Annotated in this window: 52 protein-coding genes (2 of these 52 only partly in view); 19 read left to right on the forward strand and 33 right to left on the reverse strand. The window is 64.0% G+C overall.

What is annotated here, in order from left to right; genetic code table 11:
* The 3 genes in view from RW095_RS31890 to RW095_RS31900 are tightly spaced (each overlapping or abutting the next) and all read left to right on the forward strand, a layout consistent with a single transcriptional unit that may run on beyond the window.
* A protein-coding gene (locus RW095_RS31890; protein WP_317019951.1) for a metal ABC transporter solute-binding protein crosses the window boundary here: on the forward strand, positions 1 to 732 show its 3' portion. The gene continues 189 nt to the left of window position 1, outside the view; only the last 732 of its 921 coding nucleotides appear in the window; its start codon lies beyond the left edge, outside the window; the stop codon is at positions 730 to 732.
* On the forward strand, positions 729 to 1,694 hold the full coding sequence (locus RW095_RS31895; RefSeq protein ID WP_317019952.1) for an ABC transporter ATP-binding protein: 966 nt from the start codon (positions 729 to 731) through the stop codon (positions 1,692 to 1,694). Before RW095_RS31890 ends, RW095_RS31895 begins: the two co-directional genes overlap by 4 nt.
* Complete coding sequence (locus tag RW095_RS31900) at positions 1,687 to 2,469, forward strand: metal ABC transporter permease (protein WP_128587519.1); 783 nt, start codon at positions 1,687 to 1,689, stop codon at positions 2,467 to 2,469. Before RW095_RS31895 ends, RW095_RS31900 begins: the two co-directional genes overlap by 8 nt.
* 60 nt (positions 2,470 to 2,529) lie before the next feature.
* Here the strand turns inward: RW095_RS31900 and fghA are convergent, their stop codons facing one another.
* The 4 genes from fghA to RW095_RS31920 form a co-directional block, all read right to left on the reverse strand.
* Complete coding sequence (fghA, locus tag RW095_RS31905; protein WP_317019953.1) at positions 2,530 to 3,381, reverse strand: S-formylglutathione hydrolase; 852 nt, start codon at positions 3,379 to 3,381, stop codon at positions 2,530 to 2,532.
* A 51-nt stretch (positions 3,382 to 3,432) separates the two neighbouring features.
* A complete protein-coding gene (locus RW095_RS31910) occupies positions 3,433 to 4,539 on the reverse strand; it encodes an S-(hydroxymethyl)glutathione dehydrogenase/class III alcohol dehydrogenase (protein WP_317019954.1) in 1,107 nt (368 codons plus the stop codon).
* A 191-nt stretch (positions 4,540 to 4,730) separates the two neighbouring features.
* Positions 4,731 to 6,203, reverse strand: coding sequence for a xylulokinase (locus RW095_RS31915; protein ID WP_317019955.1), 1,473 nt, complete (start codon positions 6,201 to 6,203; stop codon positions 4,731 to 4,733).
* Between the two features lie 201 nt (positions 6,204 to 6,404).
* Entirely contained in the window at positions 6,405 to 6,602 is a 198-nt protein-coding gene (locus RW095_RS31920) for a prephenate dehydrogenase (protein WP_317019956.1), read from the reverse strand.
* A gap of 29 nt (positions 6,603 to 6,631) precedes the next feature.
* On the opposite strand from RW095_RS31920, the gene RW095_RS31925 reads away from it, so the two are divergent.
* A complete protein-coding gene (locus RW095_RS31925) occupies positions 6,632 to 8,041 on the forward strand; it encodes a nucleobase:cation symporter-2 family protein (protein ID WP_317019957.1) in 1,410 nt (469 codons plus the stop codon).
* Positions 8,042 to 8,208: 167 nt separating this feature from the next.
* Here RW095_RS31925 and RW095_RS31930 read toward each other — a convergent pair whose 3' ends face one another.
* The 3 genes from RW095_RS31930 to RW095_RS31940 are packed head-to-tail and all read right to left on the reverse strand — an operon-like array spanning position 8,209 to position 14,212.
* The gene (locus tag RW095_RS31930) at positions 8,209 to 9,738 is read right to left on the reverse strand and encodes an efflux transporter outer membrane subunit (RefSeq protein ID WP_317019958.1); all 1,530 of its coding nucleotides are present in this window, start codon (positions 9,736 to 9,738) and stop codon (positions 8,209 to 8,211) included.
* 1 nt (position 9,739) lies between these two features.
* A complete protein-coding gene (locus RW095_RS31935) occupies positions 9,740 to 12,961 on the reverse strand; it encodes an efflux RND transporter permease subunit (RefSeq protein WP_317019959.1) in 3,222 nt (1,073 codons plus the stop codon).
* An 18-nt stretch (positions 12,962 to 12,979) separates the two neighbouring features.
* Positions 12,980 to 14,212, reverse strand: coding sequence for an efflux RND transporter periplasmic adaptor subunit (locus RW095_RS31940; RefSeq protein ID WP_317019960.1), 1,233 nt, complete (start codon positions 14,210 to 14,212; stop codon positions 12,980 to 12,982).
* A gap of 423 nt (positions 14,213 to 14,635) precedes the next feature.
* Here RW095_RS31940 and RW095_RS31945 point away from each other — a divergent pair, with 423 nt between their 5' ends.
* The gene (locus RW095_RS31945; RefSeq protein WP_128591278.1) at positions 14,636 to 15,274 is read left to right on the forward strand and encodes a TetR family transcriptional regulator; all 639 of its coding nucleotides are present in this window, start codon (positions 14,636 to 14,638) and stop codon (positions 15,272 to 15,274) included.
* A gap of 373 nt (positions 15,275 to 15,647) precedes the next feature.
* Here RW095_RS31945 and RW095_RS31950 read toward each other — a convergent pair whose 3' ends face one another.
* Both RW095_RS31950 and RW095_RS31955 read right to left on the reverse strand, forming a co-directional pair.
* On the reverse strand, positions 15,648 to 16,274 hold the full coding sequence (locus RW095_RS31950) for a cysteine hydrolase family protein (RefSeq protein ID WP_317019961.1): 627 nt from the start codon (positions 16,272 to 16,274) through the stop codon (positions 15,648 to 15,650).
* Between the two features lie 53 nt (positions 16,275 to 16,327).
* Positions 16,328 to 16,474 carry a hypothetical protein gene (locus RW095_RS31955; protein WP_317019962.1) on the reverse strand — a complete coding sequence of 49 codons (147 nt, stop codon included), beginning with the start codon at positions 16,472 to 16,474 and terminating at the stop codon, positions 16,328 to 16,330.
* On the opposite strand from RW095_RS31955, the gene RW095_RS31960 reads away from it, so the two are divergent.
* Together RW095_RS31960 and RW095_RS31965 are read left to right on the forward strand one after the other, a co-directional pair.
* On the forward strand, positions 16,473 to 17,525 hold the full coding sequence (locus tag RW095_RS31960) for a helix-turn-helix domain-containing protein (protein WP_317019963.1): 1,053 nt from the start codon (positions 16,473 to 16,475) through the stop codon (positions 17,523 to 17,525). The genes RW095_RS31955 and RW095_RS31960 overlap by 2 nt on opposite strands.
* Before the next feature lie 26 nt (positions 17,526 to 17,551).
* Positions 17,552 to 17,689 carry a hypothetical protein gene (locus RW095_RS31965; protein WP_317019964.1) on the forward strand — a complete coding sequence of 46 codons (138 nt, stop codon included), beginning with the start codon at positions 17,552 to 17,554 and terminating at the stop codon, positions 17,687 to 17,689.
* Positions 17,690 to 17,805: 116 nt separating this feature from the next.
* Here the strand turns inward: RW095_RS31965 and RW095_RS31970 are convergent, their stop codons facing one another.
* From RW095_RS31970 to RW095_RS31995, 6 genes are all read right to left on the reverse strand, one after another.
* Complete coding sequence (locus RW095_RS31970; protein ID WP_317019965.1) at positions 17,806 to 18,540, reverse strand: CoxG family protein; 735 nt, start codon at positions 18,538 to 18,540, stop codon at positions 17,806 to 17,808.
* A gap of 30 nt (positions 18,541 to 18,570) precedes the next feature.
* On the reverse strand, positions 18,571 to 18,963 hold the full coding sequence (locus tag RW095_RS31975) for a DUF427 domain-containing protein (protein WP_128591639.1): 393 nt from the start codon (positions 18,961 to 18,963) through the stop codon (positions 18,571 to 18,573).
* Between the two features lie 128 nt (positions 18,964 to 19,091).
* Complete coding sequence (locus RW095_RS31980; RefSeq protein WP_317019966.1) at positions 19,092 to 19,589, reverse strand: carboxypeptidase regulatory-like domain-containing protein; 498 nt, start codon at positions 19,587 to 19,589, stop codon at positions 19,092 to 19,094.
* Between the two features lie 231 nt (positions 19,590 to 19,820).
* Complete coding sequence (locus RW095_RS31985) at positions 19,821 to 21,341, reverse strand: DegQ family serine endoprotease (RefSeq protein ID WP_317019967.1); 1,521 nt, start codon at positions 21,339 to 21,341, stop codon at positions 19,821 to 19,823.
* Between the two features lie 141 nt (positions 21,342 to 21,482).
* Complete coding sequence (locus RW095_RS31990; RefSeq protein WP_317019968.1) at positions 21,483 to 22,784, reverse strand: ATP-binding protein; 1,302 nt, start codon at positions 22,782 to 22,784, stop codon at positions 21,483 to 21,485.
* Positions 22,785 to 22,788: 4 nt separating this feature from the next.
* Positions 22,789 to 23,451 carry a response regulator gene (locus tag RW095_RS31995; protein ID WP_317019969.1) on the reverse strand — a complete coding sequence of 221 codons (663 nt, stop codon included), beginning with the start codon at positions 23,449 to 23,451 and terminating at the stop codon, positions 22,789 to 22,791.
* Between the two features lie 305 nt (positions 23,452 to 23,756).
* Here RW095_RS31995 and dacB point away from each other — a divergent pair, with 305 nt between their 5' ends.
* The 3 genes from dacB (at position 23,757) to RW095_RS32010 (ending at position 27,899) form a co-directional block, all read left to right on the forward strand.
* Complete coding sequence (gene dacB, locus RW095_RS32000) at positions 23,757 to 25,439, forward strand: D-alanyl-D-alanine carboxypeptidase/D-alanyl-D-alanine endopeptidase (RefSeq protein WP_317019970.1); 1,683 nt, start codon at positions 23,757 to 23,759, stop codon at positions 25,437 to 25,439.
* A 149-nt stretch (positions 25,440 to 25,588) separates the two neighbouring features.
* Positions 25,589 to 26,554, forward strand: coding sequence for a sterol desaturase family protein (locus RW095_RS32005; protein ID WP_317019971.1), 966 nt, complete (start codon positions 25,589 to 25,591; stop codon positions 26,552 to 26,554).
* Between the two features lie 94 nt (positions 26,555 to 26,648).
* A complete protein-coding gene (locus tag RW095_RS32010) occupies positions 26,649 to 27,899 on the forward strand; it encodes an SGNH/GDSL hydrolase family protein (protein ID WP_317019972.1) in 1,251 nt (416 codons plus the stop codon).
* A gap of 157 nt (positions 27,900 to 28,056) precedes the next feature.
* On the opposite strand, the gene RW095_RS32015 is transcribed toward RW095_RS32010, so the two are convergent.
* The 9 genes from RW095_RS32015 to RW095_RS32055 form a co-directional block, all read right to left on the reverse strand.
* Positions 28,057 to 29,121, reverse strand: coding sequence for an L-threonylcarbamoyladenylate synthase (locus RW095_RS32015; protein WP_317019973.1), 1,065 nt, complete (start codon positions 29,119 to 29,121; stop codon positions 28,057 to 28,059).
* Between the two features lie 10 nt (positions 29,122 to 29,131).
* Positions 29,132 to 30,328, reverse strand: a complete 1,197-nt coding sequence (locus RW095_RS32020; RefSeq protein WP_317019974.1) for a 5-(carboxyamino)imidazole ribonucleotide synthase — start codon at positions 30,326 to 30,328, stop codon at positions 29,132 to 29,134.
* A gap of 152 nt (positions 30,329 to 30,480) precedes the next feature.
* Entirely contained in the window at positions 30,481 to 30,999 is a 519-nt protein-coding gene (gene purE, locus RW095_RS32025; RefSeq protein WP_317019975.1) for a 5-(carboxyamino)imidazole ribonucleotide mutase, read from the reverse strand.
* A 36-nt stretch (positions 31,000 to 31,035) separates the two neighbouring features.
* A complete protein-coding gene (locus RW095_RS32030) occupies positions 31,036 to 31,926 on the reverse strand; it encodes a phosphoribosylaminoimidazolesuccinocarboxamide synthase (RefSeq protein ID WP_088175699.1) in 891 nt (296 codons plus the stop codon).
* 144 nt (positions 31,927 to 32,070) lie between these two features.
* Entirely contained in the window at positions 32,071 to 33,135 is a 1,065-nt protein-coding gene (fba, locus tag RW095_RS32035) for a class II fructose-bisphosphate aldolase (protein WP_020069232.1), read from the reverse strand.
* 408 nt (positions 33,136 to 33,543) lie between these two features.
* Positions 33,544 to 34,980: a pyruvate kinase gene (gene pyk, locus RW095_RS32040; protein WP_020069233.1), complete on the reverse strand. Its 1,437-nt coding sequence runs from the start codon at positions 34,978 to 34,980 to the stop codon at positions 33,544 to 33,546.
* 502 nt (positions 34,981 to 35,482) lie between these two features.
* A complete protein-coding gene (locus tag RW095_RS32045; protein ID WP_317019976.1) occupies positions 35,483 to 36,676 on the reverse strand; it encodes a phosphoglycerate kinase in 1,194 nt (397 codons plus the stop codon).
* A gap of 267 nt (positions 36,677 to 36,943) precedes the next feature.
* Positions 36,944 to 37,267 (reverse strand): AzlD domain-containing protein, encoded by a 324-nt coding sequence (locus tag RW095_RS32050; protein WP_317019977.1) that lies wholly within the window; start codon positions 37,265 to 37,267, stop codon positions 36,944 to 36,946.
* Positions 37,264 to 38,010, reverse strand: a complete 747-nt coding sequence (locus RW095_RS32055; RefSeq protein WP_317019978.1) for an AzlC family ABC transporter permease — start codon at positions 38,008 to 38,010, stop codon at positions 37,264 to 37,266. Before RW095_RS32055 ends, RW095_RS32050 begins: the two co-directional genes overlap by 4 nt.
* A gap of 284 nt (positions 38,011 to 38,294) precedes the next feature.
* On the opposite strand from RW095_RS32055, the gene RW095_RS32060 reads away from it, so the two are divergent.
* The 6 genes from RW095_RS32060 (at position 38,295) to RW095_RS32085 (ending at position 43,133) form a co-directional block, all read left to right on the forward strand.
* Positions 38,295 to 39,218, forward strand: coding sequence for a branched-chain amino acid transaminase (locus RW095_RS32060; protein WP_317019979.1), 924 nt, complete (start codon positions 38,295 to 38,297; stop codon positions 39,216 to 39,218).
* A gap of 39 nt (positions 39,219 to 39,257) precedes the next feature.
* On the forward strand, positions 39,258 to 39,452 hold the full coding sequence (locus tag RW095_RS32065; protein ID WP_020069238.1) for a zinc-finger domain-containing protein: 195 nt from the start codon (positions 39,258 to 39,260) through the stop codon (positions 39,450 to 39,452).
* A 323-nt stretch (positions 39,453 to 39,775) separates the two neighbouring features.
* Positions 39,776 to 40,801 carry a lipopolysaccharide heptosyltransferase II gene (gene waaF / locus RW095_RS32070; protein WP_317019980.1) on the forward strand — a complete coding sequence of 342 codons (1,026 nt, stop codon included), beginning with the start codon at positions 39,776 to 39,778 and terminating at the stop codon, positions 40,799 to 40,801.
* 167 nt (positions 40,802 to 40,968) lie between these two features.
* Entirely contained in the window at positions 40,969 to 41,415 is a 447-nt protein-coding gene (locus RW095_RS32075) for a nuclear transport factor 2 family protein (RefSeq protein ID WP_317019981.1), read from the forward strand.
* 40 nt (positions 41,416 to 41,455) lie between these two features.
* Complete coding sequence (locus RW095_RS32080; RefSeq protein WP_317019982.1) at positions 41,456 to 42,568, forward strand: YheT family hydrolase; 1,113 nt, start codon at positions 41,456 to 41,458, stop codon at positions 42,566 to 42,568.
* Positions 42,561 to 43,133: a DUF2946 family protein gene (locus RW095_RS32085; protein ID WP_317019983.1), complete on the forward strand. Its 573-nt coding sequence runs from the start codon at positions 42,561 to 42,563 to the stop codon at positions 43,131 to 43,133. The genes RW095_RS32080 and RW095_RS32085 overlap by 8 nt, the downstream gene beginning before the upstream one ends.
* A 125-nt stretch (positions 43,134 to 43,258) precedes the next feature.
* On the opposite strand, the gene RW095_RS32090 is transcribed toward RW095_RS32085, so the two are convergent.
* Complete coding sequence (locus tag RW095_RS32090) at positions 43,259 to 45,007, reverse strand: M48 family metalloprotease (RefSeq protein ID WP_317019984.1); 1,749 nt, start codon at positions 45,005 to 45,007, stop codon at positions 43,259 to 43,261.
* A gap of 173 nt (positions 45,008 to 45,180) precedes the next feature.
* On the opposite strand from RW095_RS32090, the gene moaC reads away from it, so the two are divergent.
* Positions 45,181 to 45,657: a cyclic pyranopterin monophosphate synthase MoaC gene (moaC, locus tag RW095_RS32095; RefSeq protein WP_201701275.1), complete on the forward strand. Its 477-nt coding sequence runs from the start codon at positions 45,181 to 45,183 to the stop codon at positions 45,655 to 45,657.
* 55 nt (positions 45,658 to 45,712) lie between these two features.
* Here moaC and RW095_RS32100 read toward each other — a convergent pair whose 3' ends face one another.
* From RW095_RS32100 to recA, 8 genes are all read right to left on the reverse strand, one after another.
* Positions 45,713 to 47,497 (reverse strand): PglL family O-oligosaccharyltransferase, encoded by a 1,785-nt coding sequence (locus RW095_RS32100; protein ID WP_317019985.1) that lies wholly within the window; start codon positions 47,495 to 47,497, stop codon positions 45,713 to 45,715.
* Positions 47,498 to 47,629: 132 nt separating this feature from the next.
* Positions 47,630 to 48,253, reverse strand: a complete 624-nt coding sequence (locus tag RW095_RS32105; protein WP_317019986.1) for a pilin — start codon at positions 48,251 to 48,253, stop codon at positions 47,630 to 47,632.
* A 335-nt stretch (positions 48,254 to 48,588) separates the two neighbouring features.
* Entirely contained in the window at positions 48,589 to 49,293 is a 705-nt protein-coding gene (locus RW095_RS32110) for a TerC family protein (RefSeq protein WP_317019987.1), read from the reverse strand.
* Between the two features lie 144 nt (positions 49,294 to 49,437).
* Positions 49,438 to 50,319, reverse strand: coding sequence for a succinate--CoA ligase subunit alpha (gene sucD / locus RW095_RS32115; RefSeq protein ID WP_020069249.1), 882 nt, complete (start codon positions 50,317 to 50,319; stop codon positions 49,438 to 49,440).
* 126 nt (positions 50,320 to 50,445) lie between these two features.
* A complete protein-coding gene (sucC, locus tag RW095_RS32120) occupies positions 50,446 to 51,615 on the reverse strand; it encodes an ADP-forming succinate--CoA ligase subunit beta (protein WP_020069250.1) in 1,170 nt (389 codons plus the stop codon).
* A complete protein-coding gene (locus RW095_RS32125; protein ID WP_317019988.1) occupies positions 51,612 to 52,349 on the reverse strand; it encodes a DUF2889 domain-containing protein in 738 nt (245 codons plus the stop codon). Before RW095_RS32125 ends, sucC begins: the two co-directional genes overlap by 4 nt.
* Positions 52,350 to 52,507: 158 nt before the next feature.
* Positions 52,508 to 53,275 (reverse strand): recombination regulator RecX, encoded by a 768-nt coding sequence (gene recX, locus RW095_RS32130; protein ID WP_317019989.1) that lies wholly within the window; start codon positions 53,273 to 53,275, stop codon positions 52,508 to 52,510.
* Between the two features lie 7 nt (positions 53,276 to 53,282).
* Positions 53,283 to 54,359, reverse strand: coding sequence for a recombinase RecA (gene recA, locus RW095_RS32135; RefSeq protein WP_020069253.1), 1,077 nt, complete (start codon positions 54,357 to 54,359; stop codon positions 53,283 to 53,285).
* A 236-nt stretch (positions 54,360 to 54,595) separates the two neighbouring features.
* On the opposite strand from recA, the gene RW095_RS32140 reads away from it, so the two are divergent.
* Both RW095_RS32140 and RW095_RS32145 read left to right on the forward strand, forming a co-directional pair.
* A complete protein-coding gene (locus RW095_RS32140; protein ID WP_317019990.1) occupies positions 54,596 to 55,384 on the forward strand; it encodes a response regulator transcription factor in 789 nt (262 codons plus the stop codon).
* Positions 55,385 to 55,393: 9 nt separating this feature from the next.
* Positions 55,394 to 56,766, forward strand: partial view of a sensor histidine kinase gene (locus RW095_RS32145; RefSeq protein ID WP_317019991.1) — the 5' portion only. Its footprint extends 175 nt past the window's final position; 1,373 of the gene's 1,548 nt are visible here — the first part of the coding sequence; it begins with the start codon at positions 55,394 to 55,396; its stop codon lies off the right edge, out of view.

Genomic DNA, 56,766 nt, shown 5'->3' on the forward strand with positions numbered 1-56,766 from the left:
GATCAGGACCCGCATCTGTTCGAAGCCAGCCCGAAGACGGCGCGCGCGTTGCAGCACGCGAGCATTGTGGTCTACAACGGTGCCGACTACGATCCGTGGATGGTGAAACTGCTGGCGGCTTCGAAGGGCGCGAAGCGCACGACGATCGTCGCGGCTGAGCTGAGCGGCAAGAACAGCGGCGACAACCCGCATCTCTGGTACGACCCGTCGACCATGCCCAAGGTGGCGCGCGCGGTGAACGAGGCGCTCGTCGCGGCCGACCCGGCGCACAAGTCGGCCTACGATGCGAACCTCGCGAAGTTTCTCGATTCGCTGAAACCGGTGGAGGCGAAGGTTGCCGAACTGCATGCGCATTACGCGGGCACGCCGGTCACGGCAACCGAGCCGGTGTTCGGCTATATGTCGGACGCGATCGGACTAAGCATGCGCAATATGCGCTTTCAACTGGCCGCCATGAACGACACCGAAGCGAGCGCGTCCGACATCGCCGCATTCGAACGCGATCTGCGTGAAAAACGCGTGCGCGTGCTGATCTATAACAGCCAGGCAACCGAGGCTCTGACCAAACGCATGTTGAAACTCGCGCAGGAATCGAAGGTGCCGACCATGAGCGTCACCGAGACCGAGCCAGCCGGCAACACTTATCAGACGTGGATGCTCTCGCAGCTCGACGCGCTCGGCGCGGCGCTCGCCAAAGGCGACGCGGCCGGCGTCAAAGGAAAAACCCAATGAATGTTACTGGCCGCAGCACGCCAGCCACTCTGTCAGCGAGCGCAGCGACGCTCGCGGCGAGCCGTGAGCCCGTGCTCGAACTCGATCACGTCACGCTCGAACTCGGCGACCGCACGATCTTGCGCGATGCCGGCTTCGTCGTGAATCAGGGTGAATTCATCGGCGTGCTCGGGCCGAACGGCGCGGGCAAGACCACGCTGATGCGCGCGGTGCTCGGCCTCGTGCCGGCGGCAAGCGGTTCGATCCGCGTACTGGGGCAGCCGGTGGAGCGCGGCAACGCGTCGATCGGTTATATGCCGCAAACGCGCAGCGCGCTCGCCGGACGGCGAGTGCGTGGCCACGATTTCGTGGCGATGGCGGCCGACGGCCACCGTTGGGGCCTACCTCACGCAGACGCCAGAACGCGAGCGGACGTCGAGCGCGTGCTCGAACTGGTCGACGGCCGCAAGCTCGCCGAGCGGCCGTTATCCGAACTCTCGGGCGGCGAGCGGCAGCGCCTGCTGCTCGCGCAATGTCTGCTGGGCGCGCCGAAACTGCTGCTGCTCGACGAACCGCTCATCAGCCTCGACCCGCATCATCAGAAGAGCGTGGTCGAACTCGTGCGGCGCGTGCAGCAGGAACTCGGCATTGCCGTGCTGTTCTCGGCGCACGAACTGAATCCGCTGCTCAACTCGCTCGATCGCGTGCTGTATCTCGGCAGCGGCGTGGCCGCGCTCGGCACCGTCGACGAGGTCATCACGCGGCCCGTGCTGTCGCGCCTCTACGGTTCGCCCATCGACGTGATGCGCGTGAACGGCCGCATCTTCGTGATGTCGGGCGGCGTCGAAGTAGAAAAGCACGATCACGAACATGAACATGACGGGAACGGCGGTCACTCGCATTCCCATGGTCATTCGCACGGACCCGCGCACGACCGTTCACACCAGCACGACTCACGCGACGGACATAAGCACGATGTTTGAATATGACTTCATGGTGAACGCGTTCGCGGCGTCGGGAATCGTCGCGGTGCTCGCGGGCGTGGTCGGCTATTTTCTCGTGATGCGCGGACAGACCTTCGCCGGCCACGCGCTTTCGCATGTCGGCTTCACCGGCGCGACCGGCGCCGTGCTGATCGGCATTTCGCCGATCTGGGGCATGGTCGGCTTCACGCTCGCGGCCGGCGTCGGCATGGGCGCGCTCGGCGAGCGCCTTGCCGGACGCGACGTGGCGATCGGCGTGATCCTGTCGCTATCGCTCGGCTTCGGCCTGCTGTTTCTGCACTTCTTCACGGCCTACGCGACGCAGGTCACAGCGCTGCTGTTCGGCAACGTGCTCGGCGTAAATGAGTCGACGCTCGCTGTGCTGGCGGGCTTGGGCGTGGTCAGCCTGCTGGCGCTCGCGGCGATCATGCGGCCGTTGCTGTTCGCTTCGTTGCAGCCCGAACTGGCCGAAGCGAAGGGCGTGTCGTTGCGTCTCGTGTCGGTGCTGTTTCTCGCGATTGCCGCGCTCGCCGTGGCCGCCTGCACGCAGATCGTCGGCGTGCTGCTGGTCTTCACGTTGATGGTCGGCCCGGCCGCCGCCGCGCAAAACATGACGACGCGGCTTTCCGCCGGCCTCGTGCTCGCCGCCGTATTCGCGTTGCTGCAGGCGTGGCTGGGCGTGACGCTCGCGTTCTATACCGATTGGCCGACGAGCTTCTGGATCACCGCGCTGTCGGCGGTGGTGTATGGCGGAAGTCTGCTGAAGCGCCGCTAATCTGACAGGCGCTCGATGCAATGGCGGCCCGCAACGGCGCCGCCATCGGTACAAAAGATTTCAGCCGAGCAAGACCTTCGCGTGATGCGCGATGTGATCCTGAATGAAGGTCGAGATGAAGTAATAGCTGTGGTCGTAGCCGGCATGGCGGCGCAACGTCAGCGGTTGGCCCGCCTCACGGCATGCGGCTTCGAACACGTCCGGGTACAACTGCTCGGCGAGGAACTGGTCGGCGAGTCCCTGATCGACCAGAATCCCCTCCGCGAACTTGCGCGATGCGCGCCCCACGAGTTCGCTTGCGTCGTATTCCTTCCACGTCTCGCGGTTCTCGCCGAGATAGCCGCTGAACGCTTTCTCGCCCCAAGGGGCACGCGTGGGCGCCGCGATCGGCGCGAAGGCCGACACCGAGCGATAGATGTCCGGGTTGCGCAGCGCGAGCATCAACGCGCCGTGGCCGCCCATTGAATGCCCGAAGATCCCGAGCCGCGCGCCGTCGACGGGCAGTTCGTTCAGCACCGTTTCGCGCAGCTCGTCGCGCACGTACGAGTACATCCGGTAGTGCCCCGCCCAGGGCTCCTGCGTTGCATCGACGTAAAAGCCCGCGCCCACGCCGAAGTCCCACGAGGCACTCTCGTTCGGCACGCCCGCGCCCCGCGGGCTCGTATCGGGCGCGACGAGCACAACGCCATGTTGCGCGGCGAAGCGCTGTGCGCCGGCCTTGATCGCGAACGTCTCTTCGGTACAGGTGAGCCCCGCGAGATAAAACAGCGCGGGCACCTTCGCATCAGGCTGCAGGGCCTGCGGCGGCAGATACACCGAGAAGCGCATTGGCAGGCCGATGGTCTGCGACTCGTGCCGGTAAAAGCGCTGCTCGCCGCCATGACAGGCGTGCGACGACAGTAGCTCAAGCATCGTCTTGCTCCTTGTTGATCGCTGTCATTGAGTGGCTTTCAGTGAGCCGCGTTAATACAGTACGACCGAGCGGATCGACTCGCCCTTCTTCATCAGATCGAAGCCCTCGTTGATGCGCTCGAGTGGCAGACGGTGCGTGATGAGATCGTCGATGTTGATCTTGCCTTCCATGTACCAGTCGACGATTTTCGGCACGTCGGTGCGGCCACGCGCGCCGCCGAATGCGGAGCCCTTCCACTCGCGGCCCGTCACGAGCTGGAACGGACGCGTGCTGATCTCTTCGCCCGCCGCCGCCACGCCGATGATGAACGACTGGCCCCAACCCTTATGCGTGCATTCGAGCGCCTGGCGCATCACCTTCGTATTGCCGATGCATTCGAACGAATAGTCGGCGCCGCCGTCGGTAAGCTGCACGATGTGATCGACCACATTCTCGACTTCGGTCGGGTTGATGAAGTGCGTCATGCCGAATTTTTTCGCGAGTTCCACGCGGCCCGGATTGATGTCCACACCAATGATCTTGTCCGCGCCGACCATCTTCGCGCCTTGAATCACGTTCAGACCGATGCCGCCGAGCCCGAATACGACCACGTTCGCGCCCGCTTCCACTTTCGCCGAATACACAACCGCGCCGACGCCCGTCGTCACGCCGCAGCCGATGTAGCAGATCTTGTCGAACGGCGCGTCTTCACGCACTTTGGCGACCGCGATTTCCGGCACGACGATGTAGTTCGAAAAGGTAGACGTGCCCATGTAATGAAACAAAGGCTTGCCGTCCAGCGAGAACCGCGACGTGGCATCGGGCATCAAACCCTTGCCTTGCGTCGAGCGGATCGCCTGACACAGGTTGGTCTTGCGCGACAGACAGAATTTGCACTGACGGCATTCCGGCGTGTAAAGAGGAATGACGTGATCGCCCTTCTTCAGCGTGCCGACGCCCGGACCCGTATCGACGATTACGCCCGCGCCTTCGTGGCCGAGAATCGCCGGGAAAATGCCTTCGGGATCGGCGCCCGAGAGCGTGTAGTAATCGGTGTGGCAGATGCCCGTCGCTTTCACTTCGATCAGGACTTCGCCGGCGCGCGGTCCTTCGAGATCGACTTCTTCGATCGTCAACGGTGCGCCGGCTTTCCATGCGATTGCTGCTTTGGTCTTCATCGTGAATGCTCCTGTGAGTCTGTGAATGCGACGCGCGTCGCCGCCTGCAACATGGCGACGCGCGAATATACGGGGATCATGCTGCGGTCGATGCCTGCGCCGCGCGAGCTACAGGCTAACGCATGAAAAGCGTCATGGTATTGCAAAGTGCGTCGCGGCGTTGTCGGCAGGTGACATTACCGCTCTCTTCATCAAGCGCCGGTGCGTGCGTCGAACCATGTTTCGACGCGACCATACAAATCCAGAAAACGTGCGTAGCGTTCGGCGAGCGCGTGATCGCCTCGCGGGCTCGCCACGTGTGTCGCACCGGGCGCGAGCGCAGCGAGATCGTGCACATGCCAGTGACCGCTCGCAATGCCACCCAGAATGGCCGCGCCGCGCGGGGCGGCATTCGGAGAATCGACCGCGTGCAGTTCGGCGTTCAGCGCATCGGCGAGCAACTGGCGCCAGCGTGCATCGACGGAACCGCCTCCCGCCAGTTTCAATGACGTCACTGTTGCGCCGCTCGCGCGGATCGCGTCGAGCCCCGCGCGCAGCGAAAAGGCAACGCCTTCGAACGCGGCGCGCATCATCGCGCCGCGCGTGTGATCGAGAGCAAGGCCGAGCCAGCCGCCGCGCGCCGTGGGATTGAGCCACGGTGTGCGCTCGCCTGTGAGGTAGGGGAGAAAGGTGAGCGGCGCTGTCGCTGTGGCGGTGTTGGCGTTGGCGTCGATGTCGGAGCCGTGGTTGGCGTGATCGCCGAACGCTTCGGCATAGGCGTCGCTCCATTCGTAGCATAGCCATCCGCGCGCGCGCTCGAGTGCAATGCCCACGTTCTGCATAGCCGCCATCCGATACCAGTGATCGCTCGCCGCGCGATAACGATGCAAGCCTTTAACCGCCTGTGGCTCGTGCTCGGCGAGCACGACGATCTGGCCACCGGTGCCCGTCGTCAGAAGCGCGTCGCCGTCGCGTGCAATGCCGCTGCCGAGCGCAGCGCATGGTGTGTCCGCGGCGCCGGTCGCGAGCACGATACCCGCACGCAGACCCAAGGCCTGCGCCGCGTTCTGTGACAACACACCGGCAGCTGCATAAGACGGCCCCAACGGCGGGAACCACTCGTGCGGAATGCCGAGCCGTTCGACCAGCGCCGCGTCCCACGCGCCATCAGGATCGGCGAGCGCGGTCGCGCAGGCGTCCGACGGATCGGTTGCGACCGCGCCGCCAAGCGCGACGCGCAGCCAGTCTTTCGGCTGCAATGCCCAGCGCGCGCGGCGCGCGGACTCCGGTTCATGCAACACGATCCAGCGCAGCAATGGACCGGCCATGCCGGGCGCCACCGGATTCGGCTGCGGCTCGGGCCACGCGTCGAGCAAAGTCCGCGCGCGCGTGTCGGGCCACAGCATTGCAGGCCGCACCGCATTGCCGGCTTCGTCGATCAGCACGACGCCGTGCATTTGCCCAGACAAGCCGATCGCCTTGACCCCGCGACGCAAGCTCTCGGGCAAGCGTGCAGCCGCTTCGCACAGCGCGCGCCACCACGTCTGCACCGACGTCTCTGCCCAGCCGGCGTGCGGCGTCTCAAGGGCATAAGCGACGCTCGCGGCGGCCTGCTCATGGCCGTCTTCATCGACGATTGCAACTTTGAGGGAGCCGGTGCCGAGGTCGATGCCGAGAAAGCTCATGAGTAATGGAGCGTCGTCAGTTAAGGGGTAAGTGAGAGCACGCGGACCGTGCCGCGAGCGGCGACTTTTGCTAGCCGCGCGATGTGTGCAAACCAGGCGATGCCGCGTGCGCAAAGCCGCCGAATCGCGGGTTAACCCCGGCCGGCGGCGAGTTGCACGAAAACACGACTATGTGCCCGCCCGGATACACCTGATCGATTCTCACATATATCGCTGCGGCTCGGGCACGCGGCGCGACCGCGCGCGCATCGCCGCTGCAAGGGGCTGACCGCCCAGGAACCCGCCGCTCGCCCGGATTCCGGTTTTCAAAACGGGCTTGCGCATATCGTCACCGGGAATGCCGGAATAGGCCCCAGCGGTCTTGTTGCGCTTTTTCGTCCCCGATACCTTGGAGTCCATCCCAAAACCAGATTGTGGAGAGAGACGTTATGCAATCGAACACGGTTCACCCGTGCGACGAGCGGCTGCCTGCGGGCCAGTTGCTCACCCTCGGCATCCAGCACGTTTTGGTGATGTATGCGGGCGCTGTCGCGGTCCCGCTGATCCTCGGCGCGGCGCTGAAATTGCCGAAAGACCAGATCGCGTTTCTGATCAGCGCCGACCTGTTCTCCTGCGGCATCGCCACGTTGATCCAGACGCTCGGCTTGTGGATTTTCGGCATCCGCCTGCCGGTCATCATGGGCTGCACGTTCGCCGCAGTCGGTCCGATGGTCGCGATCGGCACGAATCCGTCGCTCGGCATTCTCGACATCTTCGGCTCGACGATTGCCGCGGGCGTGATCGGCATCCTGCTTGCGCCGGCTGTCGGCAAGCTGCTGCGCTTCTTCCCGCCGGTGGTGATCGGCGTGGTGATTTCGGTGATCGGTCTGTCACTGATGGGCGTCGGCATCAACTGGGCCGCTGGCGGCGTGGGCAATCCCGACTACGGCAACCCCGTCTACCTCGGCCTGTCGCTGCTCGTGCTGATGCTGATTCTGCTCATCAACAAGTTTGCCAAGGGCTTCATCGCGAATATTTCTGTATTGCTCGGCATTGTCGCGGGCTTCGTGATCGCGTTGGCGCTCGGCCGCGTCGACATGGACGGCGTCACGCACGCGCCTTGGGTCGGCTTCGTCATGCCGTTCCACTTCGGCCTGCCGCACTTCGATCCGTTGTCGATTGCGACCATGGTCACCGTGATGTTCGTCACCTTCATCGAATCGACGGGCATGTTCCTCGCGGTCGGCGATATGGTCGATCGTCCGGTCGATCAGAAAGCGCTGGTGCGCGGACTGCGCGTGGACGGACTCGGCACGCTGATCGGCGGCATCTTCAACTCCTTTCCGCATACGTCGTTCTCGCAGAACGTCGGCCTGATCGGCGTCACGGGCGTGAAGAGCCGCTTTGTCTGCGCGATGGGCGGGGTGATCCTCGTGTTGCTCGGCCTGTTTCCGAAGATGGCGCAAGTGGTCGCGTCGGTGCCGGCGTTCGTGCTCGGCGGTGCCGGCATCGTGATGTTCGGCATGGTCGCGGCCAATGGCATCAAGGTACTGTCGAAGGTCGACTTCGTGAAGAATCACCACAACCTGTTCATCGTCGCGGTCAGTATCGGCCTGGGGCTCGTGCCGGTCGTGTCGCCGCACTTCTTCTCCAGACTGCCGCCCGCGTTGTCACCGCTGCTGCACAGTGGAATCTTGCTGGCTTCAGTGTCCGCGGTCGTGCTGAATCTGATTTTCAACGGCGTCAAAAGCGAGAAGAAGGCGCAGTGCGAAATCCGCAAGGCCGGCCACGATTTCGATGGACGTGGCGGCAAGGAACAACCGCGCGACGAAATGCTGCGCGCGGCGGATCTGCATTGAGAGAGACGGCTGGGACACTGAATCGGTAAAGCGTTGGGTTTTAGGTGCAACATCTCGCCAGGCGGCGGGGCTCCGCTCGATCCGCTCGACCGCTGCAAAAGAAAACGCCACGGCATGCCGTGGCGTTTTTTGTCACCGGTCGCTTACCCGTTGAACCGCTGTAACCCTCAGCCGGCGGTCGCAGCCGAAGCCGCTGCCGGCGCGCGCGCCGCACCATAGTCGACGGGCGCGTCGGCCGGACGCGGCTGATCGCCGCTATGCTCGATCCAGCCGCCGCCGAGCGCCTGGTACAACGTCACCAGGTTCTGCAGACGCTCCATGCGCGCGGTAATCAACGACTGCTGCGCCGCATACAAAGCTGTCTGCGCGGTCAGCACCAAGAGGTAATTGTCGACACCGCTCGTATAACGCAGATTCGACAGATCCAGCCGGCGCTGTTCCGCAAACGTGTTGCGCTCGAGCGCCAGGATCTGCTGATCGTACGTGCCGCGCGCGGCCAGCGCGTCCGCCACCTCGCGAAACGCCGTCTGGATCGCCTTTTCGTACGTGGCGATCTGGACGTTCTTCTGGATGTTGGCGAGATCGAGGTTGGCCAGGTTCTGACCGCCTTCGAAAATCGGCAGCGTGATCGACGGCGCGAAACTCCACGCTGCCGAACCCGGCTTGAACAAGCCGCCGAGCGTCGGGCTCAGCGTGCCGAAGCTGCCCGTGAGCGAAACCTTCGGGAAGAAGGCCGCGCGCGCGGCGCCGATATTCGCGTTGGCCGCAAGCAGATTCTCTTCGGCCTCCATGATATCGGGACGACGCGTCAGCAGATCGGATGGCAGACCCGCCGGAATATCCGTGAGCAGATTCTGGTCGTCCAACGTGAGGCCCGGCGCCAGGCCGGCGGGCAGCGGCTCGCCGACCAGCAGCACCAGCGCGTTCTCCGCCTGGGCCCGCAGACGCTCCTGCGCATGCAGGTTCGCCTCTGCCTGCTCGACCACGGTCTGCGCCTGGCGCAGATCGAGTTCGGAGCCCGTGCCGTTGTCGAACTGCAGCTTCGTGATGCGATACGACTCCTGCGCGGTCTTCAGCGTACCTTGCGTGACCTTCAGCAGGTCGTCGAGCTCCAGTACCGTCAGGTACTGATTCGCCACTTGCGAGACCAGCGCGATTTCAGCCGCCTTGCGCGCCTGAGCCGTGGCCAGGTACTGAGCCAACGCCTGGTCCTTCAGGCTTTGAATACGCCCGAAGAAGTCGATTTCCCACGAAGCGTTCAGGCCGACCGAATACGAGTTCGAAATCGTATTGCCGAACACCGACAGATCTTTCGGCGTCCGCTGTTTGCTTTGCGATGCCGCGGCGTCGAGCGTCGGGAACAGACCCGCGCGAACGATCCGGAACTGCGCCTGCGACGCCTGCATGTTCAGCACCGACACGCGCAGATCACGGTTGTTCTTCAGCGCGATCTCGATGAGCTGCTGCATGCGCGGATCGATAAAGAAATCGCGCCAGCCGATGTCGGCCGCGGCCAGGCCGTTCGCGCTGCGCGCGCCGGCCCCGCCAGGCTGCGTCGCGCCCGGCTGCGTGGCGTACACACCGCCGGTCGGGAACGTGCTCGTCACCGGCGCGGCGGGGCGTTCGTACTTCGGCGCCATCGTGCAACCGGCGGCGAGGAACGCGACCGCCACTGCAATCAAAGAGTGTTTTTGCATCTCAATGTCCGTCCTTGCCCGAGCCGTTGCTGTCGGACCCGCCAGCGGCCCCGCCGCCTTGCGGATCATGCGGATGGTGCTGGTTGTAGTGTGCGAGCGCCGCGTCCGGGTCTTCCTTCTCGCCGCCGAACTTCGCGCGGATCACGACGAAGAACATCGGGATCATGAAAATCGCGAGGAAGGTCGCCGTCAACATACCGCCGATCACGCCCGTACCGATTGCGTGCTGGCTGGCCGAGCCCGCGCCGTTACTGATCGCGAGCGGCATCACGCCGAGAATGAACGCGAGCGATGTCATCAGAATCGGACGCAGCCGCAGACGTGCCGCTTCCAGTGCGGCCTCGACCGGACCCATGCCCTCGCTCAGCTGCAGCTCGCGCGCGAATTCGACGATCAGAATTGCGTTTTTCGCCGACAGCCCCACTGTTGTCAGAAGACCGACCTGGAAGAACACGTCGTTCTCGAGCCCGCGCAGCGTGGCGGCCAGCAATGCGCCGATCACGCCGAGCGGCACCACCATGATCACGGAGAACGGGATCGACCAGCTTTCATACAGCGCCGCGAGACACAGGAACACGACGAGGATCGAGATGCCGTACAGGATCGGCGCCTGCGAACCGGACTGGCGTTCCTGCAACGACAGGCCCGTCCATTCGTAGCCGACACCCGCGGGCAGTTTCGCCACGAGCGCTTCCATTGCCGTCATCGCCTGACCGGTCGACTTGCCCGGCGCCGCCGCGCCCTGGATTTCCACCGCGGAAATACCGTTGTAACGCTCGAGCTTCGGCGAACCGTAGGTCCACTGGCCGCTTGCGAACGCAGAGAAAGGCACCATACCGCCCGCTGTGTTGCGCACGTACCAGGCGTTCAGGTCTTCCGGCGTCATGCGGAACGGTGCGTCGCCCTGCATGTACACCTTCTTGATCCGGCCGTCCGTATCCAGGAAGTTGTTCACGTATTGCGACGCCCACGCGATCGAAAACGTCTGGTCGATTGCGGACAGCGATACGCCGAGCGCAGAGGCCTTTTCATGATCGATGTTCACCTTGAACTGCGGCGTATCGTTCAGGCCGTTCGGACGCACCTGAGCCAGCGTCGGATCTTGCGCGGCCATGCCGAGCAACATGTTGCGCGCTTGCATCAGCTTTTCGTGGCCGACACCCGCGCGGTCCTGCAGCTCGAAGTCGAAGCCCGCAGCCGTGCCGAGTTCCGGAATGGACGGCGGATTCACCGGATACACGAGCGCGCCCTTGTAGCTGCCGAAGTGCATAAAGAGGCGGCCCACCAGCGCCTGCACCTTTTCATCAGCGTGCTGACGCTGCGCGTAGTCCTTCATCCGCACGAACACGAGACCGGCGTTCTGACCGCGGCCCGCGAAGCTGAAGCCGTTCACCGTGAAGGTGGATTCGACAATCGCCTTTTCGCCGTTGAGCAGATAGTCCGACACGTCTTTCAGCGCGCGAGCGGTGGTTTCCTGCGTGGAGCCCGAAGGCGTTTGCACCAGCACGAACATCGTGCCCTGGTCTTCGTCCGGCAGGAACGACTTCGGCAGTTTCACGAACAGCAGACCGACCGCGAAGATCACCACCATGTAGATGATGAGCCAGCGACCCGAGCGCTTGATCACGTGGTGCACGCCCGAGTGATACTTGTCGCGGCTCTTGTTGAAGTTCCGGTTGAACCAGCCGAAGAAGCCCTTCTTCTCTTCGTGATGACCTTGCGGAATCGGCTTGAGAATCGTCGCGCACAAGGCCGGCGTCAGAATCAACGCAACCAGCACCGACAGCACCATGGCGGCCACGATGGTCAGCGAGAATTGCCGGTAGATAGCGCCGACCGAACCGCCCGAGAACGCCACCGGCACGAACACCGCCGACAGCACGAGCGCCACGCCGACCAGCGCGCCGGTAATCTGGTCCATCGCCTTGCGCGTGGCTTCGCGAGGGGATAAGCCCTCCTCCGCCATCACCCGCTCGACGTTTTCCACCACCACGATCGCGTCGTCCACCAGCAGGCCGATTGCCAGCACGAGCCCGAACATGGACAACGTGTTGATCGAGAAGCCGACAATGCTCATGACCGCGAACGTGCCCAACAGCACCACCGGCACTGCGATGGTTGGGATCAGCGTGGCGCGCAGGTTCTGCAGGAACAGGTACATGACCAGGAACACCAGCACGATACCTTCGAGCAGCGTCTTGACCACTTCCTCGATCGACAGACGCACGAACGGCGTGGTGTCGTACGGATACTTGACGACGAGACCGTGCGGGAAGTACTTCGACAACTCGTCGATCTTCGCGCGCACCGCCTTGGCGGTGGCGAGCGCATTCGCGCCCGTGGCGAGCTGGATACCGAAGCCCGCGGTCGGCTGACCGTTGTACTTGGTGTCGAAGTTGTAGTTTTCGCCACCGAGCTCGACGCGTGCGACGTCCTTGATACGGACCTGCGAGCCGTCGGGATTGACCTTCAGCAGCACGTTGCCGAACTGCTCAGGCGTATTGAGCAGCGTCGCTTCCGTGATGGTCGCCTGCAACACCTGCCCCGGCACCGACGGCGTGCCGCCGAGCGAACCGCCCGCGACCTGTACGTTCTGCGCCTGCAGCGCGGACTGCACATCCACCGGCGTCAAGCCGAAGTTGGTCAGCTTGTTCGCGTCGAGCCAGATTCGCATTGCATACTGTGAGCCGAACAGCGTGACCGTGCCCACGCCGTCGATACGGCTGACCGGGTCCTGAATGTTCGACGCCACGTAGTTCGCGAGGTCGTACTTGCTCATGCTGCCGTCTTCGGACACGAACGCCATGACCAGCAGGAAACTGCTGCTTGACTTCGTGACCTTCGTACCCAGCTGCTGCACAGCTTGCGGCAGCAACGGAGTGGCGAGCTGCAGCTTGTTCTGCACCTGCACCTGCGCGATGTCAGGATTGGTGCCGGCCGCGAAAGTCAGCGTGATGGTTGCCGTACCCGAGTCGTCCGACGTGGACGACAGGTACAGCAAGTGGTCGAGACCACTCATCTGCTGCTCGATCACCTGCGTGACGGTGTTTTCCACCGTCTTCGCCGAAGCGCCCGGATACGTTGCGCTGATCTGCACAGCCGGCGGCGCGATGGTCGGATATTGCGCGATCGGCAATGTGAACACCGACGCGATACCCGCGAGCATCAAAATGATGGCGATCACCCATGCAAAAATCGGGCGATCAATGAAGAACTTTGCCATGTGGCGGGCTCCCTGTTATTACGCGCCCGATGCAGCGGAGGCAGGTTGACCCGTCTGCGCGCTGCCGCTGGCGGCCGACGCACCTTGAGCGGCTGCGCCGGAGGCGGGGGTAGCGGGAAGTTGCGCGGCAACGGTCTTGACCTGCATGCCCGGTTTTGCCTTGTCGGTGCCCTGCACGATCACGCGGTCGCCGGGTTTCAGACCGCTCTCGACCACCCAGTTCGGACCGTACGTGCCCGAGGTGACGAGCTGACGCAACACGACCTTGTTGTCGTCGCCGACGACGAGCGCGGTAGGCTGACCCTTCTGGTCGTGCGTGATGCCGACTTGCGGCACGACGAGTGCGTTATCGTTCACGCCTTCCTCGATCCTCGCGCGCACGAACATGCCCGGCAGCAGCACCTTGTCCTTGTTCTGGAAGATCGCGCGGACCGTGACAGAGCCGGTGCCCTGGTCGACCGTCACGTCGGTGAACTGCAGCTTGCCCTTTTCGGAATACGTCCGGCCGTCTTCGAGAATGAGCGAGACCTTCGCGGCGTCAGGACCGTTCGTCTTGAGACGCCCTTCCTGCATCTGGCGGCGCAGCTTCAGACCTTCGAGGCTCGATTGCGTCAGATCGACGTAGACCGGATCGAGTTGCTGCACGGTGGCGAGCAGCGTCGCGGCGCTCGCCTGCACATAAGCGCCCGGCGTGACTTGCGACACGCCGATCTGGCCCGTCACGGGCGAGGTCACGTCGGTATAGCCCAAGTTGATCTGCGCTGTCTCGACCGCTGCCTTGCCCGCGGCGACGTCGGCGGCGGCCTGGCCTTCCGAGGCGACCGCGTTGTCGTAGTCCTGCTTGCTGACCGCATTGGCGGCGACCAGCACCTTGAAGCGGCTTGCCTGCGCCGTGGTGGACGCGAGGTTGGCCTGCGCCTTGGCGAGCGTTGCCTTCGCGTTGTTCAGCGTGGCGATGTACGGCGCCGGATCGATCTTGTACAGGCGCTGGCCTGCCTTGACCTGGCCGCCTTCGGTGAACTCGCGGCGCAGCACGATACCGTCCACCCGCGCGCGCACTTGCGCGACGAGGAAAGCACTGGTGCGGCCCGGCAATTCAGTGACGACAGGTACGGTAGTCGGCTGGACTGTGACGACGCCGACTTCGGGCGTCTGTTGCGGCGGGGCAGATTGTTTTGGTCCGCATGCTGCCAGCAATATGGCAGCCGTCGCGGCACTGATTAAGCGGAATGGAACCCGTTCGACGCGCATGGAGCGACCTCTGTCTATGACTGAGAATGAAAAAGTGCGCGCATCCCTACCCCGGGGACGACGGCGCACACATGCGTCTTGCGACGCTCGACCGAAAGCCATGGATGCCGACAAGCTGCCAGGCAACCAGAACCAAATGCGCCATACCGGGAAATGCCGCACCGCGCCGCCCGTTGAATCACGGCGCGAAAGCGTTCTGAAGACAACAGTGACGGATATTAACCGGTCGTCACAGCTTGGGCTATCCGATCGTGGGGTGCTATTATATATACATTCACGAATGGATGTAAAAGTGCGTTACTTCTCTTACGGGGCGGGGATCCGGAAGAAAGCTTCGCGAAACAGTTCAGGGCAAACGGATTGTCATCGAGCGTATTTAAAAAAGGCTCGGGAAAACCCGCAATCAGGGCGAGTTAGACAAATATGGTTAGAAGAACCAAAGAAGAAGCGCTGGAGACGCGCAATAGCATCCTCGACGCAGCCGAGCGGGTCTTCTTCGAAAAGGGTGTGTCGCGCACGTCGCTCGCCGACATCGCACAGGCGGCCGGCGTCACGCGCGGCGCCATTTATTGGCACTTCGCGCACAAGAGCGACCTGTTCACCGAAATGTTCGACCGCGTGCTGCTGCCGCTGGACGAACTCAAGGCCGCGTCGCTGGACCCGAACGAGCCCGATCCGCTTGGGCGGCTGATGGAAATCTGCATTGTCTGCGTGCGCGATACCGCGACCGATCAGCGCCGCCGTCGTGTGTTCGACATTCTGTTTCTGAAGTGCGAGCTGGTCGAAGAGATGGGGCCGGTGATGGTCCGCTACCAGACCAATATGCGCGAGGCGCTGATCAAGATCGAAGGCGGCTTGCGCAACGCGATCTCGAAAGGGCAATTGCCGGCAGACCTCGATACGAAGCTCGCTGCGGCCATGGTGCATGCGTTTGTCGGCGGGTCGCTGCGCGATATGCTGTTTCTTCCGGATGCCACGGATTTCACCGCGCTCGGCGAGCGGATGGTCGAAGGCATTTTCGATGCACTGCGTCTGAGTCCGGCGTTGCGTAAGACAACGTGAAGCAGCGGATGGCGGGCCGGGCGGGCGCGAGGCGGCCTGCTTGGGTCGTTCGCGGCTGATTGGGCGGTGGCTGTCGGCGCTGGCGTTTGCTAGCGCTGCTGGGATTGATGGGATTGATGGGATTGATGGGATTGCTGGGATTGCTGGCGGCGCCGTCGTTGCCGGCAACGCTCCCGACGCACCATTTGGCGCAATCAGCCGCGCCTGCTCTCGCGGCGCTTGCTGCGGTGTTGGACCAGCGTTGGACCGGCATTGTCACGACCTTTGAGTCACGACCTTTGAGTCACGACCTTTAAGTCACGGCCTTTGAGTCGCGACACTCAACTCGCGACCTTCAACTCGCGACCTTTCAGCCGCGTCGCTCATGCCCGTATCAGCGATTCCGGCTGCGCGCCTTCTGATTCGATGCATAAATGTTGCCGCGCTCCAGCGGCGCACCGTTACTCACGGCGGCAAGCCATTCGTCGGTGCTTGCCACAGCCGCAAAGCGTGATTGCAGCACCACACTGAACACGCGATGAATATCTTCCGCGCTTGCAAAGCCTGCGCTGTTTTCATAGGGCACCGAGCCGGTTGCATCGTGCAGGAATTCGACGGCGAGGCCCGCGTGGACCGCGTGATTGATCGTCGATGCATCGCAGTTGTGCGTCATGTAACCCACTACCGTCACCGTGTCGATTTGCCGTGCTGCCAGCCAGTCGGCGAGGTCTGTGCCGGTGAAGGCGCTCGGCAGCGACTTCTCCAGATAGTGATCGCGCCCGCGGGAAGCGACCACCGGGTGCAGTTCGGCTCCCGCGCTGCCGCGGGCGAACAGCGGCGAAGTGGCGGGCGCGAAGTTCTGCACGATCACCACCGGCACGCCGGCGGCGCGCGCGGCGTCGATCGCGCGTCCTATGTTGGCTAGCGAGCTTTGGACGTCCGGATACTCGATCGGCAGATTGCCGCTTACGTATTCGTTCTGCACGTCGATGACGATCAGCGCACGGCGTGGTGTGGTCATGGCAAGACTCCTGTGAAAAGTTGATGAGGTCGCGCGCCACAGCCCCGGTAGCTTCAGGCAAGCGAGGCCGCCGCGATGACGCATTGTTCGCCAACGCCCGTTCTGGCGACAGCGGCCCGATTGACAATATTCGCTAGAATCGGGCCATCGTCGTCGTCGTCGTCGTCGTCGTCGTCGCTCTTACGAGGTGCCTGACTCATGGCTACATCTGCCGCTTCTGCCGCTTCTGCCGCTTCTGCCGCTTCTGCCGTTTCTACCCCCGCCGCCGCAAAGCCCGCCACAAAGCCCGGCGGACAACGGACGCATATCGTCGCAGTGATCGCGTTCGACCGCATCAGCCCGTTTCATCTTTCTGTGCCATGCGTGGTGTTCGGCGAGGACCGCAGCGGCGGTGGCGTCCCCGGCTTCGACTTCCGCGTCTGCGCAGCCGAAACCGGCCCGCTGACGACGACCGCAGGATTCTCGATTGCGGTGACTCACGGCCTCGAAGCGCTCGCCGAAGCCGACACGATCATCGTGCCGAGCTGGCGCGATCCCGCCGAGTCGCCGCCGGCCGCTTTGCTCGATGCACTACGCGCGGCGCACGCACGCGGCGCGCAACTCGTCGGCCTGTGCCTCGGCGCGTTCGTGCTGGCTGCCGCGGGCATTCTCGACGACCGCCCGGCCTCCACGCATTGGGCATGGGCCGACGACTTCGCGCACCGTTATCCGCGTGTCCGGCTCGATCGCGACGTGCTTTATGTCGACGACGGCAACGTGCTGACATCGGCGGGCACGGCTGCCGGCCTGGATTGCTGCCTACATGTGCTGCGCAAGATGTGCGGCGCCGAGGTGGCGAACTTCGTCGCGCGGCGGCTCGTCGTATCGCCGCACCGGCAAGGCGGCCAGGCGCAATACATCCAGCAGCCGGTGCCGCCGAACGTCCGCGAAGACCGGCTCTCGGGTCTGCTCGACTGGGTGTGCGGCAACCTCGACGCGCCGCATACGCTCGACAGCCTCGCGGCCCGCGCGCTAATGAGCCGGCGCACCTTCACGCGGCGCTTCAGGCTCGCCACCGGCACTACCGTCGGCGCGTGGCTGCTCGCACAACGGCTCACGCGCGCGCAGCAGTTGCTGGAGAGCTCGGATGAGTCGGTGGAAGCGATTGCGGGCATCGCCGGCTTCGGGTCGGCGGCGTCATTGCGTCAACACTTCGCGGAAGCCTTTCGGACGTCGCCCTCGGCATGGCGAAGAGAGTTTCGCGGCGCCTGAAGACACAGCGGCCATGCAGGTGCCGCGTGACACGCACGCTATACGCGAAGCAAACGCGGCGTGACACGCTAAAGACGATCAAGACGCCGGGTAACACGTTGAAGGCGAAGCATGGCATCGACGCCGCGAAGCGACGCCTGGTACAAAGCGACGCGCTTTCGTAGTCGGCCACCGCGAATTCGTAGTCGCGCCCGCACGACACTCGACCCCGCACGCTGCGCGACCGTTCCGCGCGTGCATGCCGCTCACGCGCTAGTCAAGCCGCGAACAAGGGACGCCGTCAGCGCTCGCTGATCCAGCGCGCTACATACAGCAGAAGCGCGACGAGAAAAATCATCGCCGCCCACGCCCAGTTCGGCATGGCATGCGGAGTCGGCTCGGGGTGAGAGACGCCATGCGACACGCTGGCCGCCCGCCCGGCGAGCGCGTTGCCATGTTCGGTGCGAGTGCGTCGCGAGACGCCGCCAAGCGTGATGGGCCGCAAAAATACATGCTGGCGACGCGCCGCCGAACCGCGCGCGCGGTTCGGCCCCTGCCCATGCTTCGCACGCACGACCGCGCTGAATTCGGTGAAAAAATCGTCGGCGAGATGATGGAGCGCGTTTTCGAGCTGACGCGTGGGCAGTTCAGCGAGCGGCCCGGACGACGTCGCCCAGATCGTGTAGTCGATCCGTGTGCCGCGCTCCCTGGCGCCGAGCGCGCCCTCTTCCGCGCGCAGGCGCACTTCGATTTGCCCGCGCAGCGAGCCGATACCTTCGGCGCGCGCCTTGAAATTGATCGTGCGGCGCTCCGCATCGGCCGGGCCGGAATCCTGGCCGGCGACGTGCGCGCGTGCTTCGTAACGCGCGCGCAGCGGCCCGAGCGGCACCGTCATAGCCAGCGCGTATTCGCCGTGCGAAAGACGCGTGAACGACTCGCAGTTATCGAGGCTGGCGCGCAGCAGCGCGAGATCTTGCAACGCGTCCCAGACATCGGACGGCGCAAGTGGAATCCGTAACGCGTCGTTCAGTTCCATCCCAGCCTCCGACAAACACGCGACAGCGGATCAGGACGTCTGATCGATGCGGTCGACGCGCGATGAGTAAAACGCGAGATATCCCTGGATCGGGGCTGCCTGTTCGAACGGCGTCTCGTAAGTCCATACGGCGTTTTCGATCAAGCCGTCTTCGGTGCGCAGATGGTAGTACGACGCGTCGCCCTTGAACGGACAGTGCGACGTGTGCGTGGAGCGTTCGAGCCGCGCCATGTTCACGTCCTCACGCGGGAAATAGAACACGTCGGGCAGACCGGTTTCGGCGAGCGTGAGCGCCGCGTGCGTGTCGGCCATCGTCACGCCGCCGTGAATCACCCGCACCCGGTGATGATTGCCCGTTATCGCAATGGCGTGCCCGCCGGAGGGTTTGTCCGGGCTTGCGTGAGGTGTCAAGGCATCGCTCATGTCTCGGCTCCGTGAAAGTGTGCGGTCGTGCATACAGCAAAGCCACGGGACAGGCCCGTGGCTTCATTATCGGTCAAAGTCCTCGCGATTGCGCGGCCTCCGTTCTGCATGCCCGCGAAGCCTCGGGTTTACTGGGTGTTCCAGTAGAACGCAGCTTTCGCCGTGCCCTTCGCGGGCACCGTCAATGCCTTCGACTGGTCGCGGTCCTTGTATGTCGCGTGCACCGTGTAGCGACCCGGGCGCAGTTTCACGAGCATGTACGGTCCGCGCGACGCGGTGCTCAACACCTCGCCGTTATGGGCATCGACGATTCGCACGTGGACGTCGGCCAGATAGTCCGAGCCCGGTCCGGTAAAGCGCAGCGACAGCGGCCACTGGCTTTGCGCCTGCTGCAGCGCCTTGGACTCGTCCAGACCGACGCCGCCCGAGACGAACGACACGTCGCCTTGTTGCTGGATTTGCGGCAGACCTCCGCCGTTGGCGTTGCCTGCGCTCGTCTCGTCCGCGGTGGTACCGCCGGTTACTTCGCTCGCCTGCTGCGCGTACGCGCCGCCCGCCAGACCGAGAGTGAGCGCCACGCTGGCCGCGGCGGCTACGATCTTTTGCTGAGTGCGTTGGTTCTTCATCGGTTTGCTCCTTATTGACGTCCTTATCCGGTACCCGTCGATGGGACCGGGTTCAACCTGGATGCAACTGGCGTGCCACGCGGCCGCTCGCCGATCCGGCAAACCGCCCGCTTCGCACGTCACACGCCGCAAAGCCCCCTGCTTGCGGCTTCCGTCATAGAAAGAAAAATGCCGGTCTGTCTGCAGTAAGTGCAAACAGACCGGCAAGCGTTACTCGATGCTGCGCGTGGATCAACCCAGATCGACCGGCACGAAAATCTGCGCATTGTCCCGCTGGATCAGCAACGCGATGCTATTGCCCGCGCCGGAGATCATCTGCTTCAACTGATCGACGCTCGTCACCGGCCGGCCGTTGACCGCGAGAATCACGTCGCCCGGCTGGATGCCCGCGCTTTCCGCCGCGCCGCCCGACTGCTGCACGAGAAGACCGTGCGAGATCGAAGCACTGCTCTTTTCTTGCGGCGTCAGCGGACGCACGGCCACGCCGAGACGGCCTTGCAACTGCGCGGGCTGGTCGGCCTTGTCCGAGGCCAGCTTCGTGTCCGACAACGAGCCGATCGTCACCTTCAGATCCTTCGTGCCCTTGTCGCGCCACACCTGCACTGTGGCCGTGCTGCCGGGCGCGAGCCCTGCCACCTGTGAAGGCAGCGCCGACGAATCGCCCACCGGCTCGCCGTTCACCGACAGAATCACGTCTCCCGGCTGCAAACCCGCCTTCGCGGCAGGACCGTCCGGATCGACGGAGCTGACGAGCGCGCCTTGCGGCTTCTGCATGCCGAACGAATTTGCCAGCGTCTGATTCATGCTTTGCACCGCGACGCCCAGGCGCCCCCGGCTCACGTGACCCGTCTTCACGATGTCGTCCTTGACCTTGATCGCTTCATTGATCGGGATTGCGAACGAAAGCCCCTGGAAGCCGCCAGTCTGCGAGTAGATCATGGAGTTGATGCCGATCACCTCGCCTTGCAGATTGAACAGCGGCCCGCCGGAGTTGCCGGGATTCACCGGCACGTCGGTCTGAATGAACGGCGTGTAGTTTTCGTTCGGCAGCGAACGCGATTTCGCGCTGATGATGCCCGAGGTCACCGTATTGTCGAAACCGTACGGCGAGCCGATCGCGACCACCCACTGACCGACCTTGCTCTGACGCGGATCGCCGATCTTCACTGTCGGCAGACTGCTTGCGTCGATCTTCAGGACGGCGACGTCCGACTGTTTGTCGGCACCGATCACCTTGGCTCTGAACTCGCGCTTGTCGGTCAGCTTCACGGTGACGACGTTTGCGCCGTCCACCACATGCGCGTTGGTCAGGATATAGCCGTCGCTGCTGACGATAAACCCGGAGCCGAGACTCGCGCTCGGCTCGTCGGGCGCATCGCCGCCGTCGCCGCCCTGCATGCCGGGCATGCCGCCAAAAAAGTGCTTGTAGAACTGGTAGAACGGATCGCTCGGATCGATCGGCAACTGATTGCCGCCGCTCACGCCGCCATTGCCTCCATTACCGCGCAATGCCGTGCGCTTCACGACGTGCTTTGCGCTGATGTTGACCACCGCCGGTCCGTACGTTTCGACGAGACCGGAGAAATCGGGAATGCCGGTTTTCGCGGCGGCTTCGGCGGGCATCATCGCCGCTTGCGCCGGTGAAATCACCTGAGGCGCGGGTACGTCGCGATGGCCCGCCACATAGCCGGCGGAAAGCGCCACGGCGACAGCCGCTGCAACAGCGCTGCGAGACAAGGTTTTCGCGTTCATCGTGTACTCCTGACTGGAGAAAGAAACTTGGATGTCAGGGAGCGTACGGGGCATCGCTTAAAAGAGTCTTAAGCAGCGACAGATTGCGTTTTGGCCTTCTTTTCAGGGGTTTTCTGCACCAAGCAAATTGAAAGCATTGCTTCAGAAGCGCACGGTGACGTCTAGCCCACCGGCCGGCGATTCGTCGAGCGACACCGTAGCGTGATGTTGAGTGGCGATTCGCCGGACGATCGCAAGGCCGAGTCCGCTGCCGGCCACATCGGTACGCACGCGATTTTCGCCGGCGCCCGAGCGATAGAAACGGTCGAATACACGCTCGCGTTCGGCAGGCTCGATGCCGGGTCCGCTGTCGGCGATACGCACCACCGGATGACCGTGTTCGACATGCAGACTCACGTCGACGCGCCCGCCTCGCGGCGTGTACTTGGTCGCGTTATCGACGAGATTGTTGAACATGACGCGCAGCGACTCAGGATCGCCGATCACAGTAGCCGCTTCGCTCGCCTCGATGCCGAGGTCCACGCCGCGATTTTCAGCAAGCGGCGCATAGGTCACCACGCAGTCCTGCAACAACGAGCGCAAGTCGACGGCATCGGTGGCGGCGAGGCCGTCCGGCTCCGAGCGCGCGAGCGCGAGCAGTTGCTCGGCAAGGCGCGTCGCGCGCGTCACACCCGCTTGCAGATCGGCGAGCGCTTCGCTGCGCGCCGCGTCGTCTTTTGCGCGCGCCACCAGTTGCGATTGAATCTGCACTGCGGCAAGCGGCGTGCGCAGTTCGTGCGCGGCGTCCGCGACGAACGCCTTCTGGATGTCGAGCGCGGTGGCGAGCCGCTGCAACAGCCCGTTCAACGCGCGCACGAGCGGCTGCACTTCGAGCGGCAGGCGCTGATCGGGCAACGGATCGAGCGCCTCCGGATGACGCGTGTCGAGTGCGCTCGTCACGCGCCGCAGCGGGCGCAACCCGCGTCCGATGATCACCCACACCGCGAGCCCGAGCGCCGGCAGCAGCACGATCAACGGCCACAACGTGCGCAATGCGACGTCGGCGGCGAGGCGGTTGCGCACCGACAGCGGTTGCGCCAACTGCACGACGTTATCGCCGACGATCGCCCCATACACGCGCCAGTCGCCGCGATCCGTGTGTTCGGTCGTAAACCCCAGTTCGGCGCGCGGCGCGAGCGGCGCGCGCGGACGCGAGTAGTACATCAGCACGCCGTTGCGATTCCAGATTTGCAGCACGATGCCTTCGTCGCCGGTATCGCGCGAGCCGAGCACTTGTGAAAACGGTTCGGACGGCAGGGCCGCGGCGATCTGCTCCAACTGGTAGTCGAACAGTTCATTCGCTTCGGCAAGCGCCTGGCGGTAAATCAGCCAGCCAGCTACGCCGACGCCGAGTAGCACGAGCGCGAGCAGCCACACCAGCAATTGACGGCGGATCGAACGCATCGGCTCAGGCTTCCTTGGCGATCATGTAGCCAAGGCCGCGCACGTTGCGGATCAGGTCCGCGCCGAGTTTCTTGCGCAGCGCATGAATGTAGACCTCGACGGTATTGCTGCCGATCTCCTCGCCCCAGCCGTACATTTTTTCTTCCAGCTGACTCTTCGAGAGCACGGCTCCGGGCCGGGCGAGCAGCGCTTCGAGCAGCGCAAACTCTCGCGCCGACAATGCCACCGGCGCGCCGTCGAGCGTGACCTGATGCGACGCGGGATCGAGCGTCAGATTGCCGTGGCGGATCGTCGAATCGCTACGGCCCGATTGACGACGGATGAGCGCCCGCATGCGCGCGCCGAGTTCGTCCAGATCGAACGGCTTGACGAGGTAATCGTCCGCGCCGGCGTCGAGACCCTTCACGCGGTCGGCTACAGCGTCCCGCGCCGTGACGATCAGCACCGGCAAAGCCTGGCCGCGCGCTCGCAGCGTGCGCAACACGTCGAGGCCGTCGCGCTTGGGCAGCCCCAGGTCGAGCAGCACGAGGTCGTAGGGCTGGCTGCCCGCCGCGCTGAGCGCCGCTTCGCCGTCTTCCACCCAGTCGACCGCGAAGCCTTCACCGCGCAGCGCCTTGCGCACGCCCTCGGCGATCATCCGGTCGTCTTCGACTAGCAAGATGCGCATGGTCACGTTTCCTCAACATTCGATGATGCCGCATTCTAGCGCCCGCCCTCCGCATGCGCGGCGGTGTGGCGCTTTTTTCACCGCAGGCCGACGGCATGTCACTACAATGGGCGCTTTCCGTCGCGCGGCGGTTTTAAGGCTTGGCCCACGTGGTAGGCGAGCAATGCGCGCCAGCACGAATGCCCGACGCCGCATGCGCCATGGCGAACTCCGCCGGCGCGCTGCGAACACTCCGTGCGCCGCATCTCCACCACTTTGAATCGCCGCGTGCCGCACGCCCTGACATTTTGCTTTCTCGCCCGTCCATGACGCACGCTTTCCTGTCTTTTGCCGCACGCCATCTTCATCATGCGGCGCTGCGCTCGCGCTTAACGTCCCCTTTCATCCCATCCTTGTCCGCCTGCTCTGTTGCCGTCGCGCCGCGCGCGAGCGCGTGGCTGCTCGTCTGTGCCGCGTTAGCCGGCGGCGCGTCGCTGCCGCTTGCCGCGCAGGCGCGCGTCAAGACGACACATCCGAGCATCAACGTCAGCACCGTGTTGCCGCAATCGGTCATGATCGGCTTGCAGCGCGCGCACGTGCCGTTGTCGTCGATCAGCGTGGTCATCGAAAAAGTCGGCGATCGCACGCCGATCGTCGCGCTGAATGCGGGCAAGCCGATGATGCCCGCCTCGACGATGAAGCTCGTCACCACCTACTCCGGTCTGTCGATTCTCGGCCCCGACTACCGCTGGCGCACCAACGCGTACGTCGACGGCACAGTCGACGCCAACGGCGTGCTGCACGGCAATCTGTACATTCAAGGTACGGGCGACCCGAAGCTGGTGCCCGAAGAACTCATCGACCTCGTGCAGAAGATACACAAGGCGGGGATTCGCGGCATAGACGGCGCGCTGGTGCTCGACAAGCGCTACTTCGATCCGTCGACGCGCGATCTGCCGCCGTTCGACGACGACGCGAGCGCACCGTATAACGTCGGGCCCGATCCGCTGCTGTACGCATTCAAATCGCTATCCTTCACGCTGACGCCTTCATCGGACGGCACGGTCACGATCGACGTACTGCCCGCGCTCGCACAGTTGCAGATCGACAATCAGATGCGCGCGGTCAACGGCCCATGCCGCGGCGAAGCGGCATCCGTATCGCCCACCGTCACGCCGACGCCTAACGGCACGCTCGTCGCATCGTTCGCCGGCGACTATTCGGTGCGCTGCGGCCCGCGCACCGTCAACGTCGCGGTGCTCGATCACTCGGCCTTCTTCGCGGGCGGCTTCCTTGCTTTGTGGCAGCAGACGGGCGGCACCTTCAGCGGCGCGACGCGTGAAGGCGCTGTGCCCGTCGGCGCAAAACTGGTGGCCACGCATCAGGGGCCGGTGCTGTCGGACATCGTTCGCGACATCAATAAGTTCAGCAACAACACGATGGCGCGCAACCTGTTCCTGTCGATCGGAGCAGCCGAAGAAAAAGGGCCTGCGACGCCCGCCAAGTCGGCCCGCGCGATCGAGGCGTTCCTGCGGCGTGACAGCATCGACATGGAATATCTGACGCTCGACAATGGCTCGGGCCTCTCGCGCGACGAGCACATCACCGCACTCTCGCTCGCCGACCTGCTGCAACGCGCCAACGCGAGCCCTGTCGCCCAGGTGTTCGTGCAGTCTCTGCCGATCGCCGGTGTCGACGGCACCATGCGCAACCGCCTGACCAACCAGGGCGCAGGCGGCAACGCACAGATCAAGACCGGCACCTTGCGCGACGTGCGGGCAATCGCGGGCTACGTGGCATCGGCGGACGGCAACAGCTACGTGGTGGTGAGCTTCATCAACGATCCGCACTCCGAAGCCGCGCGCGCCGCGCACGACGCGCTCCTCGAATGGGTGTATCAAGGACCGAACTCGGGCTTCAGCAGAATCTCGGCGCCTGCCGCCGAATCGGCAAGCGCGGCACCGCACGGCAAGCCTAGGAAAAACCCGCGCAAGCGCGACGCGCATTGAGGATTCCTTCTAGCGAAGGCGGCGCGCGGTGAGACCTTAAGCGTGTACGCTGTCGAGCAGTGTTCGAGACTCACTGCACGCTCGCACAGCGACACGACAAAACACCGCGGCATGTCACGCGGCGACAAGGGACCACGGAGGAAGACACCATGCAATTCGACGCCGAATTGCTGCTGCTCGCCATGGCGCCAGTCTTTCTCGCATGTATCGGCTGGGAGGCGTGGCACCTGCGGCGAACGCGCCCCGGCGCGCGGCTCTATAGCTGGCGGGACACGCTGTGCAATGCAGCGCTCGCGCTCATGCAGCAAGCCGCCGACAAGCTCGCCTGGCTCGCGATCATCCCCGTCTATGCGGTCTTTTACGATCACTACCGCGTCTACACGTGGCGCGCGGGCTGGCTTTCGTTTGCCGAGCTGTTCGTCGCGCAGGATCTGCTCTACTACGTGTTTCACCGTTGCAGCCATCGCGTGCGATGGCTGTGGGCCGCGCATGTCGTGCACCACTCGTCGGAGCGGATGAATTTTTCCACCGCCTTCCGCCAGAGCCTGATGTATCCGGTGGCCGGCATGTGGCTCTTCTGGGTTCCGCTCGCCGTACTCGGTTTTCCGCCGAAGCAGATCGTCGCTATTGTGCTGATCAACCTGGGCTTCCAGTTTTTCGTGCACACGCAGGCGATCGGTAAATTCGGCAACAGAGCGGGCAGCAAGCTCGGCTGGCTCGAGTACGCATTCAACACGCCGTCGATTCATCGCGTGCATCACGCGCGCAACGACCGCTATATCGACCGCAACTACGCTGGCGTGCTCGTGGTCTGGGACCGGCTGTTCGGCAGCTACGTCGACGAGGACCCGCGCGAGCCTTCCGTGTACGGCATCGTCGAGCCACTCGATACGTATACCCCGCTGAAGGTGACGTTCCACGAATGGGCGTCGATGGCGCGCGACTCCGCGAGCGTGCACGGCGCGCGCTACAAGCTGCGTGCGCTGTTCGCACCGCCCGCGTGGGCGGCCGATTATCACGCGCGTCTCAGGGCCGGCTCAACGGCCACGCTTGCGCACGCAACCATCAACGAGAACAACGATATTGCCGCGTTTTCCGCACGACGCAGACCGTAGAAGATTCTGTAAGCTGTCGTCACGCCGCCGACGCGGTGGACGCGGCCTGCAATACATGGCGCAAGGGCCAAACATACGAGGAGATGTAGTCAACATGAAGCACACAGCATCGAGGAACCAGCATTGGTTGCGCGTCTCGCAAACGGCCGTCGCGAGCGCGGCGTTTGCGCTGCTCGCCGCTTGCGGCGGTGGCGGCGACAATAACAACAACGCCAGCAGCACGCCCGCGGGCGGCGTCAAATTGCAAGTCGTTTCGTTCGGCGACAGCCTGTCGGACGCCGGCACCTATTCGCCGGTGATTCAGGGGAGCTTCGGCGGCGGCCGCTTCACGACCAATCCGGGCGAAGTGTGGACGCAGAAGGTGGCCGAGTATTACGGCGACACCTTGAAGCCGGCATACCTCGGCGGCTTCGGCCAGCCGCTGGTCGCGACGGGCGGCTTCGGTTATGCGCAGGGCGGCTCGGACGTCGTCAACCCTCAAGGCAAAAGTTGGGCGCCTAACAACATGGCGGCCACGACGGTGCCCATCGTGACTCAGGTCGCGAACTACCTGGGCGCCCATACGAGCTTCAACCCGAATCAGCTCGTGCTCGTGAACGGCGGCGCGAACGACATCTTCCAGTTCGCGGAAAACACCGCTAACCTGACCGCGCTCGGCACCGCGCTACAGACGCAATACCCGTTGCTGGTCCAGGCGGGCAAGCTGCCGAACACGCAGGCAGGCCAGGTTGCGTTTATCGTCGGCTATCTGCAACAGCTGCCTAACCCGCAGGTTGCTCAGGCCGCCGCCCAGCTGGCCGCGCAGGTCAAGACCATTGTCGGCGCGGGTGCGACGCACGTGGTGGTGTCGACTGTGCCCGACATCGGCAATACACCGCTCGGCGTCGCATCCAACGCGAAGACACCGGGTTCCGCCGCGCTGCTGTCGGGAATCTCCGCCGCGTATAACTATCTCTTCGTTCAGAACCTCACGGCCCTCGGCCTCGTGGGCACGGGCAAAGTGATCGTGGTCGATGCGTTCGCGTGGCAGGATCAGCAGTTGCCGAACTACAAGGCACTCGGCTTCACGGTGTCCAATACAGACACAGCGTGCAATCTGAGCGCTATGCAGGCCAACGCAACGGCGTACGCCCGGGCCAATCCGGCCGCGACGAACGGACTGACTCCGGAGCAGTACGGCAGCCAGTTCGGCTCGTCGCTGTTCTGCTCGCCGCAAACCTACACGGTGGCCGGTGCCGACCAGACCTATATGTTCGCGGACACGGTCCACCCGAGCACGCACATGCACGCGTTGTTCGCGCAGTATGTCCAGCAGCAGATCGCGGCTACCGGGCTCGGTAAATAAGCGGAGTTCGAGAGACCGCGCGTGACGCTGTCTTTAGCTGTAAAAGATGGATTGCGAAACGCCTGGCTTATCGACTGTGTGAGTGTGTCGATGCAGCCAGGCGTTTTTTATTGGGCGCTTGCCCGGCACTTCCAAGCATGGCGCGAGCAGCGGGAGCTCAGGCGTGGCTTTGCGCTTCGAACGCCGCTGCCGCGCGGCCCAGGCGGTCGTTCACGGCGATCCATTCGATCGTATCCGGCAACTTCTCGATCAATATGCGCGTGACGTTGGCACGATCGAGCGCCCGCAGCAATCCGTACAGTTCGCGTGCATACACATGCGGATCTTCCGGGGCCGCAATGAAATGCACGCCTTCGGCGTCGGCCCAATGCCCCGCGCGCGAAGCACGCGCGACCAGCGCAACACGCTCCCCCGGCTCGCGAGCGGCCAGCACCGGTTCCAGCGCGGTGAACGGCAACAGCGCCAACGGCGTGCGAGGCGCGTAGTGGGCCTTCAACGTGCCGGACGCTCGCGGCGCGGTCGCATCCGAGCCGTCGGGAAGGCGCGGCGCTTCACCGAGCACGTCGGCGATATCTTGCGGCGTGACGCGGCCCGGTCTCAGCAAGGCGGGAAAGCCGCGCGACAAATCGACGATTGTCGATTCGATGCCGACGTCGGACGCGCCGCCGTCGAGCACATGAATCGCGCTGCCGAACTCCTCGCGAACATGTTGTGCGGTGGTCGGACTCACGTGCCCAAAGCGATTCGCCGAGGGCGCCGCGACGCCGCCATGTCCATTGCGCAGCGCGCTGAACGCCTCCAGCAACGCTTGCGCCACGGGATGCGAAGGACAGCGCAGTCCGACCGAATCCTGCCCGCCGCTGACCGCCGAAGGTATGCGCGCGGCGCGCTTCAGGATGAGCGTGAGCGGCCCAGGCCAGAACGCGTCGATCAAACGCTGCGCCTCCTGCGGCAAATGCTCGACCCAGTAGTGCGGATCGCCCTGCGGAGCCAGATGCACGATCACCGGATGATTCGCCGGCCGGCCCTTCGCCGCATAAATGCGAGCCACCGCGTCTGGATTCTCGGCGTCGCCGCCGAGCCCGTAGACCGTCTCGGTGGGAAACGCGACGAGGCCGCCAGCGTCGAGCAGCGCCGCTGCGTGCTCGATCTGCGCGGCGCTCACGGGCAGCGCGCTTGCGGCGGCTTCACCGGGTTGGGCGGGTTGCTGTTGATCGGGCATGGCTCGCGTGTCAGCTCGTGGCGATGTGCAGCAGCCGCGCGCAGTCGCGCCCCGCCGTGCGCGCTTCTTCGAGCGTCGCAGCCGTGAAATTCACATGGCCCATCTTGCGGCCGCAACGCGCTTCTTCCTTGCCGTACAGATGCAAACGAGCCGCCGGCATCGCCGCGACCTCGTGCCATGGCGGCGTGACCGACGCGCCCTTCGGGCCGTCCGGGAACCAGACGTCGCCAAGAATGTTCAGCATGACTGCCGGCGAATGCTGACGAGTGTCGCCAAGCGGCATGCCGGTCATTGCGCGCACCTGCTGTTCGAACTGGCTGGTCGCGCAGGCGTCGACGGTGTAGTGCCCGGAGTTGTGCGGACGCGGCGCCATTTCATTGGCCACCAGCGAGCCGTCTTCGAGAATGAAAAATTCGACACACAGCACGCCGACATAGCCGAGCTTGTCGGCGATTTGCAGCGCGGCTTGTTGCGCCTGCTCGACGAGCGTGGGGCTGGCGTCCGGCGCCGGAACGATGGTGTGCGACAGCACGCCGTCGCGATGCGTGTTCTGCGCGAGCGGGTACACGACCGACGCGCCGCTCGCCGCGCGCGCGATCAGCGCGGAAACTTCGAACTTCAGCGGCAAGCGCTTTTCCAGCACGCACGGCACGCCGGCGAGCGACGCATACGCCTCGCGCACTTCGTCGGCATTGCGCACGCGAATCTGGCCCTTGCCGTCGTAACCCATGCGAGCCGTTTTGAGGATGCCGGGCAGCACGGCTTCGAGCTTCGCATCGTCAAGCGCGGCGAGCCCGTCCGACGATTCGATCACCACGTGCGGTGCGACCGTCACGCCCGACGACGCGATGAAGCGCTTCTCGGCGATGCGATCCTGGGCCACGGCGACGCATCGGCCAGCCGGACTCACGAACGTTGTCTTCGCGAGGAAGTCGAGGCTCGCGGCCGGCACGTTCTCGAATTCGGTCGATACCGCCGCGCACAGCCGCGCGAGTTCCGTCAGCGACGCTTCATCGTCGTAGGCCGCGCGCAGATGGCGGTCGGCGACCGAGCCCGCCGGGCTGCTTTCATCTGGATCGAGCACGGCGACGCGATAGCCCATTGCCTGAGCGGCAAAGCAGAACATGCGGCCGAGCTGGCCGCCACCAACCATGCCGAGCCATGCGCCGGGCAAAATCGGTGAAACCGGTGTGTTGTCTGGGTTCATCTTAGTGGTCGGTCGCGACCGGGCGTGCCCGCAGTCCTGCAACTCCTGCAATGGCAAGCGTCCGGCCGGTGGGTCAGACAGAGGACTTCCTGTATCAATCGAGCCGTTACGGAGTCCGTTTTCGCAGGACATCGGCCCATTTCCGCCCGCGCTTACAGCGCCGGCAACACCATCGCGTGGGCCGCTTCGTTCTGGCGCACGCGGAACGCCGCGAGCTTCCCCGCATATTCAGCGCTCGTGCCGCTCAGAATCGAAACCGCGAACAGCGCCGCATTCGCCGCGCCCGCTTCGCCGATCGCAAATGTCGCGACGGGCACGCCTTTCGGCATCTGCACGATCGAATGCAACGAGTCGACGCCCTTCAGATACTTGCTCGCCACCGGCACGCCGAGCACCGGCACCGTGGTCTTGGCCGCCAGCATGCCCGGCAGATGCGCCGCGCCGCCCGCGCCCGCGATGATCGCGCGGATACCGCGCTCGCGCGCGCTTTCAGCATAGGCGAACATTTCGTCCGGCATGCGGTGCGCGGAGACGACCTTTGCCTCGTAAGGCACGCCGAATTCCTGCAGAATCGCGACGGCGTTCTTCATTACTTCCCAGTCGGAACTGGAGCCCATCAGCACGCCGACAATCGGCGCGCCATGCGTGTGGGCGGTCTGTGCTTCACTCATCTTGCGGCTTCCTTTTCTCGAACGGCGCGGATCTGATCAGGCGAGCTTCTGCCCGGTCAGACGTTCGAGCGCTTCCTGGTATTTCTCGCCCGTCTTCTGGATTACGTCGTCCGGCAGCTTCGGCGCGGGCGGCTCTTTCGCCCAGTCCTGCGTTTCTAGCCAGTCGCGCACGAACTGCTTGTCGAACGACGGCGGATTGGTGCCCACCTGATACTGGTCGGCCGGCCAGAAGCGCGACGAATCGGCGGTGAGCGCCTCGTCCATCAGGTACAGCTTGCCGTGGTTGTCCAGACCGAACTCGAACTTCGTGTCGGCGATGATGATGCCGCGCGTGGCTGCGTAATCCGCAGCTTCCTTGTACAGCCTGATTGAAATGTCGCGGATCGTGGCCGACAGTTCGGTGCCGATGCGGCGCTCCATGTCGTTATACGTGATGTTTTCGTCGTGATGGCCCATCTCCGCCTTGGCGGCCGGCGTGAAGATCGGCTCAGGCAGCTTTTGCGCGTTTTGCAGACCAGCCGGCAATTCGACGCCGCACACAGAACCCGTGGCCTGGTAGTCTTTCCAGCCGCTGCCGGCCAGATAGCCGCGCACCACGGCTTCAACGAGGATCGGCTCGAGGCGCTTCACGACGACCGCGCGGCCCTTGACCTGCTCGACTTCGTCCGCCGCCACCACCGATTCAGGCGCCACGCCGGTCAGGTGATTCGGCACCACGTGCTTGAGCTTCTCGAACCAGAAGTTCGCCATTTCGTTGAGCACGCGCCCCTTATTCGGAATCGGCTCGCCCATGATGACGTCGAACGCCGACAGACGGTCGGTCGTAACGATCAGCAACTGGTCGTTGCCCACTGCATAATTGTCGCGGACTTTTCCGCGGCCGAGCAGCGGCAGCGAGCGGAGCGTGGATTCGTAGAGGGTAGACATCGTCGTGGTTCGCTAAAAGTGAGGCAAAAAAGTGTGACCGGAACAAAAGGGAAACGCCGTTCCCCGGAAAATGCGGGAACGGCGATCTAACGACAACCTGGCCAGACGGCCAGGCGTAGAGCCATGCGTTGACGCAAATACCGCTTAGCGGACGACCTGCGCAAGCTCGCCCGACTTGTACTTCTCCGCGATTTTATCAAGCGAAACCGGCTTGATCTTGCCGGCCTGGCCTTCGCAGCCGAATTGCGTGTAGCGCTCGATACAGATCTTCATCGCAGCTTCACGCGCCGGCTTCAGATAATCGCGCGGATCGAACTTGCCCGGATTGGTCGCCATATAGCGGCGGATCGCGCCGGTGATCGCGAGACGCAGGTCGGTGTCGATGTTGACCTTGCGCACGCCGTGCTTGATGCCTTCCTGGATTTCCTCGACCGGCACGCCGTAGGTTTCCTTCATGTCGCCGCCGAATTCGCGGATTTCCGCGAGCAGTTCCTGCGGCACCGACGATGAACCGTGCATCACCAGGTGCGTGTTCGGAATGCGCTGGTGAATTTCCTTGATGCGCTGGATCGACAGAATGTCGCCCGTCGGCTTCTTGCTGAATTTGTATGCACCGTGCGAGGTGCCGATTGCGATTGCGAGCGCATCGCACTGCGTCAGCTTGACGAAGTCGGCGGCCTGTTCCGGATCGGTCAGCAGTTGCTCGCGGGTCATCGTGCCTTCCGCGCCGTGACCGTCTTCCTTGTCGCCCTTCATGGTTTCCAGCGAGCCGAGCACGCCCAGTTCCGCTTCGACCGTCACGCCGATCGAGTGCGCGGCTTCCACCACCTTGCGCGACACGTCGACGTTGTACTCGTATGAAGCGACCGTCTTGCCGTCGGCTTCGAGCGAGCCGTCCATCATCACGCTGGTAAAGCCGCTGCGGATCGCCGCCATGCAGACCGCCGGCGACTGGCCGTGGTCCTGGTGCATCACGACGGGAATGTGCGGATAGGACTCGACCGCTGCTTCAATCAGATGGCGCAGGAACGCTTCGCCCGCGTACTTACGCGCGCCGGCGGAAGCCTGCATGATGACCGGCGCATTGACCTTGTCGGCCGCCGCCATGATCGCCTGCACCTGCTCCAGGTTGTTCACGTTGAATGCCGGAAGGCCGTAGCCGTTTTCAGCGGCATGGTCCAGCAGTTGACGCATTGATACGAGAGGCATGCTGTAACTCCTTAGATTGAAACGAATTCCTGTGCCGCCGGCATCTTGTGGGCAATCTTGTCGCGAAGCAAGCTGCATACCCGTTCGCACCGTTGCTAAAGCGTGGGGCGTTCCCGAGGCCACTCGCGCAATCTGAGCCGGTGCGCCGCCTCTCTCGGGGCTGACAACCTGCTTCGTTCGATCCAGCCTGTACCGATCAAGCAAAATGTGTCGACCGGAGTCGCGCTTTAGCGCGTTACTCCGGTCCCATGCACGGCGGTCGACCTGGAGTCGCGCTTTAGCGCGTTACTCCGGTCCCATGCAAAGCGGTCGACCGGAGTTCGCGCTTCAGCGCGCTACTCCGGTCCCATGCAAAGCGGTCGACCGGAGTGCGTGCAACGCACCTACCCTGGTCCGCCGAGCATGCGGTCAATACGGCTCGCCGACCCGCACGATCTTCAGCGTATTCGTGCCGCCGGCCTGCCCCATCGGCTCGCCGACAGTCAGCACGACCATGTCGCCGCGCGACGCGTAGCCCTTGCTGACCACCGTCTCCAACGCCTGTTGCAACGCGGTGTCGCGGTCGGTGTTGGTGTCCAGATGAAGCGACGTCACGTTGCGGTACAGCGCCATTGCCCGCTCGCTGCCGACCCGCGGCGTGAGTGCGAAGATCGGCACGTGCGTCCAATGACGCGACATCCACAGCGCGGTCGAACCCGATTCGGTCAACGCAACGATCGCCTTCGCGCCCAGGTGAAACGCAGTGAAGAGCGCGCCCATGGCAATCGACTGGTCGATGCGCGTGAACGTGCGATCCAGAAAATCCCGGTCCAGTTCCGACTGCTCGGACTTCTCGGCTTCGACGCAGATCGCGGCCATTGTCTCGATGGTCTGCACCGGATACTTGCCCGCCGCCGATTCCGCCGACAGCATCACCGCGTCCGTACCGTCCAGGACCGCATTCGCGACGTCCGAGACTTCGGCGCGGGTCGGCACCGGCGCGTAGATCATCGACTCCATCATCTGCGTCGCGGTGATCACGAACTTGTTCGACTCGCGCGCCATACGAATCATGCGCTTTTGCAGCGCGGGGACTGCGGCATTCCCCACTTCCACGGCCAGATCGCCGCGGGCAACCATGATGCCGTCCGATGCGTCCAGAATGCCTTGCAGCGCCGGAATGGCTTCGGCGCGCTCGATCTTGGCAATCATCTTCGGCTTGATGCCGTACGGCGCGCCGGCGATGTTGGCCAGCTGGCGAGCCATTTCCATGTCGGTCGCGTTCTTCGGGAACGACACCGCGACAAAATCGACGCCGAGCGACATGGCCGTGCGGATGTCTTCCATGTCTTTCGCGGTCAGCGCGGGCGCCGACAGACCGCCGCCCTGGCGGTTGATGCCCTTGTTGTTGGACAGGTCGCCGCCGATCTTCACGATCGTGTGAATCTCGTTGCCGATCACGCGCTGAACGTTCAGCACGATCAGGCCGTCGTTGAGCAGCAGCACGTCGCCCGGCTTCAGGTCGCGCGGCAAGTCCTTGTAATCGAGACCGGCGCGCTCCTGGTTGCCGAGCTCGCAGTCGGCGTCGAGGATGAACGGCTCACCCGCGACGAGCGAAACCTTGCCGTTTTCGAATTTGCCGACCCGGATCTTCGGGCCTTGCAGGTCAGCCATGATGGCGACCTCGCGGCCCGCCTGGCGAGCCGCCTCGCGCACGAATTCGGCGCGCTGGCGGTGGTCGTCGGCCGTGCCGTGCGAGAAGTTGAGCCGCACAACGTCGGCGCCTGCCTGAATCATTTGCAGCAGGATCTCCGGCGTGCTGGAAGCCGGTCCGATGGTAGCGACAATCTTGGTGGCGCGATGCATGAGTCTCCTCGTCTGGATGGGATCGCTGGAAAGAGCGCTGCGAGTCGGATGCGGAGGCTGCGCACCGAAAGATGCTGCCAGGGGCTGCGCGCCGGTTGAAACCAGCGTCGCTTTATAGGGTGAAGCAGTGTTCGAGACCGGCACGCGAGGCGCCGGTGAGGGAGCGGGCGCGACTTGCGCATCGGGGAGTTCCGCTGGCGGAACGGCCGATTCGGCAGCTTGTGCGCTGGCCAATCGAGCGGTGTCGCCCGCAGTGGTCGACGCCGCGGGCGCCTGAGACGGCCCGGATTCTTCTGGATGACTGATAGCCTGTGCGGCTTCGCCGACAGCCGCAACCGCAGCTGCAGCTGCAACCGTGTCGGCAAGCGCCGACTCCGGACCCGCCGTTGCGGCGTCGGAGCGCGCTGTGCGCTCCCCAGCCGCTGCTGCCGCGGTGTCGCGCGGCTTGCCGCGCTGACCGTTCGGTTTCGCAAACTTCGCCGTTGGGGAGCGCGTCGCCACGTTAGGCCCGCGATTCGAGAACTTCAACGGCGGGCAACTTCTTGCCTTCGAGGAACTCGAGGAAGGCGCCGCCGCCCGTCGAGATATAGCTGACCTTGTCGTGGATGCCGTACTTGGCGATCGCGGCAAGCGTATCGCCGCCTCCCGCAATCGAGAACGCGGACGATCTCGCGATCGCGTCGGCCAGCGTCCTGGTGCCATTGCCGAACTGGTCGAATTCGAACACGCCTACCGGGCCGTTCCACACGATGGTGCCGGCTTTTTCCAGTTGCGCGGCGAGCGCCTTCGACGTTTCCGGCCCGATGTCGAGGATCAGGTCGTCGTCTTCGACATCGGCGACGGCCTTGATTTCCGCCTTGGCGGTCGGCGAAAACTCTTTGGCCGTGACCACGTCGGTCGGGATCGGCACCGATGCGCCGCGTGCTTTCGCCGCGTCGATAATCGCCTTGGCTTCGTTCACCAGATCCGCCTCCGCCAGCGACTTGCCGATCTTCAGACCGGCCGCCAGCATGAACGTGTTGGCGATGCCGCCGCCCACGATCAGCTGATCGACCTTCTCGGCCAGCGACTTCAGAATGGTCAGTTTGGTCGACACCTTCGAGCCCGCGACGATCGCAACCAGCGGTCGCTTCGGCGCGCCCAGCGCCTTGCCGAGCGCTTCCAGTTCGGCGGCGAGCAGCGGGCCGGCACAAGCCACCGGCGCATATTTCGCGATGCCGTGCGTGGTTGCTTCAGCGCGGTGCGCGGTGCCGAACGCGTCGTTCACATAGATGTCGCAAAGCTTCGCCATTTTCTGCGCGAGCTCGTCGGAATCTTTCTTTTCGCCCTTGTTGACGCGGCAGTTCTCTAATAGCACAACCTGGCCCGGCGCGACGTTCACGCCGTTCTCCACCCAGTTCGCGACGAGCGGCACGTCGCGGCCAAGCAGTTCGGCGAAACGCTTTGCGACCGGCGCGAGAGAATCTTCCGGCTTGAAGTCGCCTTCGGTCGGACGTCCCAGGTGCGACGTGACCATCACGGCCGCGCCCGCGTCGAGCGCTGCCTTGACGGCCGGCACAGAGGCGCGGATGCGGGTGTCTTCGGTGATGTTGCCTTGATCGTCCTGCGGCACGTTCAGATCGGCGCGGATGAACACTCGTTTGCCGGATAGCTTGCCTTCGGCGATCAGATCGGAGAGACGCAATACCTTGTTCATGGGCGTTTGTGTGCGAGTTGATGAGAAGGCGGTGGCGGACGTCGCGCAGGGCCTTGGGCGCAGTGAACTCCAGCGCGTCGGCACGGCGGCTCCACAAGGTCGAGCCCCGGCGGCAAGGCCGCGGCACAGGCGCCAGGCATCGGCGCGGTCATCCCGGAAAGGGACATTTTAACTGATCCGAACTGCCTTCTGACCCGCGAACGGGCAATGTCCCGTATTTGAACGCGGTGCGCCGCATGCCGCAGCGCAGCATCGGCCGCACGGAACTCACATGAATAGCCGCAACATCGTGAACACGATCATTCCGACGACGATCGTGGCGAGCATGGTGCGGCGCCACAAAAACCACCCGAGGCCGGCAAGCGTCGCATAGAACTCGTGGTTGGACGGCGCAAACGACAGGCCTTCGGGCGTTGCCAGCACGTCGGGCAGTACCACCGCCGCGAGCGCTGCGGCAGGCGCATAGCGCAGCATGCGCTGAACGCGCGCGGGCAAAACCGTGCGCTCGCCGCCGATTAGAAACATCGCGCGTGTCACCGCAGTGACGAAGGTCATGCCGAGAATAGCCAGCCAGATTTCCATGGATGTCATCGCGAATCTCCCGCGCCGCTGCGAATACGCCGCAAGTCGGCGCGTTCGACCATCAGATCGGCAGCACTGCCCGCGATGATCGCCGCGATCACCGCGAGCGGCAGCGCGAGTCGGTACGGAAGATCGAATGCGAGGAGCGAGACGACGCCCGCGATGCTGACCGCCACCAGCGTGGAGCGCGTCGCGATTGCCGCCACCATGATTGGCAGCAGCGCAAGCGTGCCGGCGAGCGCGAGCCCCCAGTTGTCGGGAATCAGGCTTGCGAGCAGGATGCCCGCGACCGACGCGACCTGCCACGACAGCCAGCTGCTCACCGCCATGCCCCAGAAGTACGCCTCCTTGCCGGGCACGTAGCCGGTCGGGAAGTTCTTCTTTAGGAACAGCAGATAGATCACGTCGCCGTTGAAGTAGCCAAGCAGGATGCGCCGCCACATCGGCAGATAGGAAAAGTGCGGCGCGAGACCGACGCTGAAGATCACGAAACGCGTATTGACCATGGCGGCCGTGAGCAGCACGGTCCAGATCGGCAGCTTGGCGGCGAGGAGCGGCAGCACCGCCAGCTGCGACGAACCGGCGTAGCACAGCAGCGACATGGCGAGCGCCTGCGGCAGCGTGAGCACGGACTTGCTCATCGCAACGCCGGTGACGAGACCCCACGAGCAGATTGCCATGAGCGTGGGCGAATAGGCGCGCGCGCCTTCACGGAAGGCACGGCGATCGGTATCTGACAGACGAGCGAGCATGAGGCAAAAAAGCGCCGGCGCAGGTGGCCGCGGATGAGGGAAATCGGCGCCAGGTCGTCAAGCACCCGCTGGCGCATCCGGATGTGAATTATGCGTGTGCCGAATTATAGCGCCCGAAGTGCGTCCGAATGCCCGTTTCGTGTGCAAAAGACGCTAAAATGACGCTCTTCGCTGCACCCCACCGGAAGGCGCCGGCACGTACCGGCTTCCCCGCCCCCTCGGGGGCCTGACGCGAGGCGACGGGCCTGGGGGCTCAGATAAACACGCACCTGCTGGAGAATCGTATGTCAATGGCCGACCGCGACGGCAAGATCTGGATGGATGGCAAGCTGATCGACTGGCGCGATGCCAAGATCCACGTGCTGACCCACACGCTGCATTACGGCATGGGCGTTTTCGAAGGCGTGCGCGCCTACAAGACGGCAGACGGCGGCACCGCGATTTTCCGTTTGCAGGAACACACCAAGCGTCTTCTGAACTCGGCCAAGATTTTCCAGATGGACGTGCCGTTCGACCACGAAACGCTCGCCGCCGCGCAGCGCGAGGTGGTCCGCGAGAACAAGCTCGAGTCGTGCTATTTGCGCCCGATCATCTGGGTCGGCTCGGAGAAGCTCGGCGTCTCCGCCAAGGGCAACACCATCCACGTGGCGATCGCGGCGTGGCCGTGGGGCGCTTACCTCGGTGAAGACGGCATTGCCAAGGGCATCCGCGTAAAGACTTCGTCGTTCACACGGCATCATGTGAATGTGTCGATGGTCCGCGCGAAGGCGTCGGGCTGGTACGTGAACTCTATCCTCGCCAACCAGGAAGCCATTGCCGACGGCTACGACGAAGCACTGCTGCTCGACGTCGACGGTTACGTGTCGGAAGGCTCCGGCGAAAACTTTTTCCTCGTGAACAACGGCAAGCTGTACACGCCGGACCTGTCGTCGTGCCTCGACGGCATCACGCGCGACACGGTCATCACGCTCGCGCGCGACATGGGCATTCCGGTCATCGAAAAGCGCATTACCCGCGACGAGGTTTATACCTGCGACGAAGCGTTCTTCACCGGCACCGCCGCGGAAGTCACGCCGATCCGTGAACTGGACAACCGCACGATCGGCGCGGGCGCGCGCGGCCCGATCACGGAGAAGCTGCAGTCGGGCTTCTTCGATATCGTCAACGGCAAGAGCGAGAAGTACGCGCACTGGCTGACCAATATCTAACGCGCGCCGCACGCACCCTGCATACAACGAGAAAGTCTCATGAGCGATATCAAGGAAATGCCGCTAGTCGAACTGACGGCAAAAGACCTCCCGGCGTACTGCCCGAATCCGGCCATGCCGCGCTGGAGCGCGCATCCGCGCGTCTTTATCGACGTCACGCACGGCGAAGCGCGCTGCCCCTATTGCAGCACGCGTTACAAGCTGCGCGACGGCGAAGTCATCAAGGGCCACTGAAGCTCGCGCTCTGACACGCTCGCCTGCGGCATTGCTGCCATTGCCTGTCCGGCTGATCGCGTGAGTTTGCAACGCGCGGTTTCGCAAGATTTAGCCTCGCATGCCTTGCCTCGCTGCGTTGCTCAATGCGTTGCTCAATCAGTCGCCAGCCAGTTCGAGGCAACGCGAGCAGACAGGTGCGCAGCAGCAAAGCAGCCACGCGGCATGACAGCTATGGCGGCATCGCGTCGTCTGGCTGACGGCTTCCCCTTCTACTTTTACCTATCCGAAGCGCCACGCGCATCGCGCGCAGCGCTTCGTTTCGACACCGGACAACCACTCTGATGCGTCGCGCGTTGGTTATCGCACCGAACTGGATCGGTGACGCATTGATGGCGCAGCCGCTGTTTGCGCGCCTCGTGAAACTGCATCCTCGCATCGCCATCGACGCGGTCGCGCCCTCGTGGGTCGCGCCCGTGCTCGAACGCATGCCGGAAATCCATGACGTCTACGCGACCGACCTCGCGCACGGCAAGCTGCAGATGCTGCGCCGCTGGCAACTCGCGAGCGACTTGCGTGACGTCGGCTACGACGCGGCGTACGTGTTGCCGAACTCGTTCAAGTCGGCGCTGATTCCGTGGATGGCGGGCATCCGGTTGCGGATCGGCTATACCGGCGAAAGCCGTTTCGGCCTGCTGAACGTGCGTCACGCGAATCCGCGCAAAGACGAGCGTCCGCCGATGGTCGGCCATTACGCCGCCCTCGCCTACGCGCCCGGCGCCAAAATCCCCGACGATCTGCCAATGCCGCGGCTCGACGCCGACCTGAACGAGGCGTCGCGCGTGTCGGCGCGCTTTAACCTCGACACGCGAGTGCCGCTGCTCGTGTTCTGTCCCGGCGCCGAATACGGTCCGGCCAAGCGCTGGCCACCCGAGCATTTCGCGGCGCTCGCGCAAATGGTCGGCCAGTCGTTCCCGTACACGCAGATCGTCGCGCTCGGCTCGCCGAAAGACGCGCCGCTGGCGCAGGCCATCGCCGAGAAAGCGCCCAACGTGCGCAATCTGTGCGGACAGACGGCGCTCGGCGAAGCATGCGCGCTGATCTCGCGAGCCAACGCGGTCGTCACGAACGATTCCGGGTTGATGCACGTCGCCGCCGCGCTGCGCCGGCCGCTCGTGGCCGTCTACGGTTCAACGGATCCGCGCCACACGCCGCCCTTGTCGGAGCTTGCGAAGGTACAATGGCTTCATCTCGAATGCAGCCCCTGTTTTCAGCGCGAGTGTCCGCTTGGCCATCTGAACTGTCTGAAGCAGTTGAGCGCCGAGCAGGTTTTCGGCGATCTGCGCGGCATGTTGCTCGCGCATCGCTGAGCCGGCCGACACTCGCACGCAACACCGCACGCCCCTGAGCGCGTCGCGTCATGTTCACGCCTTGCGGCGCGGGCATGCTGGCGCCCGGGGCGATTGTCCGGTGCGCCGGACTGTCCCGCTGACCGCTGCCCCGCAACCGCGCGCCGCGCACAAGAGACTGACGAGCCATGCCACGTTTTGCCCACATCTTCGAAGCCGCCGCCGATACCCTCAACGCCTATTACCAGGCCGTCGCCGAGGTCAATATCGACAGCCTGATGGGCCTGTGGATCGACGAAGAGTTCGTGAGCTGCATCTGTGCCGACGGCTCGCATCTGCATGGGCTCGACAGCATTCGGGCCGGCTTGCAGATCCAGTTGGAAGCCGCGCCGGTCTCCATCGAGCCGCTCGATATCCGCGTGTACGACAGCCTCGGCACCGTCGTGTACGCGATCGCGGAAGCGCATCGTCCGGTCGATCCGAAAGCCTTGCCTGCAATGGTCTTCGCCACCTACGTTATGGTTCACGAACGCGGCGAGTGGCGCATCGCGCACATTCACGCGAGCCCTATGCCGAACGAAGCAGCCAGCCAGTTCGCCACCAAGATGCGACATGGCCAAGGGTCGCTTCACTGACGCGCGGTCGGCACCGCCGCACTCTCGCTCCACAGCCGGCATGAGCACGCCCCGCAGCAAGTCCCCATGGAAAACGACCCAGGACGAATCCACGTCTTTGGGCGCGACGCGCGCCGAAGCTGCCGTGGAGGCGGCTATCGACCTGCTCTACCGCGCGCCGCTCTGGTTGCCGAACAAACATGTGCAGACCATCGTGCCGTCGCTGTTCGCCCGGCGTCCGGCGGTGGCGTTTCGCCGTGAGCGCTGGGATACGCCTGACGGCGATTTCATCGACGTCGACTGGGTCGTGCACGGCAGCGAGCCACGCCCGGCGCTTGCAACGGACACAGCAGCCGCAACGCCGGCCGCTGACGCACCGTTGCTCGTTCTGTTCCACGGTCTGGAAGGCAGTTCGGCATCGCACTATGCGTCCACGTTGATGGCGGCCGCACGCGAGTACGGCTGGCACGGCGTAGTGCCGCATTTCCGTAGCTGCAGCGGCGCGCTGAATCGCTTGCCGCGCTTTTATCATCTTGCCGATAGCAACGAAGTCGATTGGGTCCTGCGGCGCCTGCGTGCTGTGCATCGCGGGCCGATCGCCGCGGCGGGCGTGTCGCTCGGCGGCAATGTGCTGCTGCGCTGGCTCGGTGAGCAGCGCGAGGACGCGGCGTCGATCGTCTCCGCCGCGGCCGCGATTTCGACGCCCATCGACGTGCACGCTGGCGGTCGAGCGTTGTCGCAAGGTTTCGGCCTCGTCTATACGCGCAACTTCCTGAAGACGCTCAAGCAGAAAGCCGGGCAGAAGCTGGTGCAGTTTCCGGGCCTTTTCGACCGCGACGCGATGCTCGCGAGCCGCACGATGTACGAGTTCGACAACGTGGTCACCGCGCCGCTGCATGGCTTTCGCAATACTGACCATTACTGGAGCGCGGCGACCACGCGACCGTTGCTGCCGCACATTCAGGTGCCCACGCTCGTGCTGAACGCGCGCAACGATCCGTTCCTGCCGGCCGAGGCGTTGCCGTCGCGGCATGAGGTGTCGGCGGCGGTGGAACTGGACCAGCCGCGGCACGGCGGACACGCAGGCTTCATGACCGGACCGTTTCCGGGCCGCATCGACTGGCTGTCGCGGCGCGTGCTCGGCTACCTGGACCAGCACGTCGATCATGGATGACATCGTCAAGCAGGCTTTGGCCAAGTGGCCGAACGTACCGAGCTGCACCGGCTGGCTGATGCTCGACCGGCGGGGCAACTGGCGTATGCGCGACGAGGCCGCGCAGGCGAGCGGCTCGCCGGGCATGCCGATCCGCCACGAGGCGTTGCTGGGCTTCATCAACCGCAATTACGAGTGCGACGAACGCGGGCAATGGTTCTTTCAGAACGGACCGCAGCGCGTGTATGTCGAGCTCGGCTATACGCCCTGGGTCGTGCGCTTGTTAGTCGAGGCCGACGGCACGCTGGCGCTGAAAGACCACGCAGGCAACGACTTCGAGCCGGCGGCCGTATTCGCCGATGACGAGGGCGGCATTCTGTTCGCCGACACCGCCGCGCCGCCGCGAGTCGCCGTGTTGCACGACCACGATCTCGAACTTTTCGCGGATCACGCAGCGCTCGCCGACGATGCAATGAACGGCGAATTTCGCTGGAAAGACGGCGTGACGTTGCCGCTGCAGCCCGTGCGTCGGGCGGACATCGCGTCGCGCTTCGGATTTGTGCAAAGTCCGTCGGCGAACGCTTGAGGCAGAAGTCTTCGGCAATAGACCCGGCAACTCGTGCGGCTCGTGCGGCTCGTGCTTGCCCATTCGATCGACCGTCGCGCCTCCGCACCATGCACGTCTAGCCCTGCCCTCGCTAAAGCGCGCGCCTAGCCCTTCTCGTCGAGCCGCTCTTCCTTGTAGCGCTTCTCCATCTCATGCAGTCTCGCGTCGACGGTGGCGAGGTCGTAATAGCCAATCGTCTTCATATCGCGCGCGTCCTTCAGTTGCCGGATCGCCGACGGCCACGCGCCTTCGAGCGCGAACTTCTCGGCCAGCGCCCGGCGGCGCGTGAGTGCGTCGCCACTGCCCGCGCTTGCCTGCGCGAGATACAACCACCACGCGGGCTGATCGGGCTGCGCCTGCGTCTCTTTTTGCGCTAGCGCCTGGGCTTCGGTGAAGCGTCGCAAGGTCAGCAGCGTGCGGATGTGCATGTCGATAGCGGCATTGGACTGCGGCCAGCGCTTTTGCGCGAGGTCGGCGAGACGGACGGCCTCGTCGTCATGACCGGCGCGTCGCGCGATGTCGGCGGTCAGCACGTCGAGACTGGGCGAAGTGCGCGCCGCGTCGCTGGCCGCCTGTGCAACTGCGGCAAACGCCGCGCGCGACGACGCCAGCGACGCCGCCGCGTCGTCATAACGTTCGAGCAGCATCTGGCCAAACGCAATGCCGTACCAGTTTGCAGCAACGTTCAGCGCGGTGCGATCTTCGATCTCCGAGCGCATCCGCGAGATCTCGTCCGCGTACTCGCTGCGGGAACGGTCCTGCAACAGACGCGCTCGCGCGCGCACGAAACCGTATTCGGCGGCCTGATGCGGCTGCCGGTACGGCGCGCGGCGCGCGCGGTCCTCCATGTCGGCGATCCGCTCGCCGGTCAGCGGATGGGTGCGCGCGTACGCCGGTATGCCGGTGTCACTCATCGCCGCACGGTCGAGCCGGCCGAAAAACGTAATCATCGAATAGGGATCGTAGCCGGCGCCGGCGAGCAGGAGAAAACCGACGCGGTCCGCCTCGTGCTCGGCGGATCGTGAGAAACGCAACTGGTTGTCGACGGCATAAGCCTGGCCGCCGAACGCGATCGCGCTGCCCAGGTCGCCGCTATGCGCGAGCACGCCCGCGAGAACGCCGAACAGCATGCTGGCGAGCGCGGCGTAGGTGCTGCGCTCGCTGGCGGTGATCATCCGCGAAATATGGCGCTGCAGGACGTGCCCCATCTCGTGACCGAGCACGGACGCGAGTTCGGACTCGGTTTGCGTGGCGACGATCAGCCCCGTGTTCACGCCGATGAAACCGCCTGGCAGCGAGAACGCGTTGATCTGCGCGTCGCGCACCGCGAACAGATCGAAGTCCGGGCGATAGCCGCCGATATAGAGCGCGTTGGCCGCCGCGGCGAGCTTCGCGGCGACTGAGTTGAGGTAGTCGCGCACCAGCCAGTCGTCCAGGTAGTCCGGGTCCCGGCGCAATTCGCGCATGACGCGTTCGCCGAGCTTGCGTTCGGCTTGCGGCGTGAGCGAGCCCGAGCCGCCGCTGCCGAGGTCGGGTAATTGCTGCGCGGCAATCGGCGCGCGCCAGCCGTCGTTGCTTCCGCCACCGGCCGAATTGCTGGCGCCGCGGTTCACGCCAGAGTTGCCGGAAAAGCGGCTTTCCGCGCCGCCGTACACGCCGAACACGCCTTGGGCGATCTCAGGCGGCACCATTGGATCGGGGTACGACTCCACCGGCCCGCTGACGAGCGGCGGCTCAGCGGACTGCGTAACGACGGGCGCGACGCCGGTCGCGGCCCGCGCTTGCGCGAACGCCTCGGGCGGCGCCGCAAGAGCGACGCACAGCAACGCAGCAAGGAACCGGTTCGGACGCATTGCGAGTTCGTATGACGGATTCGGAAAGCGACGCCCGCCGCGCGGGGACAAGCGGTCTAACATAAGCGGGCACGGCGCAATTGTAATCAGTCGTTGCGCGGATCCGGCTCGTTCATGCGAGCCGGACGTCCCCGCCGCACTGCTATGATAGGCGCCCTCTGAAGGAGCCAACCATGCCTGAACTCACTCATTTCGACGCTGCCGGCGACGCGCATATGGTGGACGTCGGCGGCAAGCAGGAGACGAAGCGCATTGCCATCGCGCGCGGTTCGATCCGCATGCTGCCGGAGACGTTCGCATTGATCCGCGACGGCAACGCCAAAAAGGGCGACGTGATCGGCGTCGCGCGCATTGCCGCGATTCAGGGCTCGAAGCGCACCGCCGATCTGATTCCGCTGTGTCATCCGCTCGCGCTCACGCGCGTCAAAGTGGATTTCGAACTCGACGACACGCTGCCCGGCGTGCATTGCACCGTGCAGGTCGAGACGCTTGGCAGAACCGGAGTCGAGATGGAGGCGCTAACCGCCGTGCAGGTCGGGCTGCTGACGGTGTACGACATGTGCAAGGCGGTGGATCGTGGCATGACGATCACCGATGTGAAGGTGCTCGAGAAGCACGGCGGGAAGTCGGGGGACTGGGTGGCGGGCTGAGTGCCCACTCGCGTCGCCCCCTCTTCGACACATCTTCAAACGACAACGCGGCTCATCAATCCTCGTCGCTGTCGTCGTCCGGTGCGACGTCGCCCGGCGGCATGCCATAACGCTTGACCAGTTCCGCCTTGAAGCCGGCGAGCGTCTTCTGCTCATCGCAGAGCTGGTACAGGTAACTCAATTGCGACGGCCAGTCCTTCAACTCCTGGGCAAAAATTTTCAGTCGTTCAACGGTGTCGAATGCCGCGGCCGTATCGCCGCTCAACGCCTGCAGCACCGCATAACGACGCAGCACGGTTTCGCCGGGCAACAGTGCCATCGCCTGGCGGTGCATCGCGAGCTTGTGTTGCAGGTCCATCGGATTCATCGGCAACAGCGTGGCCATACCGTATTCGCCCCATGCCTGGAAAAGGAACGACGGATCGGCGCGATATTGTTCGGCCGGACGCGCGCCGTAGTACAGCACCTCGGCGCGCGCGTAATCGCGAAAAACCGGATACAGCGCAGCAATGCCGCCGAACACGACCACCGCAAACGCGCCGAACGACAAACGCGCGGGCACGAGACGCAGCGGGCGAGTCTCCAGTAGACCGAACACGAACATGGCAGGCAGCAGGAAGAACATGTACTGCTGCGGATATTCCACGAGCGCATGCATGACGAGCACGCCAATCAGCGCAATGCCGAAAACACGCGCGGCGCTCTGCGGTGCGCGCACCACGCGCACCAGCCACGTAATGAGACCGAACAGCACGATCGCGAGGCCGATCAAGCCCGTCTTCGCGAGCAGATCGATAAAAATGTCATGTGAATTGTTGGCGATCTCGACGCCGCCGAGCGTCTTCGCGAACTGATACTGATAACTCGGAAACTCGCCCCAACCGACGCCCATCAGCGGATGCGTCCGGAACATCGTCCAGCCGTATTTCCAAAGCGCGAGCCGCGGCGCGATCTGGCCGGCGTCCTTGAAGCGATCGGCCGCGGACTGCCCGAGCTCCAGGTGATACCGCACGTTGGCCCAACGAATCAGCGCGTTGACGACAAAGAACATCACCCCTAGCGCGATGGGAATAAGCCACTGACGATGACTGCGGCGCATTTGCGGCTCGGCGCGAGTCTGCGCAAACGCCATCCAGAAACCCGCTACCACGATCACCCCCATTTGCAGCCATGGTCCGCGCGAGACAGTCAGCGCGAGTCCGACCGCGAACAGGGTCGACACCAATGCCCAGATGGCGACGGCGATCCGGCGCGTCTGGACGAGAAACAGAGCGCCCGCCATCGCGAACGCGATATAAGTGGCGAGGTGGTTCGCCTGCGCCATGTTGCCGAACGGCCGGCGCTCGACGGTCACGTTGTACGCGACGACCAGCGGTGACACTCGCGCCTCGAGATGAAAAAGCTGAATGACCTGGCAGAACACCGCATACAGACCGCCGACAACCAGCGCGGAGGCGGCCCAGCGGAGCGCCGTCTCATTGAGCTTCGCGCGTACGAAGCCGTAGCCCGCATGCGTCGCCATGAAAGCGGCCAGCAGGAAGCCGCCGCCGAGCCAGTTCATCGACGGCTGAGAGACCGGCAACACCACCGACTGAGCAACCAGCAGCAAGCCGAACAGCAACGGCACGAGTGCTACGACAGGAGACGCAAAGCCGATACGCGGCCGCGAACTCGCGATCAGAAAGACGACGCCTGCGCCCACCAACAGGTACAGCGCGAGCGCGGTGAACTCCGCGTAGAACGTCGGGATCGGATAGGTATGGTTGACGACTGCATAAGGCAGCACCAACGCGAGAGCCAACAGAACGAGAGAAAGGTAGCGCGCGAATGGGGTGGGCATCGAGTAAGCGGTGGGCGTCAGCAACCGGCGCACTATACAAAAAAATCCTTGTGCTGTGCGCCGGCCCCGCTGAAATATCCCGAAAATCAGCGATTTACGCTCGAACCGCTAGCCATGCGTTCGTCCGTTGCATTACGCGCGGCACTCGGGCGGTGCAAGGTTCGACGACAACGTAGGCGCGTTGACGGGACTCGGTCCCGCGCCCGGGGCCGGCAAAGAGGACGCCGTTTTGCCGCCAGCGAAGCATTCCCACGCGAGAGCGCCTGCCTGCACCGAACCCTTCGTCAACGCGACGCGTGCGGTGGGTGCATCGACGTTGTCGGGCACCGACGGTACGAGCGTGATCGTGTTGGAGCCAGCCGGCGCAACACGTGTCGTGAAGGCGACGGTGATCTGTCCCGTGTCGTCGTCGACATGGACGGACTCGACGTTGCGCGTCGCGGGCGGCGACGCATAACCGCCGCTAAACGCGTTACCGCTCGCCGCGTTTTCAGACACCGCAAGTCTCGCCGACGCCGCGAGCGACAAGCCCTCGCCCACGCGGCTGCGTGCCAGATAGTCCTGATACGCGGGAATCGCGTAGGCGGCGATCACGCCGACAATCGCGAGCACGATCATCAGTTCGATCAGCGTGAAGCCAAGGCCGAGGCGGCGGCACGCTCGCGCGAATGTCGACGACCAGCGTGCTCGCGCGAGCCGCGACTGCGCGGCCAGCGCGGACTGAGAATACGGGGAATAAGGCAAGGTGACGATCATCGGCAGGCTCCAGAAACGAAAAACGCCTGCCCCACGGATCGGGAACAGGCGCTTCCATCGTAGCGAGCGGCGCTCGTGTCACACAGTCGGCCGAATGGCTAATGTTGAGCCGCGCTGGGTTTTTCCTGCTGTGGCGTGCGGGCGGCGTGTGGCCAGATTGTCGGGGCGTGTCGGAGGCGTGTCGGAGGCTTGCCGGAGGCGTGTCGGGGCTTCCTCAAGGGGCGTGCTCCGTGGCGTGTCGGTGGCCTGCGCCCATAGCGACGCGTGGGTGACGTCTCGTTGGCCACACCCGTGGCCGCTTGCACACCGCTTATAACGCACCGATCGCGCCCAGTTCACGCCGCCGCGCGATTCGCATTGCGGCGCTTGATCAGATAGCCCAGGATCACGACGAACAGCGCACCGGCGATGCTCATCCCATATTCGGCGACCGGCGTATCGAGGACCGGCCAACGGTCGCCGGCCGGATCGTTGATGATGAGCCCGCCCGCGATCCAGCCGAGCAACGCGGCGCCGAGCGTAATCACGATCGGGAAACGGTCCAGCAGTTTCAGCACCAACTGGCTGCCCCACACGATCAACGGAATGCTCACCACCAACCCGAAGATCACAAGCGCGAGACGATGCTGCGGATCGGCGGCCTCGGCCGCGCCCGCGATGGCGATCACGTTGTCGAGACTCATGACGGCATCCGCGACGATGATCGTCTTGATTGCCGAGATCAGCTTGTCGGCGGGCTTGACGTTCTCATGCGCGTCGTGCGCCGGCGCCATCAGGCGAACGCCGATCCACAACAGCAACAGCCCGCCCGCGAACTTCAGCAGCGGCACGTCGAGCAGCGCGACCGCGAACGCAATCAATACGACACGAAGCACGATGGCGCCCGCAGTTCCCCACAGCACACCCTTCGTGCGCTGGGCCGGCGGCAGGTTGCGGCAGGCAAGCGCGATCACGACGGCGTTGTCGCCACCCAGCAGGATGTCGATGACGATGATCTGAATGACTGCGCCCCAATGGAGCGTGGCGAGGAACTCGAACATGAGCGAAAGAATAGAAGGGAACGGAATGCGCGGCCAATAAAAAAGCGGAGGAGTATTGAACTCCCCCGCTTTGAAACCGCACGCTAACGAAAGGATCTCGTAAGCGTATCAAAAAAGGCGCTCCAACTGGGCGCCAGTTTCGATTTACAGCATGGCCTTCAGAAGACGCGCCATTTCCGACGGGTTCTTCGTGACCTTGATGCCGCATGCGTCCATGATTTCCAGCTTCGCTTCGGCCGTATCGGCACCGCCCGAGATCAGTGCGCCGGCGTGGCCCATGCGCTTGCCCGGAGGCGCCGTCACACCGGCGATAAAGCCGACAACCGGCTTCTTCATGTTGCCCTTGATCCACTCGGCCGCGTTCGCTTCGTCCGGACCGCCGATTTCGCCGATCATGATGACGGCGTCCGTTTCCGGATCGTCGTTGAACATCTTCATCACGTCGATGTGCTTCAGACCGTTGATCGGGTCGCCGCCGATACCGACTGCCGACGACTGGCCGAGGCCGATCGCCGTCAACTGGCCGACTGCTTCATACGTCAGCGTGCCCGAACGCGACACGACGCCGATGCGGCCCTTGCGGTGGATGTGACCCGGCATGATGCCGATCTTCAGCTCGTCCGGCGTGATCGTGCCCGGGCAGTTCGGCCCGAGCAGCAGCGTCTTGCGGTTTTCGCGACGCATGCGGTCCTTGATCTCGATCATGTCGCGCACGGGAATGCCTTCCGTGATGCAGATCGCGAGATCCAGGTCGGCTTCGACTGCTTCCCAGATTGCGGCAGCAGCGCCAGCCGGCGGCACGTAAATCACCGACACGGTCGCGCCCGTTTCAGCCTTGGCTTCAGCGACGCTCGCGTAGATAGGAATGCCTTCGAAGTCTTCGCCGGCACGCTTCGGGTTCACGCCAGCAACGTACGCTTCGCGGCCGTTTGCGTATTCACGGCAAGCACGCGTGTGGAACTGACCGGTTTTGCCGGTGATGCCCTGCGTGATGACCTTGGTGTCTTTGTTAATCAGAATCGACATGTATTGACCTCTGTTCGTTTGGCGTCGCGCGGGAGCGCCACTGGACGGCACGTTCGCCGCCAGCGTCGCTCGCGCGACGCCATTCGTAATCCTGGTTAATCCTGGTAAACGCGCTGTGGGCTAGGCTTACGCCTTGCCCGAAGCGGCCGCGACGACCTTCTGAGCCGCTTCTTCCATGCTGTCAGCCGCGATGATCGGCAGACCGGATTCAGCGAGCATCTTCTTGCCCAGGTCTTCGTTCGTGCCCTTCATGCGGACCACGAGCGGCACCTTCAGCGACACGGCCTTCGACGCCGCGATCACGCCTTCCGCAATCACGTCGCAGCGCATGATGCCGCCGAAGATGTTGACCAGAATCGCGGTCAGGTTCGGGTTCTTCAGCATGATCTTGAACGCTTCCGTGACCTTCTCGGTCGTGGCGCCACCGCCCACGTCGAGGAAGTTCGCCGGTTCGCCGCCGAACAGCTTGATGGTGTCCATCGTTGCCATTGCGAGGCCCGCGCCGTTCACCAGACAGCCGATGTTGCCGTCGAGCGAGATGTATGCCAGATCGAACTTCGACGCTTCTACTTCAGCCGGATCTTCTTCGTCCAGATCGCGATACGCCACGATTTCCGGATGACGGAACAGTGCGTTCGAATCGAAGTTGAACTTGGCGTCGAGCGCGATGACCTTGCCGTCGCCCGTCAGGATCAGCGGGTTGATTTCGGCGAGCGATGCGTCGGTTTCCCAGAATGCCTTGTAGAGGCCTTGCAGGATCGCGCGCGCTTGCGGGATCGACGCGTCGGGCACGCCGATTTTCTTCGCGAGGTCGTCAGCTTCGGCGTCCTTAAGGCCCGTCGACGGATCGACCGCAACCTTGTGGATCAGCTCGGGCGTCTTTTCCGCGACTTCCTCGACGTCCATGCCGCCTTCGCTCGATGCCATCACGACGATCTTCTGCGAAACACGATCGATCACGAGGCCGACATACAGCTCCTTCTTGATGTCCGCGCCTTCTTCGATCAACAGGCGATTCACCTTCTGGCCTTCCGGACCAGTCTGGTGCGTGACGAGTTGCATGCCGAGGATCTGGTTCGAGTATTCGCGAACCTGTTCCAGCGACTTGGCAACCTTCACGCCGCCACCCTTGCCACGGCCACCCGCGTGGATCTGAGCCTTCACGACCCATACCGGGCCGCCGAGCTCTTCCGCGGCCTTGACCGCATCATCCACCGAGAAGACCGGCTTGCCGCGCGGTACCGCGACGCCGAATTTCCGCAGGATTTCCTTACCCTGGTACTCGTGAATCTTCATGCGTGATTCCCTTCAGTCTGAGAGTTGGATTGAACTTCGTTTCCGCTACCGTCCAACATGCCGGGCGCATTGCCCCTGCCTTCTTGGCGGGCCGCCCCGTTGTCTGGCGATGCCGGGCGGTCAGCTGGGCGTGGCGCATAGCCATACCAGCGCGGGTAAAACTTCTGCACTGCCTCCCCGTCGAAACGCAGCGCCTGGCAGCGTCCCAACTGGAATGGCGGTTTGTCGTTTAAAGCTTCGGCGGTACCGTCAGCCGACTCGTTTTCTGAACTGGCGCTCGCGCCTGCCGCCTTGTCACCGGTATCCCACACGTCACCGGCGAACGCCTGGATAGCAGCGGTCGGCAGGATCGCGCACAACTCGGTGAGATGCGTGCAACCGGCCGTGCCGGCCAGCAAACGGGCAGCATCGCGACGGAAATTGTGGAGGAGATTGAGCCCGATGAGGGCACGGTAGGCAGGATTGCTGGCTTGGCATAGCCCAGGATAGGGCACCCAGTCGGACGACGCCTCGGCGTCGACGACATTGAGCTTGCGATCGATAGTGATGCGAAGCCAGAGTTCATGGATCGGTTGACCATTGGGCCGGACGCCCGACGCAAGCACCACATCGCGTGGCTTTTCGTCGGTCAAGCACGCTTCCACATCCCACAGGCCATCGGCTCGCTCAAAAGCTTCCGCTCTGATTGCGCGGCGATGGCGCAATTGACGGGGCACTGGCGAGGAAAGCGGCATGCGGAAAGGAAAGGCCGAATTGGAAAACGCGTGAATTTTAGCATACTGGGTATTTGAGACAGCCCCGATTGCGGCCGGACGGCCTGCAGGCCGCCCAGAGCCGGTTTCGCGATCGACGACGCTTTGCGCGCGGTCGCGGACGACGCCCCTCTTTGCGCCTATTCACCGCTCCATTCTTCGTCGATGCCTTTGAGGATTTTGCCGATCGTGGCGCCCGAAAAACCGCGCGATGCGAGAAAACGCGCCTGCTTTGCGCGCTCGGCCGGTGTTTGCGGAAGCTCACCGAATTTCTTGCGCCACACCGCCTGGGCGCGCGCGAGTTCGGTTTCGCGCAATTGCGCGCTCGCCTCTTCGACGAGCGTTTGATCGACAGAATGCTGCTTTAATTCGCCGACGATCCGGCTCGCGCCGAGCCGCGACGACCGGCGATGAATCAGACTTTCGGTGAAGCGTGAATCGGACAGCCAGTTCTCGGCTTCCAGCGTATCAAGCAGCGTATCGAGCGAATCGTTCTCTTCGACGAACGGCTTCAGCTTACGTGCGAGTTCGCTGCGGCTATATTCGCGACGCGACAGATAGCCGAGCGCGCGACCTTTAAGCGAACGTGCGGGACGTTGGGATTTTTTTGCTTCGTTTTGCCCGGGCTTCGCCTCGCCGGATGCTCGGCGTGAGTCGCGTGAGCGGCTATAGGTAGGCTCGGTGGCCGTGGTGGTTCCCGCAGTGTCGAACGGGTCCGAGAGATCCGAGGAATTCGAGGAATTCCGGCTAGCAGGCGAGCTTTGAAACTGACTACGCCGTGGGCCACGGCCCGCAGCGCGATCATGTGCGTCGAACGATTCGGACGGATCGAACGAATCGTTCTCGTCATTACGCGGGCCGCCCGCGTTGCGTCCGGTATCGGACAGTGGCCGGCCCTTGCGTATCACGTAATGGTTACTCTTCTTCGCCCGCGACTTCCGCGCCTGCGCCGGTCACCGCTTCGGCCATTGCATTCACGCCCAGCGATTCGCGGATACGGTTTTCGATTTCACGAGCGATGTCCGGATTTTCGCGCAGGAATTCGCGCGCGTTGTCCTTACCCTGGCCGATACGCTCACCGTTATAGCTGTACCACGCACCGGCCTTGTCGACGATCTTGGCTTGCACGCCCAAGTCGATGACTTCGCCCTGACGCGAAATACCCTCGCCGTACAGGATGTCGAAAATCGCCTCGCGGAACGGTGGGGACACCTTGTTCTTGACCACCTTCACGCGCGTTTCGTTGCCGATCACTTCGTCGTTCTTCTTGATCGAACCGATGCGGCGAATATCCAGACGCACCGACGCGTAGAACTTCAGCGCGTTACCGCCCGTAGTGGTTTCCGGATTGCCGAACATCACGCCGATCTTCATTCGGATCTGGTTGATGAAGATCACGAGGCAGTTCGTGCGCTTGATCGTGCCGGTGAGTTTGCGCAGCGCCTGCGACATCAGACGCGCTTGCAGACCCGGCAGCGAATCGCCCATTTCGCCTTCGATTTCAGCCTTCGGCACGAGCGCCGCGACGGAGTCGATCACGATCATGTCGATCGAGCCCGAACGCACCAGTGCGTCGGCAATTTCCAGCGCCTGTTCACCCGTGTCCGGTTGCGAGACCAGCAGATCGTTCACGTTCACGCCGAGCTTGCCCGCGTACTGGATGTCCAGCGCGTGCTCCGCGTCGATAAACGCTGCCGTGCCGCCGAGCTTTTGCATTTCAGCAATGACTTGCAGCGTCAACGTGGTTTTACCCGACGACTCCGGACCGTAGATTTCGACCACGCGGCCACGCGGCAAACCGCCGACGCCAAGTGCGATGTCGAGGCCGAGCGATCCCGTTGAAACGACCTGGATGTCTTCGACTACCTCACCTGCGCCGAGCCGCATGACCGACCCTTTGCCGAACTGCTTTTCGATCTGCGCGAGGGCGGCAGCGAGTGCCTTGCTCTTTTCAGCAGTCAGTCCAGCCGAGCCTTTCTTGCTTTCTTCCATGAATCGTCCTTTGCTATGATGAACGGCGTCTGAGGCAGATGTGCGGCCCACCTTTTGAAGGACAGCACACGAAACCCAGACACTGTATAAAAAAACAGTAGTTTTGGCAAGCGGGATTCTCATGCGAACGCGCATTTTTACCGTCGCGCTGCCCAAACCACCCACAATAATTTTCGGAGACCGCTGTGCGCCGCGGGGACACCCGAGGTGCCGGCCAAGCCTTGAGCTGGCGCACCATGCGAATTCTGATTGCCGAAGACGACAGCATACTCGCGGACGGTCTGGTTCGATCACTCCGCCAATCGGCCTATGCCGTCGATCACGTGAAGAGCGGCGTCGAGGCCGATACCGCGCTGTCCATGCAAAGTTTCGACCTGCTGATTCTCGATCTCGGCCTGCCGCGCATGTCCGGGCTCGAGGTGCTACGCCGCCTGCGCGCCCGCAATTCCAATCTGCCCGTACTGATCCTGACCGCCGCGGACAGCGTCGACGAACGCGTCAAAGGCCTCGACCTCGGCGCCGACGACTACATGGCCAAGCCGTTCGCGCTCAACGAACTCGAAGCGCGTGTGCGCGCGCTGACGCGGCGCGGCGCGGGCGGCGGCCCGACGGTCGTGCGGCACGGTTCGCTGTCGTTCGATCAGGTGGGCCGGATCGCCTATATCAACGAGCAGGTGATCGAACTCTCGGCGCGTGAACTCGGACTGCTCGAAGTACTGCTGCAGCGGATCGGCCGGCTGGTTTCGAAGGAGCAACTGGTCGATCATCTGTGCGAATGGGGCGAGGAAGTCAGCAACAACGCGATCGAGGTCTACGTGCACCGGCTGCGCAAGAAGATCGAGCCGAGCGGCGTGCGCATCATTACCGTGCGCGGGCTCGGTTACTGTCTCGAGAAGGCGGTCGCGCCGGCAAGCCCCAATACGAATGCCGCCGCGTCCACGCCCGCCGAGCCCGAACCCGAGCCGCCTTCTTCGCCTTCGTCGCCGCAGTCAGGCGGGATGCCGGCGAGCCACCACTACAAATAGAGCACGCCCATGTCCGCACGCGCTGATCGCGCGACGGCCCGCGCCGCGGATCTCGACGAGGCGCGCGACGAGCGCTACGCCAATCCGTTCGCCCCGCCCGACGAAGCGGAAGCCGTCGCCGAAACCCGCCCGCGCTCGCTGTTCGGCGAAATTCTCGACTGGATGCTCGCGCCGCTCTTGCTGCTGTGGCCAATGAGCCTCGCGGTGACTTATCTGGTCGCCAAGTCGATCGCGAACGGACCGTTCGACCGCGCGCTCGAAACCGACGCCTATGTGCTCGCGCGCCAGATCCATCCGGTCAACGGCGTGGCTGAACTGACGCTGCCCGATTCCACGCGCGACTTTCTGCGCACGGACAACGTGGACAGTGTTTTCTATCAGGTGCTCGGCACGCGGGGCGAACTGGTGGCGGGCGAGCGCGACATGCCGCTGCCGCACGAAGACGACCGGCCGCAACCGGGCCTCGTCGCATTTCGCGACGACATGCTGCGCGGCAACGACATCCGCGTGGCTTATACGACGGTCGAGTTTCCGCAGACGCCCGGCGCGGAGCCCGTGCTCGTGCAGGTCGCCGAGACGCTCGACAAACGCAGTCAGCTTGCCAACGACATCATCAAAGGCGTGATCCTGCCGCAGTTCGTGATCCTGCCGCTCGCCATCCTGCTCGTGTGGTTCGGCCTGTCACGCGGTCTCGCGCCGCTGCACGCATTGCAGGCGCATATCCGCGCGCGGCGCCCCGACGACCTGTCGCCGCTGGAGGCGCGTCGCGCGCCGCCGGAAATCGAGCCGCTCGTGACGTCGTTCAACGATCTGCTGACGCGCCTCGAACAGAACATGGAATTGCAAAAGCGCTTTATCGCCGACGCCGCGCATCAGATGAAAACGCCGCTCGCCGGCCTGCGAACCCAGGCGGAGCTGGCGCTGCGGCAGGACGCGTCCGCCGAAGTGCACCGCTCGCTTGAGCAGATTGCGACGAGTTCAGAACACGCGGCCCGCCTCGTCACGCAGTTGCTGGCGCTCGCGCGCGCGGAAAACCGCATGTCCGGGCAGATTTTTACGCCGGTGGAAGTGACGGAAGTCGCGCGCAACGCCGTGCGCGACTGGGTGCAGGCCGCGTTTGCCAAGCAGATGGACCTGGGCTACGAAGCGCCGGACCAGCCCATCGAAGTGGAAGGCAATCCGGTCATGCTGCGCGAAATGTTGTCGAATCTGATCGACAACGCCATTCGCTATACGCCGGCGGGCGGCCGCATCACGGTCAGAGTGAGGCACGAGAAAGCCGCGCGGCTCGTGCATCTGGAAGTGGAAGACACAGGTCTCGGCATTCCCGCGGCCGAACGTTCGCGAGTGATCGAGCGGTTCTACCGGATTCTCGGCCGCGA

The organism is Paraburkholderia kirstenboschensis (assembly GCF_032806925.1).
GTDB classification, from domain to species: domain Bacteria; phylum Pseudomonadota; class Gammaproteobacteria; order Burkholderiales; family Burkholderiaceae; genus Paraburkholderia; species Paraburkholderia kirstenboschensis.

Coding starts and splice junctions, on each gene's coding strand:
- RW095_RS32045 (WP_317019976.1), bottom strand. CDS start 36,676: ATGAACAAGGTATTGCGTCTCTCCGATCTGATCGCCGAAGGCAAGCTA.
- RW095_RS31910 (WP_317019954.1), bottom strand. CDS start 4,539: ATGAAGACCAAAGCAGCAATCGCATGGAAAGCCGGCGCACCGTTGACG.
- RW095_RS31975 (WP_128591639.1), bottom strand. CDS start 18,963: ATGAGCGATGCCTTGACACCTCACGCAAGCCCGGACAAACCCTCCGGC.
- RW095_RS32005 (WP_317019971.1), top strand. CDS start 25,589: ATGCAATTCGACGCCGAATTGCTGCTGCTCGCCATGGCGCCAGTCTTT.
- RW095_RS32015 (WP_317019973.1), bottom strand. CDS start 29,121: ATGCCCGATCAACAGCAACCCGCCCAACCCGGTGAAGCCGCCGCAAGC.
- RW095_RS32030 (WP_088175699.1), bottom strand. CDS start 31,926: ATGTCTACCCTCTACGAATCCACGCTCCGCTCGCTGCCGCTGCTCGGC.
- RW095_RS32090 (WP_317019984.1), bottom strand. CDS start 45,007: ATGCGTCCGAACCGGTTCCTTGCTGCGTTGCTGTGCGTCGCTCTTGCG.
- RW095_RS31960 (WP_317019963.1), top strand. CDS start 16,473: ATGGCTACATCTGCCGCTTCTGCCGCTTCTGCCGCTTCTGCCGCTTCT.
- waaF (WP_317019980.1), top strand. CDS start 39,776: ATGCGTCGCGCGTTGGTTATCGCACCGAACTGGATCGGTGACGCATTG.
- sucD (WP_020069249.1), bottom strand. CDS start 50,319: ATGTCGATTCTGATTAACAAAGACACCAAGGTCATCACGCAGGGCATC.
- RW095_RS31930 (WP_317019958.1), bottom strand. CDS start 9,738: ATGCAAAAACACTCTTTGATTGCAGTGGCGGTCGCGTTCCTCGCCGCC.
- RW095_RS31935 (WP_317019959.1), bottom strand. CDS start 12,961: ATGGCAAAGTTCTTCATTGATCGCCCGATTTTTGCATGGGTGATCGCC.
- RW095_RS31985 (WP_317019967.1), bottom strand. CDS start 21,341: ATGAACGCGAAAACCTTGTCTCGCAGCGCTGTTGCAGCGGCTGTCGCC.
- RW095_RS31940 (WP_317019960.1), bottom strand. CDS start 14,212: ATGCGCGTCGAACGGGTTCCATTCCGCTTAATCAGTGCCGCGACGGCT.
- RW095_RS31990 (WP_317019968.1), bottom strand. CDS start 22,784: ATGCGTTCGATCCGCCGTCAATTGCTGGTGTGGCTGCTCGCGCTCGTG.
- fghA (WP_317019953.1), bottom strand. CDS start 3,381: ATGCTTGAGCTACTGTCGTCGCACGCCTGTCATGGCGGCGAGCAGCGC.
- RW095_RS32100 (WP_317019985.1), bottom strand. CDS start 47,497: ATGCCCACCCCATTCGCGCGCTACCTTTCTCTCGTTCTGTTGGCTCTC.
- RW095_RS31945 (WP_128591278.1), top strand. CDS start 14,636: ATGGTTAGAAGAACCAAAGAAGAAGCGCTGGAGACGCGCAATAGCATC.
- RW095_RS31915 (WP_317019955.1), bottom strand. CDS start 6,203: ATGAGCTTTCTCGGCATCGACCTCGGCACCGGCTCCCTCAAAGTTGCA.
- recA (WP_020069253.1), bottom strand. CDS start 54,359: ATGGAAGAAAGCAAGAAAGGCTCGGCTGGACTGACTGCTGAAAAGAGC.
- purE (WP_317019975.1), bottom strand. CDS start 30,999: ATGAGTGAAGCACAGACCGCCCACACGCATGGCGCGCCGATTGTCGGC.
- RW095_RS32075 (WP_317019981.1), top strand. CDS start 40,969: ATGCCACGTTTTGCCCACATCTTCGAAGCCGCCGCCGATACCCTCAAC.
- RW095_RS31925 (WP_317019957.1), top strand. CDS start 6,632: ATGCAATCGAACACGGTTCACCCGTGCGACGAGCGGCTGCCTGCGGGC.
- RW095_RS31900 (WP_128587519.1), top strand. CDS start 1,687: ATGTTTGAATATGACTTCATGGTGAACGCGTTCGCGGCGTCGGGAATC.
- RW095_RS31980 (WP_317019966.1), bottom strand. CDS start 19,589: ATGAAGAACCAACGCACTCAGCAAAAGATCGTAGCCGCCGCGGCCAGC.
- RW095_RS32105 (WP_317019986.1), bottom strand. CDS start 48,253: ATGATCGTCACCTTGCCTTATTCCCCGTATTCTCAGTCCGCGCTGGCC.
- RW095_RS31950 (WP_317019961.1), bottom strand. CDS start 16,274: ATGACCACACCACGCCGTGCGCTGATCGTCATCGACGTGCAGAACGAA.
- RW095_RS32080 (WP_317019982.1), top strand. CDS start 41,456: ATGAGCACGCCCCGCAGCAAGTCCCCATGGAAAACGACCCAGGACGAA.
- RW095_RS32060 (WP_317019979.1), top strand. CDS start 38,295: ATGTCAATGGCCGACCGCGACGGCAAGATCTGGATGGATGGCAAGCTG.
- RW095_RS31970 (WP_317019965.1), bottom strand. CDS start 18,540: ATGGAACTGAACGACGCGTTACGGATTCCACTTGCGCCGTCCGATGTC.
- moaC (WP_201701275.1), top strand. CDS start 45,181: ATGCCTGAACTCACTCATTTCGACGCTGCCGGCGACGCGCATATGGTG.
- RW095_RS31955 (WP_317019962.1), bottom strand. CDS start 16,474: ATGAGTCAGGCACCTCGTAAGAGCGACGACGACGACGACGACGACGAC.
- sucC (WP_020069250.1), bottom strand. CDS start 51,615: ATGAAGATTCACGAGTACCAGGGTAAGGAAATCCTGCGGAAATTCGGC.
- RW095_RS32125 (WP_317019988.1), bottom strand. CDS start 52,349: ATGCCGCTTTCCTCGCCAGTGCCCCGTCAATTGCGCCATCGCCGCGCA.
- RW095_RS32110 (WP_317019987.1), bottom strand. CDS start 49,293: ATGTTCGAGTTCCTCGCCACGCTCCATTGGGGCGCAGTCATTCAGATC.
- RW095_RS32065 (WP_020069238.1), top strand. CDS start 39,258: ATGAGCGATATCAAGGAAATGCCGCTAGTCGAACTGACGGCAAAAGAC.
- RW095_RS31920 (WP_317019956.1), bottom strand. CDS start 6,602: ATGGACTCCAAGGTATCGGGGACGAAAAAGCGCAACAAGACCGCTGGG.
- pyk (WP_020069233.1), bottom strand. CDS start 34,980: ATGCATCGCGCCACCAAGATTGTCGCTACCATCGGACCGGCTTCCAGC.
- RW095_RS32055 (WP_317019978.1), bottom strand. CDS start 38,010: ATGCTCGCTCGTCTGTCAGATACCGATCGCCGTGCCTTCCGTGAAGGC.
- RW095_RS31895 (WP_317019952.1), top strand. CDS start 729: ATGAATGTTACTGGCCGCAGCACGCCAGCCACTCTGTCAGCGAGCGCA.
- RW095_RS32010 (WP_317019972.1), top strand. CDS start 26,649: ATGAAGCACACAGCATCGAGGAACCAGCATTGGTTGCGCGTCTCGCAA.
- RW095_RS31995 (WP_317019969.1), bottom strand. CDS start 23,451: ATGCGCATCTTGCTAGTCGAAGACGACCGGATGATCGCCGAGGGCGTG.
- RW095_RS32140 (WP_317019990.1), top strand. CDS start 54,596: ATGCGAATTCTGATTGCCGAAGACGACAGCATACTCGCGGACGGTCTG.
- RW095_RS32085 (WP_317019983.1), top strand. CDS start 42,561: ATGGATGACATCGTCAAGCAGGCTTTGGCCAAGTGGCCGAACGTACCG.
- dacB (WP_317019970.1), top strand. CDS start 23,757: ATGACGCACGCTTTCCTGTCTTTTGCCGCACGCCATCTTCATCATGCG.
- fba (WP_020069232.1), bottom strand. CDS start 33,135: ATGCCTCTCGTATCAATGCGTCAACTGCTGGACCATGCCGCTGAAAAC.
- RW095_RS32020 (WP_317019974.1), bottom strand. CDS start 30,328: ATGAACCCAGACAACACACCGGTTTCACCGATTTTGCCCGGCGCATGG.
- RW095_RS32050 (WP_317019977.1), bottom strand. CDS start 37,267: ATGACATCCATGGAAATCTGGCTGGCTATTCTCGGCATGACCTTCGTC.